Annotated in this window: 61 protein-coding genes and 1 pseudogene (2 of these 62 running past the window's edge); 30 read left to right on the top strand and 32 right to left on the bottom strand. The window is 64.4% G+C overall.

What is annotated here, in order from left to right; all coding sequences use genetic code 11:
- From RQH62_RS13490 to RQH62_RS13505, 4 genes are all read right to left on the bottom strand, one after another.
- Positions 1 to 63 carry the 5' portion of an inorganic phosphate transporter gene (locus tag RQH62_RS13490; RefSeq protein WP_311269254.1) on the bottom strand. 1,554 nt of this gene lie to the left of the window's left edge, so the window shows 63 of its 1,617 coding nt (coding positions 1-63); its start codon is at positions 61 to 63; the stop codon falls past the left edge of the window.
- A gap of 155 nt (positions 64 to 218) precedes the next feature.
- On the bottom strand, positions 219 to 1,589 hold the full coding sequence (locus tag RQH62_RS13495; RefSeq protein ID WP_311269255.1) for a class II 3-deoxy-7-phosphoheptulonate synthase: 1,371 nt from the start codon (positions 1,587 to 1,589) through the stop codon (positions 219 to 221).
- Between the two features lie 142 nt (positions 1,590 to 1,731).
- Positions 1,732 to 2,079 carry a Rap1a/Tai family immunity protein gene (locus tag RQH62_RS13500; RefSeq protein ID WP_311269256.1) on the bottom strand — a complete coding sequence of 116 codons (348 nt, stop codon included), beginning with the start codon at positions 2,077 to 2,079 and terminating at the stop codon, positions 1,732 to 1,734.
- Positions 2,079 to 3,314, bottom strand: coding sequence for a YceI family protein (locus RQH62_RS13505; protein WP_311269257.1), 1,236 nt, complete (start codon positions 3,312 to 3,314; stop codon positions 2,079 to 2,081). The genes RQH62_RS13500 and RQH62_RS13505 overlap by 1 nt, the downstream gene beginning before the upstream one ends.
- Positions 3,315 to 3,572: 258 nt before the next feature.
- On the opposite strand from RQH62_RS13505, the gene RQH62_RS13510 reads away from it, so the two are divergent.
- Complete coding sequence (locus RQH62_RS13510) at positions 3,573 to 4,010, top strand: thioesterase family protein (protein WP_311269258.1); 438 nt, start codon at positions 3,573 to 3,575, stop codon at positions 4,008 to 4,010.
- Positions 4,011 to 4,088: 78 nt separating this feature from the next.
- Here the strand turns inward: RQH62_RS13510 and RQH62_RS13515 are convergent, their stop codons facing one another.
- Positions 4,089 to 4,478: a DUF983 domain-containing protein gene (locus tag RQH62_RS13515; protein WP_311269259.1), complete on the bottom strand. Its 390-nt coding sequence runs from the start codon at positions 4,476 to 4,478 to the stop codon at positions 4,089 to 4,091.
- 92 nt (positions 4,479 to 4,570) lie between these two features.
- On the opposite strand from RQH62_RS13515, the gene pabB reads away from it, so the two are divergent.
- The 6 genes from pabB (at position 4,571) to RQH62_RS13545 (ending at position 10,096) form a co-directional block, all read left to right on the top strand.
- Entirely contained in the window at positions 4,571 to 5,737 is a 1,167-nt protein-coding gene (gene pabB / locus RQH62_RS13520; RefSeq protein WP_311269260.1) for an aminodeoxychorismate synthase component I, read from the top strand.
- A 47-nt stretch (positions 5,738 to 5,784) separates the two neighbouring features.
- A complete protein-coding gene (locus tag RQH62_RS13525; protein WP_311269261.1) occupies positions 5,785 to 6,408 on the top strand; it encodes an aminotransferase class IV in 624 nt (207 codons plus the stop codon).
- 186 nt (positions 6,409 to 6,594) lie between these two features.
- The gene (locus RQH62_RS13530; protein ID WP_311269262.1) at positions 6,595 to 7,797 is read left to right on the top strand and encodes a pyridoxal phosphate-dependent aminotransferase; all 1,203 of its coding nucleotides are present in this window, start codon (positions 6,595 to 6,597) and stop codon (positions 7,795 to 7,797) included.
- Between the two features lie 301 nt (positions 7,798 to 8,098).
- Positions 8,099 to 8,263, top strand: coding sequence for a hypothetical protein (locus RQH62_RS13535; RefSeq protein ID WP_311269263.1), 165 nt, complete (start codon positions 8,099 to 8,101; stop codon positions 8,261 to 8,263).
- A complete protein-coding gene (gene msrA, locus RQH62_RS13540) occupies positions 8,250 to 8,921 on the top strand; it encodes a peptide-methionine (S)-S-oxide reductase MsrA (protein ID WP_311269264.1) in 672 nt (223 codons plus the stop codon). The genes RQH62_RS13535 and msrA overlap by 14 nt, the downstream gene beginning before the upstream one ends.
- A 59-nt stretch (positions 8,922 to 8,980) precedes the next feature.
- Positions 8,981 to 10,096 carry a zinc-binding dehydrogenase gene (locus RQH62_RS13545; protein WP_311269265.1) on the top strand — a complete coding sequence of 372 codons (1,116 nt, stop codon included), beginning with the start codon at positions 8,981 to 8,983 and terminating at the stop codon, positions 10,094 to 10,096.
- A gap of 75 nt (positions 10,097 to 10,171) precedes the next feature.
- Here the strand turns inward: RQH62_RS13545 and infC are convergent, their stop codons facing one another.
- Together infC and thrS are read right to left on the bottom strand one after the other, a co-directional pair.
- On the bottom strand, positions 10,172 to 10,705 hold the full coding sequence (gene infC, locus RQH62_RS13550; protein ID WP_184267118.1) for a translation initiation factor IF-3: 534 nt from the start codon (positions 10,703 to 10,705) through the stop codon (positions 10,172 to 10,174).
- A gap of 130 nt (positions 10,706 to 10,835) precedes the next feature.
- Positions 10,836 to 12,818 (bottom strand): threonine--tRNA ligase, encoded by a 1,983-nt coding sequence (gene thrS, locus RQH62_RS13555; protein ID WP_311269323.1) that lies wholly within the window; start codon positions 12,816 to 12,818, stop codon positions 10,836 to 10,838.
- A gap of 174 nt (positions 12,819 to 12,992) precedes the next feature.
- Between thrS and RQH62_RS13560 the strand changes: the two genes are divergently transcribed.
- Both RQH62_RS13560 and RQH62_RS13565 read left to right on the top strand, forming a co-directional pair.
- The gene (locus RQH62_RS13560; RefSeq protein ID WP_311269266.1) at positions 12,993 to 13,427 is read left to right on the top strand and encodes a biopolymer transporter ExbD; all 435 of its coding nucleotides are present in this window, start codon (positions 12,993 to 12,995) and stop codon (positions 13,425 to 13,427) included.
- Positions 13,428 to 13,496: 69 nt separating this feature from the next.
- A complete protein-coding gene (locus RQH62_RS13565; protein ID WP_311269267.1) occupies positions 13,497 to 13,673 on the top strand; it encodes a hypothetical protein in 177 nt (58 codons plus the stop codon).
- 1 nt (position 13,674) lies between these two features.
- Here the strand turns inward: RQH62_RS13565 and RQH62_RS13570 are convergent, their stop codons facing one another.
- The 7 genes from RQH62_RS13570 to RQH62_RS13600 are packed head-to-tail and all read right to left on the bottom strand — an operon-like array spanning position 13,675 to position 19,173.
- Positions 13,675 to 14,040 (bottom strand): DsrE family protein, encoded by a 366-nt coding sequence (locus tag RQH62_RS13570; protein WP_311269268.1) that lies wholly within the window; start codon positions 14,038 to 14,040, stop codon positions 13,675 to 13,677.
- Positions 14,028 to 14,795, bottom strand: coding sequence for a HesA/MoeB/ThiF family protein (locus RQH62_RS13575; RefSeq protein ID WP_311269324.1), 768 nt, complete (start codon positions 14,793 to 14,795; stop codon positions 14,028 to 14,030). The genes RQH62_RS13570 and RQH62_RS13575 overlap by 13 nt, the downstream gene beginning before the upstream one ends.
- Complete coding sequence (locus RQH62_RS13580; protein ID WP_311269269.1) at positions 14,792 to 15,199, bottom strand: hypothetical protein; 408 nt, start codon at positions 15,197 to 15,199, stop codon at positions 14,792 to 14,794. Before RQH62_RS13580 ends, RQH62_RS13575 begins: the two co-directional genes overlap by 4 nt.
- A 4-nt stretch (positions 15,200 to 15,203) precedes the next feature.
- Positions 15,204 to 15,659 (bottom strand): dUTP diphosphatase, encoded by a 456-nt coding sequence (gene dut / locus RQH62_RS13585; RefSeq protein ID WP_311269270.1) that lies wholly within the window; start codon positions 15,657 to 15,659, stop codon positions 15,204 to 15,206.
- On the bottom strand, positions 15,634 to 16,893 hold the full coding sequence (locus RQH62_RS13590; RefSeq protein WP_311269325.1) for a bifunctional phosphopantothenoylcysteine decarboxylase/phosphopantothenate synthase: 1,260 nt from the start codon (positions 16,891 to 16,893) through the stop codon (positions 15,634 to 15,636). Before RQH62_RS13590 ends, dut begins: the two co-directional genes overlap by 26 nt.
- Positions 16,893 to 18,434 (bottom strand): 2-polyprenylphenol 6-hydroxylase, encoded by a 1,542-nt coding sequence (gene ubiB, locus RQH62_RS13595; RefSeq protein ID WP_311269271.1) that lies wholly within the window; start codon positions 18,432 to 18,434, stop codon positions 16,893 to 16,895. Before ubiB ends, RQH62_RS13590 begins: the two co-directional genes overlap by 1 nt.
- Before the next feature lie 7 nt (positions 18,435 to 18,441).
- Positions 18,442 to 19,173, bottom strand: a complete 732-nt coding sequence (locus RQH62_RS13600; RefSeq protein WP_311269272.1) for a class I SAM-dependent methyltransferase — start codon at positions 19,171 to 19,173, stop codon at positions 18,442 to 18,444.
- A 134-nt stretch (positions 19,174 to 19,307) separates the two neighbouring features.
- On the opposite strand from RQH62_RS13600, the gene mutM reads away from it, so the two are divergent.
- The 4 genes from mutM (at position 19,308) to RQH62_RS13620 (ending at position 22,978) form a co-directional block, all read left to right on the top strand.
- Entirely contained in the window at positions 19,308 to 20,120 is an 813-nt protein-coding gene (mutM, locus tag RQH62_RS13605; RefSeq protein WP_311269273.1) for a bifunctional DNA-formamidopyrimidine glycosylase/DNA-(apurinic or apyrimidinic site) lyase, read from the top strand.
- Positions 20,121 to 20,236: 116 nt separating this feature from the next.
- Complete coding sequence (rpsT, locus tag RQH62_RS13610) at positions 20,237 to 20,500, top strand: 30S ribosomal protein S20 (protein ID WP_311269274.1); 264 nt, start codon at positions 20,237 to 20,239, stop codon at positions 20,498 to 20,500.
- Positions 20,501 to 20,920: 420 nt separating this feature from the next.
- On the top strand, positions 20,921 to 22,333 hold the full coding sequence (dnaA, locus tag RQH62_RS13615; protein ID WP_311269275.1) for a chromosomal replication initiator protein DnaA: 1,413 nt from the start codon (positions 20,921 to 20,923) through the stop codon (positions 22,331 to 22,333).
- Positions 22,334 to 22,357: 24 nt separating this feature from the next.
- A complete protein-coding gene (locus RQH62_RS13620) occupies positions 22,358 to 22,978 on the top strand; it encodes a peptidylprolyl isomerase (RefSeq protein WP_311269276.1) in 621 nt (206 codons plus the stop codon).
- Here RQH62_RS13620 and RQH62_RS13625 read toward each other — a convergent pair.
- Positions 22,956 to 24,197: a dicarboxylate/amino acid:cation symporter gene (locus RQH62_RS13625; protein WP_311269277.1), complete on the bottom strand. Its 1,242-nt coding sequence runs from the start codon at positions 24,195 to 24,197 to the stop codon at positions 22,956 to 22,958. The two genes, RQH62_RS13620 and RQH62_RS13625, sit on opposite strands and share 23 nt — an antisense overlap.
- 174 nt (positions 24,198 to 24,371) lie before the next feature.
- Here RQH62_RS13625 and RQH62_RS24940 point away from each other — a divergent pair, with 174 nt between their 5' ends.
- The 3 genes from RQH62_RS24940 to RQH62_RS13635 are packed head-to-tail and all read left to right on the top strand — an operon-like array spanning position 24,372 to position 25,349.
- On the top strand, positions 24,372 to 24,527 hold the full coding sequence (locus RQH62_RS24940; RefSeq protein WP_405053549.1) for a hypothetical protein: 156 nt from the start codon (positions 24,372 to 24,374) through the stop codon (positions 24,525 to 24,527).
- Complete coding sequence (locus RQH62_RS24945; RefSeq protein WP_405053551.1) at positions 24,527 to 25,033, top strand: hypothetical protein; 507 nt, start codon at positions 24,527 to 24,529, stop codon at positions 25,031 to 25,033. The genes RQH62_RS24940 and RQH62_RS24945 overlap by 1 nt, the downstream gene beginning before the upstream one ends.
- Positions 25,026 to 25,349 (top strand): family 1 glycosylhydrolase, encoded by a 324-nt coding sequence (locus tag RQH62_RS13635; protein WP_311269326.1) that lies wholly within the window; start codon positions 25,026 to 25,028, stop codon positions 25,347 to 25,349. The genes RQH62_RS24945 and RQH62_RS13635 overlap by 8 nt, the downstream gene beginning before the upstream one ends.
- On the opposite strand, the gene RQH62_RS13640 is transcribed toward RQH62_RS13635, so the two are convergent.
- From RQH62_RS13640 to secB, 4 genes are all read right to left on the bottom strand, one after another.
- Positions 25,250 to 25,906 (bottom strand): DUF4136 domain-containing protein, encoded by a 657-nt coding sequence (locus RQH62_RS13640; protein ID WP_311269278.1) that lies wholly within the window; start codon positions 25,904 to 25,906, stop codon positions 25,250 to 25,252. The genes RQH62_RS13635 and RQH62_RS13640 overlap by 100 nt on opposite strands.
- Positions 25,907 to 26,124: 218 nt before the next feature.
- Positions 26,125 to 27,129, bottom strand: coding sequence for a tryptophan--tRNA ligase (gene trpS / locus RQH62_RS13645; protein WP_150424913.1), 1,005 nt, complete (start codon positions 27,127 to 27,129; stop codon positions 26,125 to 26,127).
- 20 nt (positions 27,130 to 27,149) lie between these two features.
- Positions 27,150 to 28,724, bottom strand: coding sequence for a murein biosynthesis integral membrane protein MurJ (gene murJ, locus RQH62_RS13650; RefSeq protein WP_311269279.1), 1,575 nt, complete (start codon positions 28,722 to 28,724; stop codon positions 27,150 to 27,152).
- Positions 28,725 to 28,841: 117 nt separating this feature from the next.
- Positions 28,842 to 29,342 carry a protein-export chaperone SecB gene (secB, locus tag RQH62_RS13655; protein WP_311269280.1) on the bottom strand — a complete coding sequence of 167 codons (501 nt, stop codon included), beginning with the start codon at positions 29,340 to 29,342 and terminating at the stop codon, positions 28,842 to 28,844.
- A gap of 192 nt (positions 29,343 to 29,534) precedes the next feature.
- Between secB and RQH62_RS13660 the strand changes: the two genes are divergently transcribed.
- The 4 genes from RQH62_RS13660 (at position 29,535) to RQH62_RS13675 (ending at position 33,795) form a co-directional block, all read left to right on the top strand.
- A complete protein-coding gene (locus tag RQH62_RS13660; protein WP_311269281.1) occupies positions 29,535 to 30,191 on the top strand; it encodes a Tim44/TimA family putative adaptor protein in 657 nt (218 codons plus the stop codon).
- Positions 30,188 to 31,450: a murein transglycosylase A gene (locus tag RQH62_RS13665; protein ID WP_311269282.1), complete on the top strand. Its 1,263-nt coding sequence runs from the start codon at positions 30,188 to 30,190 to the stop codon at positions 31,448 to 31,450. The genes RQH62_RS13660 and RQH62_RS13665 overlap by 4 nt, the downstream gene beginning before the upstream one ends.
- A gap of 3 nt (positions 31,451 to 31,453) precedes the next feature.
- Complete coding sequence (locus RQH62_RS13670; RefSeq protein ID WP_311269283.1) at positions 31,454 to 32,017, top strand: Smr/MutS family protein; 564 nt, start codon at positions 31,454 to 31,456, stop codon at positions 32,015 to 32,017.
- A gap of 95 nt (positions 32,018 to 32,112) precedes the next feature.
- Complete coding sequence (locus tag RQH62_RS13675; RefSeq protein WP_311269284.1) at positions 32,113 to 33,795, top strand: bifunctional diguanylate cyclase/phosphodiesterase; 1,683 nt, start codon at positions 32,113 to 32,115, stop codon at positions 33,793 to 33,795.
- Positions 33,796 to 33,935: 140 nt separating this feature from the next.
- Here the strand turns inward: RQH62_RS13675 and dapE are convergent, their stop codons facing one another.
- On the bottom strand, positions 33,936 to 35,075 hold the full coding sequence (gene dapE / locus RQH62_RS13680) for a succinyl-diaminopimelate desuccinylase (RefSeq protein WP_311269285.1): 1,140 nt from the start codon (positions 35,073 to 35,075) through the stop codon (positions 33,936 to 33,938).
- An 82-nt stretch (positions 35,076 to 35,157) separates the two neighbouring features.
- Between dapE and RQH62_RS13685 the strand changes: the two genes are divergently transcribed.
- From RQH62_RS13685 to RQH62_RS13695, 3 genes are all read left to right on the top strand, one after another.
- Positions 35,158 to 35,595 (top strand): cupin domain-containing protein, encoded by a 438-nt coding sequence (locus tag RQH62_RS13685; protein ID WP_311269287.1) that lies wholly within the window; start codon positions 35,158 to 35,160, stop codon positions 35,593 to 35,595.
- Positions 35,596 to 35,597: 2 nt separating this feature from the next.
- Entirely contained in the window at positions 35,598 to 36,650 is a 1,053-nt protein-coding gene (locus RQH62_RS13690) for an LD-carboxypeptidase (protein ID WP_311269327.1), read from the top strand.
- Between the two features lie 215 nt (positions 36,651 to 36,865).
- Entirely contained in the window at positions 36,866 to 37,051 is a 186-nt protein-coding gene (locus RQH62_RS13695) for a hypothetical protein (protein ID WP_311269288.1), read from the top strand.
- 128 nt (positions 37,052 to 37,179) lie between these two features.
- On the opposite strand, the gene RQH62_RS13700 is transcribed toward RQH62_RS13695, so the two are convergent.
- Entirely contained in the window at positions 37,180 to 38,445 is a 1,266-nt protein-coding gene (locus RQH62_RS13700) for a dipeptidase (protein ID WP_311269289.1), read from the bottom strand.
- Positions 38,446 to 38,545: 100 nt separating this feature from the next.
- Between RQH62_RS13700 and aat the strand changes: the two genes are divergently transcribed.
- Complete coding sequence (gene aat / locus RQH62_RS13705; protein WP_311269290.1) at positions 38,546 to 39,286, top strand: leucyl/phenylalanyl-tRNA--protein transferase; 741 nt, start codon at positions 38,546 to 38,548, stop codon at positions 39,284 to 39,286.
- A gap of 35 nt (positions 39,287 to 39,321) precedes the next feature.
- Here aat and RQH62_RS13710 read toward each other — a convergent pair.
- The 4 genes and pseudogenes from RQH62_RS13710 to RQH62_RS13725 all read right to left on the bottom strand — a co-directional run.
- Positions 39,322 to 39,741, bottom strand: a pseudogene (locus RQH62_RS13710) (DUF2155 domain-containing protein); the annotation flags it as partial.
- Positions 39,738 to 40,136: an NADH:ubiquinone oxidoreductase subunit NDUFA12 gene (locus RQH62_RS13715; RefSeq protein ID WP_311269291.1), complete on the bottom strand. Its 399-nt coding sequence runs from the start codon at positions 40,134 to 40,136 to the stop codon at positions 39,738 to 39,740. The pseudogene RQH62_RS13710 and the gene RQH62_RS13715, both read right to left, overlap by 4 nt.
- 99 nt (positions 40,137 to 40,235) lie before the next feature.
- Complete coding sequence (locus RQH62_RS13720) at positions 40,236 to 40,490, bottom strand: hypothetical protein (protein WP_311269292.1); 255 nt, start codon at positions 40,488 to 40,490, stop codon at positions 40,236 to 40,238.
- 3 nt (positions 40,491 to 40,493) lie between these two features.
- Positions 40,494 to 41,039, bottom strand: a complete 546-nt coding sequence (locus RQH62_RS13725) for a DUF192 domain-containing protein (RefSeq protein ID WP_311269293.1) — start codon at positions 41,037 to 41,039, stop codon at positions 40,494 to 40,496.
- A 285-nt stretch (positions 41,040 to 41,324) separates the two neighbouring features.
- Here RQH62_RS13725 and RQH62_RS13730 point away from each other — a divergent pair, with 285 nt between their 5' ends.
- Entirely contained in the window at positions 41,325 to 41,624 is a 300-nt protein-coding gene (locus RQH62_RS13730; RefSeq protein ID WP_311269294.1) for a LysR family transcriptional regulator, read from the top strand.
- A 203-nt stretch (positions 41,625 to 41,827) separates the two neighbouring features.
- On the opposite strand, the gene RQH62_RS13735 is transcribed toward RQH62_RS13730, so the two are convergent.
- A complete protein-coding gene (locus RQH62_RS13735; protein WP_311269295.1) occupies positions 41,828 to 42,349 on the bottom strand; it encodes a RecX family transcriptional regulator in 522 nt (173 codons plus the stop codon).
- Between the two features lie 187 nt (positions 42,350 to 42,536).
- On the opposite strand from RQH62_RS13735, the gene RQH62_RS13740 reads away from it, so the two are divergent.
- Together RQH62_RS13740 and RQH62_RS13745 are read left to right on the top strand one after the other, a co-directional pair.
- Positions 42,537 to 44,258, top strand: a complete 1,722-nt coding sequence (locus RQH62_RS13740) for a fatty acyl-AMP ligase (RefSeq protein WP_311269328.1) — start codon at positions 42,537 to 42,539, stop codon at positions 44,256 to 44,258.
- 113 nt (positions 44,259 to 44,371) lie between these two features.
- On the top strand, positions 44,372 to 46,669 hold the full coding sequence (locus tag RQH62_RS13745) for an EAL domain-containing protein (protein WP_311269329.1): 2,298 nt from the start codon (positions 44,372 to 44,374) through the stop codon (positions 46,667 to 46,669).
- A 2-nt stretch (positions 46,670 to 46,671) separates the two neighbouring features.
- Here RQH62_RS13745 and RQH62_RS13750 read toward each other — a convergent pair whose 3' ends face one another.
- From RQH62_RS13750 to aroQ, 5 genes are all read right to left on the bottom strand, one after another.
- Entirely contained in the window at positions 46,672 to 47,421 is a 750-nt protein-coding gene (locus RQH62_RS13750; protein ID WP_311269296.1) for a ParA family protein, read from the bottom strand.
- Positions 47,422 to 47,505: 84 nt separating this feature from the next.
- Entirely contained in the window at positions 47,506 to 47,850 is a 345-nt protein-coding gene (locus tag RQH62_RS13755; protein WP_311269297.1) for an arsenate reductase family protein, read from the bottom strand.
- Positions 47,847 to 49,199, bottom strand: a complete 1,353-nt coding sequence (gene accC / locus RQH62_RS13760; protein ID WP_311269298.1) for an acetyl-CoA carboxylase biotin carboxylase subunit — start codon at positions 49,197 to 49,199, stop codon at positions 47,847 to 47,849. Before accC ends, RQH62_RS13755 begins: the two co-directional genes overlap by 4 nt.
- Before the next feature lie 15 nt (positions 49,200 to 49,214).
- The gene (accB, locus tag RQH62_RS13765; RefSeq protein ID WP_311269299.1) at positions 49,215 to 49,700 is read right to left on the bottom strand and encodes an acetyl-CoA carboxylase biotin carboxyl carrier protein; all 486 of its coding nucleotides are present in this window, start codon (positions 49,698 to 49,700) and stop codon (positions 49,215 to 49,217) included.
- Positions 49,701 to 49,793: 93 nt separating this feature from the next.
- A complete protein-coding gene (gene aroQ, locus RQH62_RS13770; protein WP_311269300.1) occupies positions 49,794 to 50,234 on the bottom strand; it encodes a type II 3-dehydroquinate dehydratase in 441 nt (146 codons plus the stop codon).
- Positions 50,235 to 50,344: 110 nt separating this feature from the next.
- Here aroQ and thiS point away from each other — a divergent pair, with 110 nt between their 5' ends.
- A complete protein-coding gene (gene thiS / locus RQH62_RS13775; RefSeq protein WP_311269301.1) occupies positions 50,345 to 51,346 on the top strand; it encodes a sulfur carrier protein ThiS in 1,002 nt (333 codons plus the stop codon).
- 335 nt (positions 51,347 to 51,681) lie between these two features.
- On the opposite strand, the gene RQH62_RS13780 is transcribed toward thiS, so the two are convergent.
- On the bottom strand, positions 51,682 to 52,572 hold the full coding sequence (locus RQH62_RS13780) for a LysR family transcriptional regulator (RefSeq protein WP_311269302.1): 891 nt from the start codon (positions 52,570 to 52,572) through the stop codon (positions 51,682 to 51,684).
- An 88-nt stretch (positions 52,573 to 52,660) separates the two neighbouring features.
- On the opposite strand from RQH62_RS13780, the gene RQH62_RS13785 reads away from it, so the two are divergent.
- Together RQH62_RS13785 and RQH62_RS13790 are read left to right on the top strand one after the other, a co-directional pair.
- A complete protein-coding gene (locus RQH62_RS13785; protein ID WP_311269303.1) occupies positions 52,661 to 53,371 on the top strand; it encodes a CoA transferase subunit A in 711 nt (236 codons plus the stop codon).
- On the top strand, positions 53,371 to 53,984 hold the 5' portion of the coding sequence (locus RQH62_RS13790; protein ID WP_311269304.1) for an HAD family acid phosphatase. Its footprint extends 262 nt past the window's final position; only the first 614 of its 876 coding nucleotides appear in the window; the start codon lies at positions 53,371 to 53,373; the stop codon falls past the right edge of the window. Before RQH62_RS13785 ends, RQH62_RS13790 begins: the two co-directional genes overlap by 1 nt.

Here is a 53,984-nt window from a genome sequence, read left to right on the forward strand (position 1 = left end):
GTCAAGATCGGGCCGGCCGGGGCTACCCTCCATGGCGCCATTAATGGCTATCGTCGCGTTCATCCGAATCGTCTCCCGCTCGGGCAAGAATGTGGCTGAATTCTTGCTAGGCCGGGACCGTGACAGCTTGGTTGCAACGCTGTTCACCGGATGCGCCAGTTGAGCGCCATATCTACCGGGGCGCCATGATCGTCATGGCGCCCCGATTGATAGAGGGGTCACGCGGCGGCGCGACGTTCCTTCAGTTCTTCGTTGAGCATTTCGGCCAGCAGGAAAGCCAGCTCCAGGCTCTGCGCCGCGTTCAGACGCGGGTCGCAATGGGTGTGGTAACGGTCGGCGAGACCTTCGTCGGTGATGGCGATGGCGCCGCCGGTGCACTCCGTCACATTCTGCCCGGTCATCTCGGCATGAATGCCGCCGCCGAAGCTGCCCTCGGCGCGGTGCACGGCAAAGAAGCCGCGCACTTCGGCCAGGATACGGTCGAACGGCCGCGTCTTGTAGCCATTGGCTGCCTTGATGACATTGCCGTGCATCGGGTCGCACGACCAGATGACCGGATGACCTTCGCGCAGAACGGCGCGTACCAGCTTGGGCAGGCCGGCCTCGATCTTGTCATGGCCGTAGCGGGTAATGAGCGTGATGCGCCCGGCTTCCCGCGCCGGGTTCAGCGTGTCGAGCAGGCGCAGCAGCGCGTCCGGCTCGAGGCTGGGGCCGCATTTCAGGCCGATCGGATTGCCGATGCCGCGCAGATATTCGACATGGGCCGACCCTTCGAAACGGGTGCGGTCGCCGATCCACAGCATGTGGGCCGACGTGTCGTACCAGTCGCCGGTCAGGCTGTCCTGACGGGTCAGCGCCTGTTCGAACGGCAGCAGCAATGCTTCATGGCTGGTGTAGAAGCTTGTGCCGCCAAGCTGCGGCACAGATTCCGCGTCCAGACCGCAGGCGCGCATGAAGTCGAGCGCCTGGCCGATCTGGTCGGCCATCGCTTCGAACTTCGTGGCCCAAGGCGAGCGGCCCATGAAATCGAGCATCCAGCCATGGACGCGATCCAGCGACGCATAGCCGCCGGTCGAGAAGGCGCGCACCAGATTCAGCGTTGCCGCCGACTGGTTATAGGCCTGCACCATGCGCTGCGGGTTCGGTTCGCGGGCTTCGGGCGTGAAGGCGATGTCGTTGACATTGTCGCCGCGATAGCTGGGCAGTTCCACGCCGCCGATCGTCTCGGTATCGGCCGAGCGCGGCTTGGCGAACTGGCCCGCCATGCGGCCGACCTTCACCACCGGCAGCTTCGACGCGAAGGTCAGCACCACCGCCATCTGAAGCAGCACGCGGAACGTGTCGCGGATATTGTTCGGATGGAATTCGGCAAAGCTTTCCGCGCAATCGCCGCCCTGCAACAGGAAAGCGTCGCCGGTGACGACCTTAGCCAGGTCTGCCTTCAGATTCCGTGCCTCGCCCGCAAAGACGAGGGGCGGAAACTGGCCAAGCTGGGCCTCTACCGACGCCAGAGCGTCTGCATCCCGATAAAAGGGCATCTGGATGCCCTTATGCTCCCGCCAGCTTTCCGGCGTCCACTTCGCCGCCACGTCGAGTCTCCTTCGCACTAGATAAAATAGGGGCCGCCCCTACGCTTTAGCGGGAGGCAAGGCAAGAATGTACCAGTTAGGCCATGGATGCGCGCAATGAATTGTCGCGATCAGGCTGCCGAAAGAACTTGGTCGGCTCACTCTATTTCGTGCAGGGCCAGCGCTCGTTCAAGGCCACGCTGACGAGGACCGAGGCGGGCGCCTTGCGCTGGTCGGGCCAGCGTTCGAGATAGGCGATGACGGTCTTGCGGGCGTCGTCGGCGCTCATCCGGTCGGGCCAGCAGACCGGGCGCGCGCGACCGATGAACATGTCCTTGCGGATGCCATCCACCACGCCGACGATGTAAGCGGTACAGGCGAGCGCATATTCCGGCGCCTTGTTGCGGCATTTGCCGAGCAGGGTGGTGCCGGTTTCGAACATGAACGCCTGTGCCGTTGCTGGGGTCGGGGATGCGGCCGCGAGGGCGACGGGGAGGAGGAAGAGGCGCATCAGTCCTTCCGTTTCGCCGTGAAAGCGAACGTCACCGCCACCTGCGGGGCGAGGCCATTGCTGCTGTCGCCATTGCCCACGCCAAAAGGCGCACGGGCGATGGTGGCGCTGCCCGCTATCTTGCGGGTGACGTCCTTGCCGGACAGGGTGAAACGGATGCTTTGCGGTTTCGACACGCCCTTGAGCGTCAGCGTGCCGCGCGCGCGGTAGCTGCCGGGGCCAGTGGCCTCCGCGCCCTTGGCGATGAAGGTCGCGGTCGGGTGGGCAGCGACGCCGAAAAACTCGTCGCCCGGCAGCATGCCGTCCTTATAGGCGTCGCCCACGCTGGCCGACGCCATGTCGATCGTCACCTTGATGTCGGCGCTGTCGGGATGATCGGGGTCCATGACGATGGCGGCGGTCCATTTGGCGAAGCTGCCGCTGATCGTGTCGCCATCATTGCCGACCGAAAAGCCGATGCGGCCGCCGGGTTGCACCGTCCAGGCCGGGGGCGGGCCGGCGGGTTCTTTGACGGCGGCCTGCGTTTCGTTGGCGGCGGCATTGTCGGCCGGCGCGGCGACGTTGATGGCTTCCGCCACGTTGCTCTCTTCTTCCACCGCATTGTCCGCTTCTACTGCGACGGGCGCGGGGGTGGCGGCCTGCGGCGCAGGCAGAATTGCGCGGCCGGCGAGGAAGCCGATGGCGATCAGCGCGGGCAGGCCGACCAGCAGGACCGGCGATCGGCCCGGTATCATGCGCCAGATCAGGCCATCGCCCATCATCACATGATGACGCAGCGCACCCGCGACATGCAGCAGAAAGAGCGCGATCCCGATCCAGGCGAGCAGACCATGGCCGTTTTCGGCCAGCGCGTGGCTCGCCGCGGGCAGCGGCAGATGGGGCAGGGGAAGGACGCCGAAGAGCAGGGTCGGCACCTTGACCTTCGCGGTCGATACCAGCGCCCAGCCGGTCAGCGGCGCGCCGAGCATGAAGGCGTAAAGGCCGACATGCACGGCCGAGGCGAGCGCGCCCTGCCAACCGCCCTCCAGCTTGGCCGGGCGTGGCTTCCAATAGCGGACCGCGATGCGTGCGATGGTCAGCGCGAGGATCAGCATGCCAACCGATTTGTGCCATTGATAAAGGAAGAAGCCATGCGACCCCAGATCCTCCAGCGCCCACCCGACGGCGATCTGGAAGGCGAGCAGGGCGGCGATGGCCCAATGAAGGAAGATGGCGACCCGGCTATAGCGTTGCATGCTCGTTTCCCTTGCACATCGCAAAGCCGGTCCGGTCGGCCGCTTCACGCGATGCGTTTTCCTGTTATCATATCGATCGCGAAACTAGGATGGTCGCCGGGTCTAGTCCATCGGGCATGCCGGAAACGCTGCGTTGCCACATGCCCGCCCTATGTGTCCAAAAGGCCGCACCGGCGTCACTTTTTGCGGGTATGATTGCATCACCCGTCATCCGGGTTAAGAGGCTAGGCACGATCATAATAAGGGACAAAGCAGGACATGGCCAAACCCGAATCCTGGCGTCTGAACCCGCAAGCCTATCGCTTCGTGACCAGCATCGACACGCGGTTCCAGGATCTCGATACCATGGGCCATATCAACAATGTGGCGATTTCCAGCATCTTCGAAACCGCGCGCATTCGGTTCCATCACCATATGGGCCGCCATCCACAGGAACAGGGCGTGCGCTGGCTGGTGGCGAATGTGAACCTGAACTTCGTCGAGGAATCGCATTTTCCCTATCCGTTCGAAGTGCATTGCGCGATCGGCCATATCGGCCGCACCAGTTGGACGATCAGTTCGGCCGGCTTCCAGAAGGGCGTGTGCGTGGCGACCTGCGACACCACGGTCGTCACCCATGGCGCCGAAGGCCGCCGGTCGATCGACGATACGCTGCGCGAGGCGATGGAACTGAACTTCCTGCGCCAGCCGGATTAGAGCGAAAGAGCTTTGCCTTGATCCGTTCGCTCGAAACGAACGGCGGTCGCGCGAATTTATGATCGTCTGGCGCGTTGCTTAGCGGAAGCCCGCCATGCGCCGGCTCCACTGCACGGCGATGACCGCGCCCTTGACCGGCTGGATCATCGCCACCGCCAACAGGATCGCAAGGCCAGGCCATATCACTGCCTGCCAGCCCAGCGGTATGGCGAGCGCGAAATTGACCTCTATCATCAAGGGCACCAAGATATGCCCCAGCAGCAATATCACGATATAGGCGGGGAAATCGTCCGCCTGATGCCCGTCCAGCGCCAGCCCGCAGGTCGGGCAGGCCGGCGTGGGCTTAAGGAAGCGCGCGAACATCCGTCCTTCGCCGCAGGCCGGACACCGGCCGCGCAGCCCATGGCCGATGGCGGGGGCGACCGGGCGGTCGCCGGCACTGTCTTCGCGGGGCATGGGATCGCTCATGGCCCGTCAGCTAGGGGCTTTGTCGATCGCCTGCAACCATGGGCCGCCGCCATATCGCCTTCCGCTGATCGTAAAGTCTGTTAGGAAGCGCCATGCGCCTGCCCGGACCCGATGAAGAATTTTGCCTGTTCGACGATGCCCGCGCGCGCGCCGCGCCGGCGCGGCTCTATCGAGACCCGGTTGCGGTCATCGTTGCGCGCAGCATGGCGCAGATCCAGCCAGCGCTGGACCAACTAGCCGAGGCGCGCGAGCAGGGGCTGCATGTGGCAGGCTATATGGCTTATGAAGCTGGGCTGGCGCTGGAGGATCGGCTGGCGCCGCTTGCCCGGCGCCATGACGGCAATGGCGCGCCGCTGCTCTGGTTCGGCCTGTTCGAAGGGGTGCGGCTGATCCCGTCCGCCGACCTGCCCGGCCTGCTGCCCGATCCGTCGGGCGCGACGGTCGGTCCGCTGCGCCCGCTGGTCGATGAGGCTGCCTATGCCGCCGCCTTTGCCCAGGTGCAGGATTATATCCGCGCCGGCGATATCTATCAGGTCAACCTGACCTTCCCCTGCGACGTAAACGTGGCGGGCGATCCGCTGGCGCTCTATGCCGCGATCCGGCCGCGCGCGGCGGCGGGCTATGGCGGGGTGATCCGCACGGGCGGCCAGTCGATCCTGTCCTTTTCGCCCGAACTCTTTTTCACACAGGTGCGCGGCCAGTTGACCGCCCGGCCGATGAAGGGCACCGCGACCCGCGCCGCCGATCCGGCCGGGGATGCCGCGCAGATGGCATGGCTGGAAAGCGATACCAAGCAGCGCGCCGAAAATCTGATGATCGTGGACCTGCTGCGCAACGACCTGTCGCGCGTGTCGCAGGCCGGCAGCGTGACCGTGCCCGACCTGTTCAAGGTCGAAACCTATCCGACCGTGCACCAACTGGTGTCGACCGTGCGCGCCCGCATATTGCCCGGCCTGTCGCCGGTGGACGTGCTGCGCGTGCTCTTCCCTTGCGGGTCCATCACCGGCGCGCCCAAGGTGCGGGCGATGGAAATTATCGACGCGGTCGAACCGCATCCGCGCGGCGTCTATACCGGCACGATGGGCTGGATCGATCCGGAGGGTGACGCCGCCTTCAACGTTGCCATCCGCACCCTTTCGATCGAAGAGGGGGCGGCTATGGGGCGGCTGGGCCTTGGCTCCGGCGTCGTCGCGGATTCGGATTGCGCCTCCGAATGGGCGGAATGTCTGGCCAAAGGGCGGTTCCTTTCGCATCTATGATCTTTGGGGCGCTTGACTTTTGGCGCTGTGGAGCTTGAGAAATTTCAATGGCATTGGCTGACGGACGGTTCGACCTGTTGGAAACCATGGCTTTCGACCCGCTCGAAGGCATCAGGTTGCTGGACCTGCATCTTGAACGGATCAAGGCGAGCGCGAACGCGCTCGGCTTCCAGTTCGATCGCCATGATGTGCGCAATGAGCTGCAGGCCGCGACCTTCCGCCTCCGTGAGCGCAGCCGGGTGCGGCTGATGGCGTCGCGCGGCGGATCGCTGGCGATCGAGGTGCGCGACCATCGCACCTGGCCCGATGCGATCATGCGGGTCGCCGTCGTGCCGCGCCATGCACCGGCGGACGACCAGCGGCTGCTGCACAAGACGACGGATCGCGCGCTCTACAAGGATGCGCTGAAGCGGGGCGGCACCTATGAAGTGCTGCTGATCGATGCGGCCGGCTATGTCACCGAAGGCTGTTTCTCCTCCATCTTCGTGGAGCGCGGCGACAAGCTGGTGACGCCGCCGCTCTCGCGGGGCCTGTTGCCGGGCATATTGCGCCGCAGCCTGATCGAGATGGGCGAAGCGGTGGAGGGCGATCTGCGCGTCCATGATCTGGAGCGCGGCTTCTTCATCGGCAATGCGTCGCGCGGCATGGTCGCGGCGACTTTAGCCCGATAGCCACACTATCCTGCCGTAAAGCCAATAAGCGCTATCTGGCCGGTTGCCGGATCGTCCGTTGCGGATTAAGGCGCTCCGCGTCCGCCTTATTGCGGGCCTCGGGGATTCATTGTTTTTGGCCGCGATTTCCAAGCCAGCAGGCAATACATGCCTGCTTTGAAATCGCTCTGGAGAAAGATTATTACCATGAGCCAGACTTCCGCTGCCCTCGGTCGCATCCAGCCGTCCGCCACGCTCGCCATGAGCGCCCGCGTGAACGCGCTCAAAGCCGAAGGTGTGGACGTTATTGGCCTCTCCGCCGGTGAGCCCGATTTCGATACGCCCGATTTCGTCAAGGAAGCGGGCATTGAAGCCATTCGCAAGAACCTGACCCGCTACACCGACGTGGACGGCACCGCCGACGTCAAGGAAGCGGTCGCCTTCAAATTCAAGCGCGACAATGGCCTGATCTACAAGCGCAGCCAGATCAGCGTCAATTCGGGCGGCAAGCATACCCTGTTCAACGCGCTGGTCGCGACCGTCGATGCGGGCGATGAAGTCATCATCCCGGCGCCTTACTGGGTCAGCTATCCCGATATCGTGAACTTCGCGGGCGGCAAGCCGGTCTTCATCGAAGGCCCGGCGTCGCAGGGCTACAAGATCACTGCTGCCCAGCTGGAAGCCGCAATCACGCCGCGCACCAAGTGGGTGATGCTGAATTCGCCGTCCAACCCGTCGGGCGCGGCCTATTCGGCCGATGAGCTGAGGGCGCTGGCCGATGTGCTGCTGCGCCACCCGCATGTGCTGGTGATGACCGACGACATGTATGAGCATGTCTGGTACGCCTCGACCCCTTTCGCCACCATCGCGCAGGTCTGCCCGGAACTCTATGACCGCACGCTGACGGTCAATGGCTGTTCCAAGGCCTTCTCCATGACCGGCTGGCGCATCGGCTTTGCCGGTGGCCCGGAATGGATCATCAAGGCGATGAGCAAGCTTCAGTCGCAGTCGACCAGCAATCCCTGCTCGATCAGCCAGGCCGCCGCCGTTGCCGCGCTGACCGGCCCGCAGGATTTCCTGGAAGAGCGCAACAGCGTGTTCCGCAAGCGCCGCGACATGGTCGTCGCCATGCTGAACGACGCGCCGGGCCTGGATTGCCCGACGCCCGAAGGCGCCTTCTACGTCTATCCCGACGCCAGCGGCGTGATCGGCAAGACCACGCCCAAGGGCGTGCGGATCGACAGCGACGAAACGCTGATCGGCTATTTCCTGGATGAAGCCAAGGTCGCCGCCGTGCATGGCGCCGCCTTTGGCTTGTCGCCGGCCTTCCGCATCAGCTACGCGACCTCGGACGAGGTGCTGAAGAAGGCCTGTACCCGCATTCAGGAAGCCTGCGCCGCGCTGAAATAAGCGTCTGCCACTTCGCGTCTGCGACACCGGAAAGACCGGCGTGAAAGCGCCGGTCTTTTCCGATATGTCATAAAATGGAAACGGTGTTTTTCGCGCCGCACCGTCTTGCGATTGACGCGGCATGGCTTATATGCCCGTTGCATAGAGAAACTGATTAAAAGGCTGCATCCCTTCGTCGTTCTATTGCTGGCATTGGTCGAAACCCGTTCACGGGTGATGGGCCGTTCAGTCAGGGGCAAGACGCATGGAGCTAGTCGGCAGGCCGAATTGGCCTGAGAGAAATATGAGAAAGGCGTCTGCCATGTTGGCATTCCTGAAGTCCGACCTGTTCCTGCGCTTCCTGGGCGGGTTCGCCATTGGCGCGGTGGGCATGTTCATGCTCCAGCCGGAGGACTCTCCGGTCCTGGGTTCGACCGCGATCGCGGCGACCTCGACCAGCGCTTCCGACACCGGTGCGGCGCTCTGATCGCCTTGTCCTGACTGCTCTGGCGGCGCTGGCCGTCGCCACCCCCGTGCGCGCAGAGCGCGCCATCTTCGCTCCTGTCCCGACCATCGATGCCGCGCCCACGCGCGCGCTGGAAACGGCCGTCTTCGCCGGCGGCTGCTATTGGGGCGTGGAGGGCGTCTTTTCCCACGTCAAAGGTGTCCAACTCGCTGTCGCAGGCTTTGCCGGCGGACCACGCGGTCGTCGCGTCGATTATGCGGCGGTCAGCGGTGGCGACACTGGCTATGCCGAAGCGGTGCGAGTCACCTATGACCCGCAACAGGTCAGTTATGGCACGCTGCTGCGCATCTTCTTCTCGGTCATCGCCGATCCCACGACGCTGAACTATCAGGCGCCCGACCATGGCACCCAATATCGCAGCGCGCTGTTCCCGCTGACCGATGAGCAGACGAAAGCGGCCAGCGCCTATTTGGCGCAACTGGGCAAGAGCGGCCTGTGGCAGGGGACGATCGTGACAAAGGTGGAGCGGTTCACCGGCTTTCAGGACGCCGCCCGCGACCATCAGGACTTCATGCGGAAAAACCCGCGCCATCCCTACATCATGCGCTGGGACGCGCCCAAGCTGGCGGCGCTGAAGGCAATGTTTCCGACATTATATCGCGATAAGCCGTCCGCCTGATCGGCTTGCTATCGCGCCGTCAGTCCCTACCTGCCTTTCATCATCACGGGAGCAGCAGCATGAGCGACACGCACGGCCTCAAGATCCTATCCACCCTGACCGACGACGAGCGGCTGATCGTCGAACTGGCGGAGGAAAGCCTGCCGCCGCCGCAAGGGCATGAGATCGTGATCCGGGTCGAGGCTGCGCCGATCAACCCGTCGGACCTCGGTCTATTGTTCGGGCCGGCCGATGTCGCCAATGCCGATTATGGCGACGGGCGAATCGTCGCGCAGATGCCCGATGGCGCGCGCCGGGCCATGGCGGCGCGAGTCGGGCAGGCGATGCCCGTCGGCAATGAAGGGGCGGGCACGGTCATCGCCGCCGGCGATTCGGCCCAAGCACAGGCGTTGCTGGGCAAGCGCGTGGCCTGTGTGCCGGGCGGCATGTTCGCCCAATATCGTATCGTCGACGCCCGAACGGTCATGCCCTTGCCGGATGAGGCCAGTGCCGAGCAGGGCGCGTCCGCCTTCGTCAATCCGCTGACCGCGCTGGGCTTTGTCGAAACCATGCGCCGCGATGGGCACAGCGCGATCGTCCACACCGCCGCCGCCTCCAATCTGGGCCAGATGCTGGTCCGAATCGCGCGGGAAGATGGCGTGCCGCTGGTCAACATCGTGCGCAACCCGGCGCAGGTCGCGCTGCTCAAGGGGGTTGGCGCCGAGCATGTTATCGACAGCAGCAGCGAGACGTTTGGCGAGGATCTGCGCGTGGCGTTGCGGGCTACGGGGGCGACGCTGGCCTTCGATGCGATCGGCGGCGGAACGCTGGTCGGACAGATATTGCACGCGATGGAGCAGGTGGCGTCGGAGGGGCAGGACTATAGCCGCTACGGGTCCAACAGCGCGAAGAGCGCCTATATCTATGGCGCGCTGGATACCGGGCCGACGATTCTCAACCGCAGCTTCGGCTTCAGCTGGAATGTCGGCGGCTGGCTGCTCTTCCCCTTCCTGCAAAGCGCTGCGCCAGAGGTGGCGGAGAGGATGCGCGCGCGGGTGCGCGACAGTCTGACCACGACCTTCGCCAGCGGCTACAAGGCGCATATCTCGCTCAAGGATGCGCTGACCCGCGACGCCGTGCTGACCTATAATGCGCGGCGCACGGGCGAGAAATATCTGCTGGTGCCGAACGGATAGACTGGCGGACAAACCAAAAAGGGCGGGGTCTGCATCCAGACCCCGCCCTTTTGCGGTTCGTATCGATCGAACGCCTTATTTCGGCGCCAGCACCATCAGCATCTGGCGGCCTTCCATGCGCGGATAGGCTTCGACCTTCGCGATTTCGGCCACATTTTCCGCCACGCGTTGGAGCAAGGCCATGCCGAGCTGCTGGTGGCTGAGTTCGCGTCCACGGAAACGCAGGGTGATCTTCACCTTGTCGCCGTCGCCAATGAAGTCATGGACCTTCTTCATCTTCGTATCATAGTCATGATCGTCGATGTTCGGACGCATCTTGATCTCTTTGAGTTCCTGCGTCTTCTGGGTCTTGCGGGCGATATTCGCCTTCTTCTGGGCCTCGTACTTGAACTTGCCGATGTCCAGGAACTTGCAGACTGGCGGATCGGCGTTCGGGGAGACTTCGACCAGGTCGAGGCCGACCTCATAGGCCTGCTCGATTGCCTCCTGCGTAAACATCACACCGAGATTTTCGCCTTCGTCATCAATCACGCGCACCTTGGGCACGGTAATGAACTCATTATAGCGAGGGCCGGACTTCGGCGGCGGCGCCAGCGGGCGGCGCATCATCGGGGGACGTATAGCAGTATCTCCTATGGTCGTTGCAGAAACGAGGGGCTCTTAGCGGCTTTTATGCAAGGCCGAAAGGGGTGCGTGCCTCCGCAGTAACGGAATCACGCAACCTTGCGGCATTTCTGCCTCACTGCATATCGGGTGCCTTGGCCTCTTTTGCAAGACGCTCGATCACATCATCCAGCGAAAGGAAGCTCTGCCCTTCCTTGCCCAGTTCGCGCAGGGCCACCGTGCCTTCGTCCGCTTCACGGCGGCCGACGACCAGAAGATTCGGTACTTTCCCGAGGCTATGCTCGCGCACCTTGTAGTTGATCTTCTCGTTGCGTACGTCGATTTCGGCACGGATACCGGCAGCGCGCAGTTTCTCTACGGCAGCCTTCGCATAATCGTCCGCGTCCGACACGATGGTCGCGACGACGGCCTGTACCGGGGCGAGCCACAGCGGGAATTTGCCCGCATAATGTTCGATCAATATGCCGATGAAGCGTTCATAGCTGCCGAAAATGGCGCGATGGAGCATGACCGGGCGGTGCCGTTCGCCATCTTCGCCGACATAGCTGGCGTCGAGTCGTTCGGGCAGCACGCGATCCGACTGGATCGTGCCGACCTGCCAGGTGCGGCCGATCGCGTCGGTCAGATGCCATTCCAGCTTGGGCGCGTAGAAGGCGCCTTCGCCCGGCAATTCTTCCCAGCCATATTCGGGCGTATTGAGCCCGGCGGCCGCGACGGCGTTGCGCAGTTCATTCTCCGCCTTGTCCCACATCTCTTCACTGCCGAAGCGCTTTTCGGGGCGCAGCGCCAGCTTGATCGAGTAGGTGAAGCCGAAATCCTTGTAGATGCGGTCGGCCAGCGCGCAGAAGGCGCGGACTTCCTCGACGATCTGGTCTTCGCGGCAGAAGATATGCGCGTCGTCCTGCGTGAACTGGCGCACGCGCATCAGGCCGTGAAGCGCGCCATGCGGCTCGTTGCGGTGGCAGCAGCCATTTTCGTAGAAACGCAGCGGCAGGTCGCGATAGCTTTTGATCCCCTGACGGAAGATCAGGACGTGCGCCGGGCAGTTCATGGGCTTCAAGGCCATCCAGTCGGCATCGTCCGACACCAGCGGGCCTTCATCGTCCACATTCGGCACTTCGTCGGGAATCACAAACATATTTTCGCGATATTTGCCCCAATGGCCGGACGTTTCCCACTGGCGCGCGTCCATCACCTGCGGGGTCTTCACCTCGCGATAGCCCGCATCGTCGATTGCGCGGCGCATATAGGCTTCCAGCTCGCGCCAGATCAGATAGCCCTTGGGGTGCCAGAAGACTGACCCATGCGCTTCCTGTTGCAGGTGGAACAGGTCCATTTCCGCGCCCAGCTTGCGATGGTCGCGCTTGCCCGCCTCTTCCAGCCGCGTCAGATGCTCGGCCAGCTGCTTCTTGTTGAGCCAGCCGGTGCCGTAGATGCGCGACAGCATGGCGTTCTTCTGATCGCCGCGCCAGTAAGCGCCCGACACGCGGGTCAGCTTGAAGGCAGCCGGGTCCAGCCGGCCGGTGGAGGCAAGGTGTGGGCCGCGGCACATGTCGTACCAGCCGTCACCCGAATGATAGACGGTCAGTTCCTCGCCCGGCGGCAGTTCGGCGGCCCATTGCGCCTTGAAGGTTTCGCCAGCGGCTTCCCATTGCGCGATCAGCGTGTCGCGGGCGATGACTTCGCGGCGCAACGGCTTGTTGGCGGCGATGATCTTGCGCATCTCCGCCTCGATCGCGGGCAGGTCTTCCTCGGTGAAGGGCCGATCCCTAGGCGCGAAATCATAATAAAAGCCGTCGTCCGTCGCCGGGCCGAAGGTGATCTGCGTGCCGGGGAACAGGCTCTGCACCGCTTCGGCCAGCACATGGGCGAAGTCGTGCCGCGCCAGTTCCAGCGCGTCGGCTTCATCCTTGCTCGTCACCAGCGCAAGCTGCGAATCCTGCTCCAGCGGGCGACCGATATCGCGCAGTTCGCCGTCGACGCGCGCGGCGATCGCGGCCTTGGCCAGACCCGGCCCGATCGCCGCTGCAATATCCGCCGGGGTAGTGCCGGGCGCGACTTCGCGCACGGAACCATCGGGCAGGGTGATCTTGAGCATGGCGGACACGGGTGGTCTTTCTGTGAAATGGCATGATTGCGCGGCCCGAAATAGCCGCGCCTTCCCCATAAATGGGCGGTCGGTCCTGTCAATAGAACCCCTCTTGCCAAGATGCCACAGGCGGCGCATCATGAATGTGCTGATATATCATATTTTCAGTATAAGGAGGGACGTATGGCTTTGAGCTTTGCAATGCCCCGATCGGGCGATCAGGGGACGCCCATTTCCGATCTGAACACCACGCCGCTGATCGACGTGATGCTGGTGCTGCTGATCATGTTCATCATCACCATCCCGATCCAGACGCACAGCATCGGCATCGACCTGCCGGGGCCGGCAAAGGAGCAGCCGATCCGGATGGATCCGGTCAAGAACAAGGTGACGATCGATGCGGGCAGCGTGATCCGCTGGAACGGCGCAGCAATCGATCGGCTGACATTGCGCCACTATCTGGCCGCGTCGTTGCGCCTACCGGTCGAACCGGAATTGCAGTTCCAGCCAGAGGCAGACGCCCGCTACCTGACCGTCGATGAAGTGCTGGCCGATATCAAACGATCAGGCGTCACCAATCTGGGCTTCGTCGGCAACGAACGCTACCGGGACTTCTAACAGCCTCTGTGCCTTGTCCCCCGTCTGTACCGCCTGTAGACAGGGCGGCATGGAAAGGGGGCAGGGCGCATGAAATCGGTTCGTTATGGTCTGATCGCCTTCTTCTGCCTGGGCGCAGTCTGGGGCGTGGCGCATATGGCGACCCTTCCGGCATCGGACGGCTCCGGCATCCCCGGCTTCGACGCTGCGCCGTCCGCCCGGCATCATAGTCAGGGCAATTGGCGCTACCTGCCGGTTCTGCGATAAATTACGCCATCAGCAGGCGCGTTTCATCGTCCATCTTTTGCAGGAAGCCGATCGGTCCACCGACACTGACTCCGTCAGGCAGTTCCGCCGCCGACATGCCGCTCAGCGCCAGCCCGCTCTGGCAGGCGGAGATCGCCACGCCCAAGGCCAGCGAATCGGCTAGCAAGATAGCCAGATCGGGCAGGCCCGCCGCGCGATGATCGGTATCGCGCGGAGCGGCCAGCGGCGCCTTCAGCAACGCCACCGCATCGAGTTGCAGGAAGATCGCCGCCGCGCCACCCAGCGCCGCCTGCGCCGCCGCCAGCACCAGCGCGCCGCGCAGCCGCTCCGCATCGGCGGTGGTAACGACGATGGTCAGTCCACGCATAGTGCGGCGGCGCAGCCGGAACAGGCCGGGTCTTTGGGCACATCCAGCGTGCGGAACCGCATCGACAGCAGGTCGGCGATCAGCAACCGTCCAGCCATGTCCGTACCGAACGGCACCAGCGCGCGGATCGCCTCCAGCGCGGCGAGGCTACCCATCGCGCCCGTCAGTGCGCCGATCACGCCGGTTTCGGCGCAGTTGCGCTCCGGCGCATCTTCCGGCGCGCCGACGAGACAACGATAGCAGGGTTTGTCCGCTTCCCATCCGCGATAGGTGGCGATCTGCCCTTCGAAAGGCCCGACCGCCGCCGACACCAGCGGGATGCGCAACCGCTGGGCCGCGTCCGCCACCGCCAGCCGCGTGTCGAAATTGTCGCAGCCGTCCAGCACCACATCGGCTTCGCGCAGGAGCAGATCGGCGTTGGTCGCGTCGATCCGCGCATTGATGGGGATCAGCTTCACGTCCGGATTGAGCCGGGCGACGGCGGCCATCGCCGCTTCCGCCTTGGGTGCGCCTACATCGGCCGTGCCGAACAATATCTGCCGTTGCAGGTTGGATAGCGCGACCGCATCATGGTCGATCACCCGGATGGTGCCGACCCCGGCCGCGGCCAGAAAAAGAATGGCCGGGCTGCCGATGCCGCCCGCGCCGATCACCGCCACATCGGCGGACAGCAACCGGGCTTGGCCCGCGCCGCCTATTTCTTTCAGGATGATATGCCGGGCATAGCGTTCCAGCTGCTCATCGCTCAGCGTCACGGCGCGTCGGACCATAGGAAGCGCACCTGCGAGCGCATCCAATAGGCTTCCGTCGCGCCGCTCTTGGGGAAGCTGTTGCGCAACGTGCCCAGGATACGGCTGCTCACGAATTTCTCCACGTCGGGGCAGTGCACATTGACCGGTGCGATCTTCAGCGGCTTGCCGTCGCCCGACAGCAGGAACAGCATGTCGATCTCCAGCAGGTGCGACCCGTCATGGTTGACCGCGCCGCTACAGTCTCCACGACGATAGAGGCGGGCGACATCCTCCGACCAGCGCGGCGAAATCTTGCGCCCCAGCCAGCCGTCGATCACGGGAATGCTGCTCAAATCCTGCGGCATCGGCGGCGTGGCGGTCGCCGCCACCGGGGTTGCAGCCAGCATCAGCGAAAGCAGCATCGTCATCGCATCACACTCCTGTCGATCCGAACCCGCCCTCTCCGCGAACGGTATCGTCCAGACTATCGACTTCCGCAAAGCTGGCAAGCTGGACCGGCGCCACCACCAGTTGCGCGATCCGGTCGCCGCGCGCGATCGGAAAGGGCTGGTCGCCGAGGTTGATGAGGATGATCTTCAGTTCGCCGCGATAGTCAGCGTCGATCGTGCCGGGCGTGTTGGGCAGGCTGATACCGTGCTTGAGCGCCAAACCGGAGCGAGGGCGCACCTGCACTTCATAACCTTCCGGAATCGCCATCGCAAAGCCGGTCGCGACGGCATGACGGCCGCCCCGCGCCAGCACCAGTTCCTCCGCCGACACGACATCCATGCCCGCCGCATGGGCGGTGGCGTAGGCCGGCACCGGCAGCCCCTCACCATGGGGCAGGCGCTTCAGCTGGATGTCAATCGGGGTAAGAGGCGAGGGCATGGGCAACCTTTTCGATGAGTTTGTCGGCCACCTCGCTTTTGGGGAGGCTGGGCCAGGATTCGATGCCGGCGGCGCTGACGATCTGCACGGCGTTGGCGTCACCGCCCATCACGTCACCGGACACATCGTTGGCGACGATCCAGTCCGCGCCCTTCTTCGCCAGCTTGGCCTGTGCATGCTCGGCAATCTTCTGCGTCTCGGCGGCAAAGCCGACCAGCAGAGCCGGGCGCTGCGCATGTTGGCCCAGCGTCGCCAGAATGTCGGGGTTCTCGACCAGCGCGAGCGGGGCCGGCTGGCCGGAGCCGTCCTTCTTCAGCTTCTGGTCGGCCGCGTCGGCGGTGCGCCAGTCGGCGACGGCCGCGACCATGATTGCCGCGTCGGCGGGCAGAGCGGCTTCGACGGCGGCCAGCATCTGGCGCGCGGTTTCCACGTCGATGCGATCGACGCCCGGTGGCGTGGGCAGATGCACCGGTCCGGCAACCAGCGTGACGCGCGCGCCGGCTTTCGCAGCGGCGGCGGCGATGGCGAAGCCCTGCTTGCCCGATGAGCGATTGGCGATGTAGCGCACCGGATCGATCGGCTCATGCGTCGGCCCGGCGGTGATGAGGATATGTCTTCCAGATAAACGACCGTTCGGTTCGAGCCTGTCGAGAATCGGTTGCGCAAAAGGCTTCTCGACTTCGCTCGAAGCAAACGGTGTTTTGAGAAGCCGCTCGATCTCCGCCGCAATGGCTTCGGGTTCGGGCAACCGCCCCTTGCCATATTCGCCGCAGGCCATGGCGCCGTCGTCCGGCTCCATCACATGCACGCCATCGGTGCGAAGCTGAGTCAGGTTTCGCTGGGTGGCGACATGGTGCCACATGCGCACGTTCATCGCCGGCACGGCCAGCACCGGCTTGTCGGTGGCGAGCAGCAGAGTGGTCGCCAGATCGTCGGCAACGCCATGCGCCATCTTGGCCAATATGTTCGCGGTCGCGGGCGCCACGACGACCAGATCGGCCTGTCGGCTCAGCTGGATATGCCCGATTTCCTGCTCGTCCTTCAGGTCGAACAACTGCGTGAAGACATGATCCTCGGTCAGCACGCCGAGGCTCAGCGGCGTCACGAATTGCTGCGCGCTTTGCGTCAGCACGGCCCGCACCGCGATCCCCCGCTTGCGCAGCAGCCGCACCAGTTCGAGCGACTTATAGGCGGCAATACCGCCCGAGACGATGAGGAGGACGCGCTGTTGGATCATAGATGCAGATGTAGGAGCGCGGAGCCCAGCACGCCAGCCGCCGCCGCGATGACCGCCACCAGCGCATAGCGCCAGCCGCCGCCCACGCGGATTAATTTGACTTCGTTCAAGGGCGGTGGGGGCGGGGCGCCGCCCTTTTCGGGGAAGGCATCCTCGATCCGTTTGACCAGCCCCGGCAGACGCTGGAGCGTGCGCCAGTTCTCGATCAGCGAGTCTGCGACCTTCGCCTCCGGCCCCAGCTCGTCGCGCAGCCAGTTCTTCACATAGGGGCCGCTCGTCTCCCACAGGTTGATGTCGGGGTCGAGCGCGGTCGCCACGCCCTCCACCATCACCATCGTCTTCTGAAGAAGGAGAAGATGCGGCTGGGTCTGCATGTCGAAATCGCGGGTGATGGCGAACAGGCCGTCCAGCATTCCGCCGACCGAGAGTTCGCGCACCGGCTTGCCGCGCATCGGCTCGCCCACCGCCCGCAAAGCCGTCGCGAATTCATCGACATTATGATGGCCGGGCACATATTGCGCCTCGAAGTGAATCTCCGCCACGCGCTTATAGTTGCCCGTGATCAGGCCGTAGAGAATCTCCGCCAGCCACATGCGCGCGCGCCGGTCGATCCGGCCCATGATGCCGAAGTCGATCGCGACGATGTCGCCATTGGGCGTCACGAACAGGTTCCCCTGATGCATGTCGGCGTGGAAGAATCCCTCCGCAATCGCCTGCCGCAGGAAGGCGTTGACGAGGCGAGCGGCGATATCCTTCACATCATGGCCCGCTGCGATCAGGGCATCGCGATCGGAAATCTTGATCCCGTCGATCCACTCCATCGTCATGACCTTGCCGGTCGTCCGATCCCAGTCGATGGCGGGGATGCTGTATCCCGGCATCGCCTCCATCGCCTCGGCCAGTTCGGAGGCGGAGGCGGCTTCGCGGCGCAGGTCCAGCTCGCGCGCGGTCCAGCGCTTCATGTTCGCGATGACGAGGCGCGGGCGCAGCCGGGCGAGTTCGCCGCCCAGCATTTCGACATGGGCGGCGGCCCATTCATAGGTCTGGATGTCGCGGTTGAACTTGTCGATCACACCGGGGCGGATCACCTTGACCGCGACGTCGCGGCCATCGGTCGTCACGGCGCGATGCACCTGCGCGATGGAGGCGGCGCCGACCGGTATTTCGTCGAAGCGGCTGTAGATGGCGTCGAGCGGACGGCCGAAGCTGGTTTCGATCTGCGCCCGGATCGTGTCGAACGGGACGGGGGGCAGGGCGTCCTGCAAGCGCAGCAGATCGTTCGCCGCATGATCGCCGACCAGATCGGGCCGGGTCGCCAGCGTCTGGCCCAGCTTGATCGCGGCCGGGCCGATCGACTGGAAAGCGTCGGCATAGCGCGGCTGCTTGGGCACGCGCGCGCCGAAGCGGGCGATGCGGACGAGGCGGCGGACCGGGCCGGGCGTGAGCGGATCGCGCTCGATGCCGGTCAGCGCGCCATGCCGCGCCAGCGTGCGGCCCCATTTCACGAGGCGCCAGAGATGCGTGATATGTGCGGTCATTCTGGCGTCAAATCTTCCAGCCCGAATGAATCGCGACCAGCCCGCCCAGGATCGGCTCGACCTTCGTATGCACGAAGCCGGCCTCGCGGATCATGCTCTCGAATTTGGGCATGGGCGGGAAGCGGCGGATCGATTCGATCAGATAGCGATAGCTGTCGGCATCATTGGCGAACAGCTTGCCCAGATGCGGCACCAGCTTGTGCGAATAGACATCATAGATGTCCGAAAAGCCCGGCCATGTCGTGGTGGAAAATTCCAGGCAGAAGAAGCGCCCGCCAAATTTCAGCACCCGGTTCGCTTCCCGCAGCGCCTTGTCGATATGGGTGACGTTGCGGATGCCGAAGGCGATCGTATAGGCATCGAACGCGCGGTCGCCAAAGGTCAGCGTCTCGGCATTCTGTTCCGACCAGATCAGCCCCTCATAGCCCTTCTTCTGCGCCCGCTCGACACCCACGGCCAGCATTTCGGGATTGATGTCCGACACCGTCACCTGAGCGCCATGCTTGTGCATGCGGAACGCGATGTCGCCGGTGCCGCCGGCCATATCGAGAATCTGCTCGCCGGCGCGCGGCTTTACCCGCCGCACGAACTGGTCTTTCCACAGGCGATGCGCGCCGCCGGACATGGCGTCGTTCATCAGGTCATATTTGGCCGCGACATTGGAGAAGACTTCGCGGACCATGCCCGCTTTTTCGGCGGCATCGACGTCGCGATAGCCGAAGGATGCTGTTTCGCTCATGCGCCTCGCTCTAGCCGCAGTTCCGGCGCCATGCCAGCGCGAACGCGCCGATATGACGCTTTGGCGACGAGCCCAGTCGCAGCTGCTGTTACAGGCCCTGTCGCAGGACGGCTTTAGTCCCTACATGATGGCCTATGCCTGAGCTTCCCGAAGTCGAAACCACCGTCGCTGGCCTGCGCTCCGTGCTGGAAGGCAGCGTGCTGACCCGCGTGGAGCCGCGCCGCGCCGACCTGCGCTGGCCTATCCCTGTCGATCTGCGCCAGCGGATGACCGGCGCCACGGTGACGGGCCTGTCGCGCCGCGCCAAATATGGCCTCATTGAAACCGATCGCGGCGACATGATGATCTTTCACCTCGGCATGTCGGGCCGCTGGCGAATCGACCCGGCGGAGATCGGCACGCACGACCATCTGTTGCTGGAAACCGGGAAGGGCCACCTCCTGTCGCTGAACGACCCGCGCCGATTCGGATCGATCGATCTGGTGCGGTCGGATGCGTGGACGGCCTATAGCCCCTTCACCCGCATGGGGCCGGAGCCGCTGGGGCCGGATTTCGATACCGCCTATCTGGCCGGCGTGCTCAGCGGCAAGGGGACGTCGATCAAGGCGGCGTTGCTCGACCAGCGGATCGTCGCGGGGCTGGGCAATATCTATGTGTGTGAAGCGCTCAACATGGCCGGGATCGCCCCGACTCGGGCGGCGGGCAAGATCAGCCGACCGCGACTCGCCCTGCTGGTGGAGGCGATTCGCGACGTCCTGTCCGCCGCCATCGTCGCGGGCGGTTCCACCCTGCGCGATTATGCGCGGCCGGATGGCGAATTGGGCTATTTCTCCAAACAATGGCGCGTCTATGGGCGGGAAGGCGAAACCTGCCTGTGCGGCGGCACGGTCCAGCGGCGCGTGGACGGCGGCCGATCGACCTTCTTCTGCCCCAAATGTCAGAAATAGCCTTGCCCGAATCCGTTGACGCCCGCCCCGATACTCTGTAAGGGGCGCACCTTCACGAGGCATGTCGGCAGTTCGGCGGGCCTCTTCCCGAGATTTGATGAGAACCGAGGAATAGAATGGCCAATACGCCGCAAGCCAAGAAGCGCATCCGTCGCAACGAGCGTCGCGCCGCAATCAATGGCGCCCGCATCAGCCGGATCCGCACCCTGGTGAAGAAGGTGGAAGCCGCCATCACCGCCGGTGACAAGGATGTCGCTGCAACCGCCCTTCAGGCCGTTCAGCCCGAGCTGGCCCGCGGCGTTGCCCGCGGCGTGCTGCACAAGAATACCGCGTCGCGCAAGTTCGGTCGCCTGACCAAGGCCGTCAGCGCGCTCGCCTAAAAGCCATCGGCTTTTCTGACGAATTAAAGGCCCGCCCCGGCAATCGGGGCGGGCCTTTCGTCGTTTCTTCACAATAACGTCACTTTAACGATCGACCAATTTCCCGCGATTCGACGCGCTGCGGCATAAATTGCTGCTAATAAAGTGTTGAAAAACTGTCATAATTTGATTGTCGGCGGATTCCCGCGGCTTTGCTGAGTCAACGGCTTTATTTCACTTTTTTGAACCAAGCTGCCCTTGATCCCATGAAGCAGGCCCGTCTATTTTTGAAATCCGGCTGCTGTCGAATCACCTTGAAGCAGCCGTCATGTGAGATCGATTGTCGTGGAGAATCCGGAAACGGGGGCGTTTCCGGATCGGGCTCCGTGCGTCTTTTTTCCTGCCCGAAAACGGGGGGCATAGTTGGGGTCGTCTAAGTCTATGAAGGAAGTTGTGCGCGTGGTTGGTTGGCAGGACGGACAGGTGGACAAGGCCGATGCAGGTCTGGAATCCGCCTGGACCGCGATCCGCACCGGCCTGCGCCGGGATGTCGGCGCGCGCATGTTCGACCAGTGGCTCAAGCCCGTGCGTCTGGGCGACTATTGCGCCGAATCGCAGACGCTCGATCTGCTGGTCGCCAGCGACTTCAGCGCCAATTTCGTGTCCGGCCAGTTTGGCGACCGCCTGCGCATGGCCTGGCGCAGTGCCAGCGTCGGCGTGCGCGAAGTGCGCCTGCGCCGGGCGACCGACGTGGCCGGCCCGCGCCTGCTGGAAGTCGTGCATGTCGAATCGGCGGCCGCCGCGCCAGCCGAAGCTGCGATCGTCCCCGTCGCCTCCAACTTCCTGCCGCGCCATGGTTTCGAGGAATTCGTGACCGGCGACACCAATCGCCTGGCCTTTTCGGCGGCGCAGGCGATGGCGGGCGAAGCCACGCCGCGTTTCAGCCCTCTGTTCATCCATGGCGGCACCGGGCAGGGCAAGACGCACCTGCTCCATTCGATCGCCCGCGCTTTCTCCGCGCACAGTCCGTCGCAAGCGGTGCTCTACATGTCGGCCGAACGCTTCATGGTCGAGTTCGTGAACGCGATGCGCGCCAATGAGACGATGGCATTCAAGGGCCGGCTGCGCGCCGCCCGCCTGCTGCTGATCGACGATATCCAGTTCATCGCCGGCAAGGGATCGACGCAGGAGGAATTCCTCCACACCATCAACGATCTGATCGACACCGGCGCACGCATCGTCGTGACCGCCGACCGGGCGCCGCAACTGCTCGAATCGATCGACCCGCGCATCCTGTCGCGCCTGGCCGGTGGCCTGGTCGCCGACATCCAGCCGGCAGGCCTCGACCTGCGCCTCGCCATCCTGGAAGCCAAGCGCGCCGTTGCGGGCGATCCGCCGGTGCCCGATGCGGTCATCGACTTCCTCGCCCGCTCGATCCGCTCGAACGTCCGCGAACTGGAAGGCGCCTTCAACAAGCTGGTCGCCTATGGCCAGCTGACTGGCCGCTCGATCGACCTCGACTTCGCGCAGCAGATGCTGGCCGATGCGGTGCGCGCCAATGCTCGTCGCATCACCGTGGATGAAATCCAGAAGGCCTGCGCCGCGCATTTCAAGATCGACCCGTCGGAAATGCGCTCCAAGCGCCGCGCCCGCGCCGTCGCCCGCCCGCGTCAGGTGGCGATGTACCTCGCCAAGAAGATGACGCCGCGCTCGTTGCCCGAAATCGGCCGTATCTTCGGTGGCCGCGATCACAGCACAGTCATCCACGCCGTCCGCACGATCGAGGCGCTGCGCGAAAGCAATCCGGACATGGACGCCGACGTCCGCGCCTTGCAGCGCCTGCTGGAAGGCTGAGAAGGAACCCGATAGGCTGGCGACATGATTCGCCAGCTTGTCCTGTTCGCCGCCGCCCTGCTGACTCTCTCGCCGGTTGCGGCCCAGACGGAGCCAGCCCCACCACTCGCGCCTGCGTCGCGAGATGTGCCGGTCGCGCTCGACACCAGCGCTGGTCCGATCATCGTCGCCGTCCATGTGGACAAGGCGCCCGTCACTGCCGCCAATTTCCTGAAATATGTCGACCAGAAACGGTTCGACGGCACGGCCTTCTATCGCGGCGTGGGCGCGGCCGATTATGGCTTCGTGCAGGGCGGGGCGCAAAATGATCCGAAACGGATATTGCCGCCGATCAAGCATGAGCCGACGACGCAAACCGGCCTCACCCATGATGATGGTGCGCTGTCCATGGCCCGCTATGCGCCGGGGAGCGCGACCGGCGATTTCTTCATCGTTCTAGGCAAGATGCCGGGCATGGACGCCCAGCCGCAACAGGCCAGTGGCGACAATCAGGGTTTTGCCGTCTTTGCCCATGTGGTGGAGGGGCTGGACGTGGTGAAGGCGATTATCGCCGCGCCCAAATCGCCCACCGCCGGGGAAGGCGTGATGAAGGGCCAGATGCTAGAAGCGCCGATTCGGATCGTCACGGCGCGGCGGGTGCCCTGATCGCCGCCTGATCCACGATTCGCCCCGCCGCCATGTCGGCGGTGACATTGCCGACCGTGCGGAAGATGTCGGGCACCGTCTCCACCGCCAATAGCAGCGGCAGAGCCTCCACCGGCACGCCCATGGCGAGGCAGATGGGGCCGGTGGTGGTGAAGAAGGTGATCTGGCTGGGCAGGCCGACCGCCGCCAGGCTGACGATCGCGGCCACCAGCACGCCCATCACCAGTTGTGCCGGGCCGAGCGCCACCCCGTTCATCGCCGCCACATAGAGGGCGACGCCAAGATTGGCCGGCGGACTGGTGATGCGGAACAAGGATATGGCGAGCGGCAGGACGATGCTGCGCGTGGTTTCCCGCACGGCGAGCGGACCATCGCTCGCCTGAATCATCGCGGGCAGCGATGCGATCGAACTTTGCGTCGAAAAGGCGATGGCCTGCGCGGGAATAGCGGCGCGGACGAAGCGGCCCAGCCCGATCCGCCCGGCGATCATGACCAGCGGATAGACGAGCAGGGTCACCACGACGCAGATCAGCACGATAAAGCCGATATAGTGGAGCAGCGCGCCTGCCGTCGCGAGGCCCGATCTTGCGCCCGCGACCAGCGCCAGCGCGAATACACCGATGGGGGCCAGCCACAACACCCAGCCGACCACGATCAGCAGCGCATCGGCCAGAGCTTCGAAGAAACCGGTCAGCAGCGCGCGCCGCGCCTCCGCAATGCGGGTCACGGCAAAGCCGAAGATCAGCGCGAACAGCACCACGGCCACCACCTGCCCCTCACTGGCGGACTTGAGCGGATTGACCGGGATGAAACCCAGCAGCCATTCGGCCGACGGGCGCACGTCCGGGACTTCGGCCACGCCCTCTACGCCGGCCAGCGCGCCAATGGCGCCGGCCGGCACTGGCCAGAGATGCAGCATCAACGGTCCCACCAGAGCCGCGACCGCCGCCGATCCGACCAGCAGGATCGCGAACAGGCCGATCGCGCGCCCGGCCATGCCGTTGGTCCGTGCGCTGGTCGCCGCCTGGGTGATGCCCGTCACCAGCAGCGCGAAGATCAGCGGGATGAGCGGCATCTGCAATCCGCCGAGCCAGGCCTTGCCGATCGGCTGCGCGAGCGCCACAATCTCCACGCCCCACATGCCGCCAACCTCCGCCAGTGCGATCCCGCAGGCCAGGCCCAGCACAAGCGCGATCAGGATACGGGCGGTCAGGGACATGGGCGTGGTTCCTCGGGCGGCTGTCGCCAATGGCAACGGGCTGAAGGACGCTATCCGCTATGCCTGCGCTGCACAGCGAAAAAATAAGCGGTTTCCTCCTGTTCGATAAAATTAGGGATCATAGTTCTCAATAAGAAGGCGGTTGCAGACACTGCTCCATGATGGGAGAGGGGCATGCTGAACCGCCGAACCTTGCTGGCCGCCGCTGCGCCGGCGTTTGCCAGAATGGCTGCGGCCTTCAACCCGGCCTTTCCACAAGGCTTCCTCTGGGCCGCCGCCACCGCCGCGCATCAGGTCGAAGGCAATAATATCAACAGCGACTCTGGGTGATGGAGCATAGCAAGCCCAGCGTCTATGTGGAGCCATCGGGCGATGCGGCGAACAACTTCATGCTCTGGCCGACCGATCTCGACATCGTGCAGGCCATGGGCCTCAACGCCTATCGCTTCAGTCTGGAATGGGCGGGACGGCGAATTTTCGGTCGCCATGCTGGACCATTGCAAGGCGATGATTGCTGGCTGCCGGGCGCGCGGACTGCATCCGGTCGTCACTTTCAACCATTTTTCCACTCCGGCCTGCCCGGCATCGTCCTGCCGCCCGGCATCGGCAACAAGTTGATGGACGCCGGCCGCGTGATGCAGGAAGCGGCGGCAAAGGCGCATGGCGCGCGTGTCGAAGTTCCAGGCGGGCAATGCGCTTTGGGTCGAGGATGTGCCGACCACCACCGCCAACATGCTGGCCGCGCGCCGGTGGTCGTCACCGAACATGGCGTCAACGCCGATGCGCGCCCGGCTGATCCCGGCCGCCCTCGCCGAACTCAAGAAAGTCATGGATGATGGCGTGCCGGTGCAGGGCTATCTCCACTGGTCGCCGATCGCGAATTTCGAATGGGTGTTCGGCTATGGCCCGAAATTCGGCCTGCACAATCTGGACCGCACGGCCATATTGGGCGCCATCGCCCGGCCAACACAGTCTAAGTCGATAGAGCCAGCAAAAAGGCCCGGCGCTTCATCGGAAGCGCCGGGCCTTTTTCACTCTGTCGGAGCCTGCGCTCACCCCTTCTTTTCGGGCGGCAGCGTCACCTTCACATCCTCGCCGCTCTGGCCGGGGAAGTTGGTGAACATCACGTCGATCAGGTTCGGCACCAGATAGGTCAGCTTGTTGGACAGCGACTGGGCGCTGGCCTTGCCCTCGAACAGGCGGCGATTATCGGCTGCGCGATCGATCTTCAGGCTGAGATCGCTGGTATAGACGGTGTAGCTCGACACGTCGTTGAAACCGCCGCCGCCAAACAGCCAGGGATCATAGAAGCCATAGCCCCATGGGCGACCCCAACGACCGCCAAAGCCGCCCCCCCACGGCCCCCAGGCCGATCCGTAGCCGCCGCCAAAGCCGGTCGAGCGCACCTTCTCGCGACCATTGTCGACATCATAGGCGACGCGCACGATCAGGTCGGCGCGGGCCGGGTCGCTGGCGGCGACATAGCCGGTCTGGGCCAGACGCTGCCCGACCAGATCGGCATAATGGGCGAACTCCAGCCCGCCGGCCAGACGCGGGTCGTCGGCGACGACGGTGTAGCTTTGCCCGGCGGGGGCGGGGAGTTGCTGGAAGCGGGCAACATTGGCCTTGAAGCCAGTAGTGCAACCCGACAGCGCGACCAGCGCCAGAGCGGGCGCTGCAATCAAGCCGAACTTCTTGAAACGAGCCATGTTTTTACGTCCTATTTCAGGCGAACCCGCCTGCGACCATCTTTGCGCCCTGTCATAGCAAAACGCAACCGAACATCGTTTGAACGCGCGAACCCATCGAACGGGCGCAAAACCATGTTCTCACATCTACGACGCTGCGGAGATGGCTATTCCGTACCCCAAAGAAAAGGGGCCGCCCTTTCGGACAGCCCCTGTGGCTTTGGCGCATCAGTTGGAAATCAGCGCATCAAACCCATCGCGTCGTAGGCCGCGCGCAACGTCGGTTCGGCCGCTGCCGCCGCCTTGGCCGCACCCTTGTCCAGGATCGCGTCGAGCGCCGCATCCTCGGTGCGCAGCTCCAGGAAGCGCTCGCGAATCGGGCGCAGCGTTTCGACCAGCACCTCGCCCAGCGCCGGCTTGAACGCGCCGAAACCCTTGCCTGCAAATTCCGCGCAGACCGCATCGGTCGTCCGCCCGGTCAGCGTCGCCAGGATTCCGACCAGATTGCTCGCTTCCGGGCGACCCGTCAGTCCCTCGGCCGTTTCGGGCAGCAATTCCTGATCGCTCTTCGCCTTCTTCACCTTCGCCATGATCGCATCGTCATCATCGGTCAGGTTGATGCGGCTCATGTCGGACGGATCGGACTTCGACATTTTCGCCGTGCCGTCGCGCAGCGACATGATGCGCGCCGATTCCTTGGGGATGATCGGGGCGGGCAGGGTGAACAGGTCGACGCCGAAATCGGTGTTGAACTTGGTCGCGATGTCGCGGCACAATTCCAGATGCTGCTTCTGATCCTCGCCCACCGGGACATGGGTGGCGTTGTAGATCAGGATGTCGGCGGCTTGCAGCACCGGATAGACGAACAGGCCGACCGAGGCGCCCTCGCGATCCTTGCCCGCCTTGTCCTTGAACTGCGTCATACGGTTGAGCCAGCCGATGCGCGCCGTGCCGTTCAGCAACCAGCACAGCTCGGCATGGGCGGGCACGCGCGCCTGATTGAACAGCACGCTGCGGTCCGGGTCGATTCCGGCGGCGACGAGGGCGGCGGCCATGTCCCGGACATTGCGGATACGCTGCTCGCGGCCTTCATGCACGGTGATGCTGTGCATGTCGGCCAGAAAGAAGAAGCACTGGCTATCCGCGTCCATCTCATCCTGCATCCGCACCCAGTTGCGGATCGCGCCAAGGTAGTTGCCAAGGTGCAGATTGCCGGTGGGCTGGATGCCGGAAAGGACGCGCATTAGTAGATCCGTTCTCTTCTTCAGGTTGCACTTTTGCGGCGCATCAGCGCCTTGATGTTGGACAGCCGATAGGCCCCCGTGACGACCGACGCCAGCCCGTAAAGCGCCACACCCGCGCCCACCAGCACCGCCAGCGCCACATAGCGCTGCACCATCGCGCCGGTCAGCCAGGGATCGAGCAGATCCTCGCCCGCCCACAGCGCCACGCCCATGATGAGCGCGGCGATCGCCAGCCGGGGCAGGCGGCGCCGCAGCCCCGCATCGGCGGCGAAATGACCGCGCTTCACCAGCGTGGTGTAGAGCATCGCGACATTGACGGTGGAAGAGAGGGCGGTAGCCAGCGGCGGGCCGATATGCCCGAGTGTCGGGATCATCGCGAGATTGCCGACGATGTTGATGAGGATCGACAGCATGGCGTAGCGCACCGGCGTCTTCGTGTCGCCGCGCGCATAATAGCCCGGCGTCAATACCTTCACGAGGACATAGGACGGCAGGCCGATCGAGAAAGCCGACAGCGCCCAGCCGCATCGCATCGCATCTTCAGGCGTGAAGCGGCCATATTGGAACAGCCCCCGCACGATCGGTTCGGCGACGACGAGAAAGGCGACGGTAGCCGGCAGCGTCAGGAACAGGGCGAGTTCGATGCCCCGATTCTGCGTCTCCATCGCCTCGGCCTCCTGCCCCTTGGACAGCATGCGCGAAATGGTGGGGAGCAATATGGTGCCAAGGCCGATGCCGATCAGGCCCAGCGGCAGCTGGTTCAGGCGATCGGCATAATAGATATAGGTGATGGAGCCCGACGCCAGCAGCCAACCGGACAAAGCGGTGGAGATCAGCAAATTAATCTGCGACGCGCCGGCGCCGGCGGCGGCGGGCAAGATCTTGCGCAGCAATTCGCGCACGTCGCCGTCCAGTCGCGGGCGTTTCAGCTTCATCGACACGCCCGACCGCTTGCACGCCCAGATCAGCCAGAGCAGTTGCAGCGCGCCGCCGATCGTCACCGACATAGCCTGTACCCGCGCCGTCTCATATTCGTCGGCGCCGTGGAAGAACCACAGCCCCGCGATCATCGCGACGTTCAGCAGGATGGGGGCGGCGGCATTGACCCAGAATTTGTCGAGCGAATTGAGGATGCCGCCCAGCAGCGAAGCAAGGCTGATCAGCGCCAGATAGGGAATGGTGATGCGCGACAGGGTGACAGCGAAAGCGAATTGATCCGCCGTCGGATTCTGCCGTGAAAAACCGCCCGACAGCGCCCAGGTGATCGGCCAGGCGGCGGCGATCAGGACGCCTGTGAACAGGATCAGCACCGGCAGCAGCACGGCCAGCGCGCGCTCGGCAAAATCATAGCCCGCTGGCAATCCGCCTTCGCCCGCTGCCTTCCTGTTGAACAGCGGAATGAAGGCCGCGGAAAAAGCGCCTTCGGCAAAGAGCGCGCGAAACATGTTGGGCAGGCGGAAGGCGACGCCGTTGAAGGCGTCCGACGCAAAGCCCGCGCCGACATAGCGGGCGGCGAGCGAATCGCGCACCAGCGCCAGCACCCGGCTGGCAAGGGTAAGGCCCCCGACGGAGCCAAGGGCGCGAACGAGTTTCATGCACAACTCTCCTGACCCGTTCGCCCTGAGCTTGTCGAAGGGCCATTCTTCTTCGGAAGAAGAAACAGGGATTCGACAGGCTCAGCCCGAACGGGAATGGAAGTCATTTGCAGGAAATCAGGCGTGGCCCGCCGGCTCGCCTGCGGTCACTTCCATCTGCTCGGCCTGCTGAAGATATAGCGAACCGAAGTCGATCGGGTCGAGCAGCAGCGGCGGGAAGCCGCCGTCGCGGATCGCATCGGCCAGCACGCGGCGGGCGAAGGGGAAGATGAGGCGCGGCGCTTCGGCCAGCATGAAGGGCTGAACCTGATCTTCGGGCACGTTGCGCATGCCGAACAGCGCGGCATAGAGCAGTTCCACGGCAAAGGCGGTACCCTGCGGCGCGACCGCCTTCACTTCGATTTTCAGCGCGATTTCCAGCACTTCGTCGGCAACGCGCTCGGCACCGATGTTGAACTGCACGTCGATCTGCGGCTGGTCCTGCCACTGGTACACCGCCGGCGCGTTCGGATTTTCGAACGACAGATCCTTCACATATTGGCTGATCAGCGCGATCTGCGGCGCGGTGTCGGCGCCATTGCCCAGCTTCGTGGTGATGTGGTCCGTTTCGTCGGCCATGCTCTTCCCTTGACTTTCCTCTGGTCCGGCGGCGGGAAGCCCCCGAATATCTCGACCCGCGCGCTTAGCAGGGGCTTTGGGGCAGGGCAATGGCGACGCGGGATGGTTCGGCATAAGCCCCTATTTGAAGTTGCGTGCAAACATGCCTATGTTGGCCGGAACATTATCCCACGCAAAAGGGTATAGCCTTCCGTGTATGTGATCGTCATCCTCGCCATGGTCGCCGGCTTTCTGGCGTTGCGGCTCTATTCCGTGCTGGGCAAGCGCACCGGCCACGAGCAGGAGCCTGCGCCGCGCCCCGCCGATGAACGCGCCAAGGTGACGGTGCTGCAACCCGGCCCGGCGTCCCAGAACAGTGGCGATTCGGTTCGCCTCGCCGATGGCCTGATCGGTTCCGGCGCGGAAAATGGCGTGCGCGCGCTGATCGCCAGCGATCGCAATTTCGACGTCCCGCAATTTGTTGAAGGCGCCAAGAGTGCTTACAAGATGGTGCTGGAAGCCTTCTGGCGCGGCGATCGTGACGAACTGGCCTGGCTGTGCGACGATGACGTTCGCGCCTCCTTCGAAGAAGCGATCGCCGCCCGCGAAGCCGATGGCCATGTCCTCGACAACCGCCTCGTCCGTATCGAAAAGGCGCAGATCGTCGAAGCGTCGGTCAATGGCCGCATCGCCGAAGTCGCCCTGCGCTTCGAAGCGGATATCGCCGCCGTTACCCGCGACAAGGACGGCAACGTCATTGCCGGCTCGCTCACCGACGCGGTCGGCACCAAGGATATCTGGACCTTCACCCGCGATATCGGTAGCGCCGACCCCAACTGGAAGCTCAGCGAAACCGACGAAGCGGCATGATCGCGCGTCAGTCGGGGGCAGCGCTGCTTGCGGCGCTGATGCTGTCTGCCTGCGCGGGCGGCGTTATTCCTCCATCTGCGGGCGGTCCCGCACCGAACCGCCCGGTGCCGTCCGGCGGCGCGAGCGGAGAGGCGACCCGTCCCGTGCCTTCCACGCCGCGCCCGACCCTCCCGGTCGACCTGCCGGCCGATCCCGCGCTCGACAAGACGACGGCCGCCGGTGTGGGCGTCACGCGCGGCCCGGATATCGCCAGCCTCATTCCTTCGGGTGAGCGGTCGCGCCTTGCGCTTCAGGCCTTCCGTATCAGCTGCCCCACGCTGATGCGCCGCGCCGATGCCAGCGGCCTTACGCGCGGTTCGGACTGGAACAGCGCCTGCGCCGCCGCCTCCAGCTGGCCCGAAGCCACAGCCAGCGAATTTTTCTCCCGTTATTTCGAAGCGGTGCAGGTGGGCGACGGTACCGCCTTCGTCACCGGCTATTATGAACCGGAAATCAGCGGGTCGCGGACCCGCATGTCCGGCTATGACGTGCCGATCTACCGCCGTCCGACCGATCTGATCGACGTCGATCTTGGCCAGTTCAGCGACAGCCTGAAAGGCCGCACCATTCGCGGCAAGGTGAACGGCACCAAGTTCGTGCCCTATGACGACCGTAGCCAGATCGTGTCGGGCACGCTTGCCGGGCGTGGTCTTGAACTCGCCTATGCCGCCGATCCAGTCGAATTCTTCTTCCTTCAGGTGCAGGGCAGTGGCCGGCTGAACCTGCCCGACGGGGGCGTCATGCGCATCGGCTATGATGGGCAGAATGGGCGCGACTATACCGGCATCGGCAAGCTGATGAAGGATCGCGGGCTGATCCAGGCCGGATCGATGCAGGATATCATGCAATATCTGCGCGCCCATCCGGCCGAAGGCGCGGCGATCATGAACGAGAATAAGAGCTTCGTCTTCTTCCGCGAACTGACCGGCGCGGGCCCGCTGGGCGCGCTTGGCGTCCCAGTCACGCCCGAAGCGACCGTCGCCGCCGATCCCAAATTCATCCCGCTGGGCGCACCGGTACTGCTCTCGCTCGACCGGGCCGAACCCAATGGCATCTGGATCGCGCAGGATACCGGCGGCGCGATCAAGGGCGCCAACCGCTTCGACAGTTTCTGGGGCGCGGGCGCACGGGCGCGCGGCATTGCCGGTGGCATGTCGGGCCGCGGCAGCGCGCTCATCCTGTTGCCGATCGGATCGGCCGCCCGCCTCGCCAAGCCCTGATCCATGGCCCGGCGGCGGCTGTCCCAGGATGAAGAGGCGCTCTGGACCGCGCTGGCCCGCACGGTAAGGCCGCTCCGCCCCACTGCGCGCGCGGTCAGCGCGCCGGTCATGCCCAGCATGGAAGAGCTGATCGACCTGCCGGTCGTGAAAGGCTCCGGCAAAACAAGGTTAACGGCGCAGCCATCCCGGACGATTGTCGCACCGCCCGCGCGCATCCCTGCCGCCGTGTTGGACAGCGGTTGGGAACGGCGCATCCGTAGCGGCACGATCAGCCCGGACATGAGCATCGACCTGCATGGCCACACCCTGTCCATGGCCCATGCGCGCCTTAACCAGGCGATCGCCCAGGCCCTGACCCGCGACGCCCGCGTGCTGCTGGTCGTCACCGGCAAACCGCCCAAAAATGCGGGCGCAGGCGGGGCGTCGCGGCGCGGCGCGATCCGGGGCGAGATCGGTCATTGGCTCGAAACCAGCCCCTATGCCGATCGCATCGCCAGCGTCCGCGTCGCCCACCCGCGCCATGGCGGCGACGGCGCGATCTATTTGATATTGCGCCGCAAAAAATGACCCATTTTTGTAAGACTCAATGATCATTTCTTAACCACTGTCCTTCATATCCCGATGATCGGAGGTTCTGCGGAACGATATCGGGCGGGAGGCACATGCAGGGCGTGACGTTGAAAAGCCGCGCTGCTGCCTTCGCCTGCGCCGCGGGGGCGCTGGTGTTCATCCTGTCCCTTGTGCTCGGCTATACGCCGGGGCAGGAGGATGACCTGCTTCAGGTCGGCCGCGCCCTCATCATCGCGATCCTCTGCGGCACAATGAGCTGGGCTTCGGCCCGCCGCACCATTGCCACCACCGCCACCGCCATCGACGCTGCCACGGAGCGGCTCCTGTCCGCCGCCCATGGCGACCTGCAATCGCGCGTCCCGGCCGAAATCGGCCAGGAACTGCCGGATCTGTCCGTCGCGATGGAAAGCCTGTTCAGTCAGGTGCGCACCAATCTCGATCATGTCCAGACGCTGGCACTGTTCGACCAGATTACCGGCCTTGCCAACCGCACCAGCTTTTGCCGGCAGGTCGAACGGCTGCTCGCCGAGCGCGACGATAATGGCACCGCCACCCTCTTCTTCATCGACCTGGACGGGTTCAAGGGCGTCAACGACACGCTGGGCCATGCGGCGGGCGACCAGCTGCTCGCCCGCGTCGCCGGCCGCCTGCGCGAAGTGGTGATGGCGCAGGTCAGTACCGGGGGCGGCGACGCCGTCATCGGCCGTCTGGCCGGCGACGAATTCACCATGTTCTTCCCTCATCTGTCCGGCCCGGCGGCGGCGCAGCGTATCGCCCGTGCCATCCAGTTTGCGCTGGGCGAACGGTTCGACCTGGGCAGCCAGCATGTGGAACTGGGCGCATCCATCGGCATCGCCTGCTATCCCGATCATGGCGCCACGCTGGCCGACCTGCTGCGCGCGGCGGACATCGCCATGTATCATGCCAAGCATCAGGGCCGTGGCCGCGCAGAAATCTACACCGACGCGCTGGCGCTGGAGGCAGAGGACCGCGCCGAGCTGGAACGCGACTTGCTGCGCGGGCTGGAGCGGGACGAGTTTCTGCTGGAATTTCAGCCGCAGATCGATGTGGCGACCGGCCGCGCCGTCACCGCCGAAGCGCTGGTTCGCTGGGCGCATCCCGAACGGGAACTGGTCATGCCCGGCGCCTTCGTGCCGATCGCGGAGGAAAGCGGGTCCATCGTCGCGCTGGGCGACTGGGTGATGGGCCGCGTGTGCCAGACGGCGGCGCGCTGGATGCAGGCCGGCATCCACCAGCGCATCGCCATCAACATCTCCACCCGCGAACTGGCGCAGGCCGATTTCTTCCTGCGCCTGCGCCATGCCATCGCTACCCATGGCGCGCCGCCGTCCATGCTGGAACTGGAAATCACCGAATCACTGGCGATGGAGATGGACCCGCGCGTGCTGGAACAGCTCCGCGCGTTGCGGCGTGATGGCGTGCGCATCGCCATCGACGACTTCGGTACCGGCTATTCCAATCTCGCGCGGCTGAAGGAACTGCCCGTCGATCGGGTCAAGATCGACCGAAGCCTGGTCCGCGACATCGCGACTTCGGCCGAAGCCCGCACCATCTGCTCCGCCGTCGTCGGCCTGATTCAGGGCCTTGGCATGGAAGTGGTGGTCGAGGGGATCGAAAGCGAAGCGCAGATGGATGTGTTGCGTGTCATCGGCTGCACCCTGTTCCAAGGCTATCATCTGGCGCGCCCGACCGGTGAGCAGGATTATCTCCGCCAGTTCGCCCCGCAACGGCCTGTGGTCCGGGATGTAGGGTAAGTCGTTTCCCCCTCCCGTTTACGGGAGGAGGCTAGGGGGTGGGCTGAACGTCGCGACAGCCCACCCCGCTGCGACTAATGCGCTACGCGCCTAAGTCTCGCCGCCCCTCCCGCAAGCGGGAGGGGTATTCTGCACGCCATTCACCCCAGCGCCCGTTCCACCACCAGCGTATAAATCTTCGTCAGGTCGCGCAGATCCTGCACCGCTACCGCCTCGTCCAGCTTGTGCATGGTCGCGTTGTTCAGCCCGAACTCCACGACCGGGCATATCCGCGAGAGGAAGCGCGCGTCCGACGTGCCGCCGGTGGTCGACAATTCCGTCTCCACGCCGGTCACGTCGCGGATCGCGCCGCGCATCAGATCGCTGAACGCACCCGGCTCCGTCAGGAAGGATTCGCCGCTGATCCGCGCCTCCACCGTGCCGCCTTCGGTCGCGGCAATCGCCTTGATCCGCTCGATCAGCGACGCGCCTGTATGCTGGTCGTTGAAGCGGATCGAAATGCGCGCGGTCGCCGCGCCGGGGATGACATTATGCGCGACATTGCCGACTTCCAGATCGGTAATCTCGATATTGCTGGGCTGGAACCAGTCGGTCCCTTCGTCCAGTACTTCCGCCTCGATCAGCGTCAGGATGCGGACCAGCTTCGGGATCGGATTGTCGGCCAGATGCGGATAGGCGACATGGCCCTGGGCGCCCGCCACCCTGATCCACATATTGACCGACCCGCGCCGGCCGATCTTCACCACATCGCCCAGCCGCGCGGACGAAGTCGGCTCGCCCACCAGACACAGGTCCGGGCGCAGGTCGCGCGCCTTCATCCGGTCCATCAGCGCCAGCGTGCCATAGACCGCCGGCCCTTCCTCGTCGCCGGTGATGATCAGGCTGATCGTGCCGGGCAGATCGTCCGGCAGCGCGTCCAGCGCCGCGACGAAGGCCGCGATCGACCCCTTCATGTCCACCGCGCCCCGGCCATAAAGCAGGTCGCCGCGAATCTCCGGCGCGAACGGGTCGCTGGTCCATCCCGCGCCCGGCGGCACCACGTCCAGATGCCCGGCAAAGGCGAAATGCGGCCCCGCGCCGGTCGTGCGCCACGCCAGCAGATTTTCGACCGGCCCGTCGGGCGCTTCGCCCACCACGAACCGGTCCACGGTAAAGCCGCGCGGCACCAGCATCGCCTCGAACGCGGCGAACACTTCGCCGGTGGCAGGAGTTACGGACGGGCAGGCCAGCAGGCGCTGGGCCAGTGCCACCACATCGTCATTGGTGCTGGTCATGGTCATCGCCCCGCGTTAGCGAATGCCATGCGGGTTGGCCAGCTTTTGGGCGTCAGCCACCGGTGAATGGGCCACAGGAGAATGGGTCATGCCACGGATCGACCTCGACCGCATCGAACAGCGCAACGCTACCGGCTATCCCGCCGAACATGCCGCCCTTGTCGCGGGGCGCTGGGTGCGGCGATTGGGGCCGGCCCATGGCCTCAGCGATTTCGGCGTCAGCCATGTCGTGCTGAAACCGGGTGCGGCCTCCTCGCACTGGCATGAGGATGAGGACGAATTTCTGGTCCTGCTGGCCGGCGAAGCGATACTGGTGGAAGAAGGGCTGCGCACGCCGATGGCGGCGGGCGACATGGCCGCCTTCCCCAAGGGCGATCCGAACGGCCATCATCTGGTGAATGAAAGCGCGGCGGATTGCATCTTCGTCGCTTTTGGCCGTGTGCCGACCGGCGACTGCCATTATCCCGATATCGACATGCAATGGACGGGCGGCGCTTACCGCCACAAGGACGGGAGCGACTTTTGACGATGCGGATCGACCGACGGAACATGATGGCCGGCGTGCTGGCGGGTATCGGGGCGGGCATGGGCGCGATGCTGGCGGGCGCACCGGCGTTGGCCGCGCCGACGCCATGGGTGAAACCGCCCCGTCTGCGCGCGGGTGACACGGTCGGCCTGATCGAACCGGCGGGCTTCACCGACGACAATTTCGACCTTGACCTGGTCAAGGATACGATCACTGCCATGGGGCTGAAGCCCAAGGCCGCGCCGCATCTGGCGGGCCGCTACGGCTATCTCGCCGGCACCGACAAGGATCGCGCGGCCGACGTCAATGCGATGTTCGCCAACCCGGATGTGCGCGCGGTGTTCGCGGTACGCGGCGGCTGGGGCTGCGCGCGCATCCTGCCGCTGCTGGACTTCGCCACCATCCGCAAGAACCCCAAGCTGCTGGTCGGCTTTTCGGATATCACCGCGCTGCATCTGGCCTTCGCCGCCAAGGCCGGCTTCACCACCATCCATGGTCCCAATGCGGCGAGCAGCTGGGGCCAATATAGCTGGGACGCCTTCCGCGCCATCGCCTTCGATGGCGCCACGCCCACTTTCGCCAATCCGGTCGGGCATGAAGACCGGCTGGTGCAGCGCGCCGGCCGCATCCGCACCTTCCGCCCCGGCGTGGCGCGGGGGCGATTGCTCGGCGGCAACCTGACCGTATTGGCCGCGCTGATGGGCACGAAATGGCTCCCCGACTTCGACGGCGCGCTGCTCTTTATCGAGGATGTGAGCGAACAGCCCTATCGCATCGACCGGATGCTGACCCAGCTGTCGCTGGCGGGCGTGCTTGGCCGGGTGAAGGGCGTGATCTTCGGCCAATGCACCGATTGCGGACCGGGCGGCCCCAGCTATGGCGGCTTCACCCTGTCGCAAGTGCTGCAACAGCATCTGGAGCCGCTCGGCATCCCCGCCTTCCAGGGCGCCCAATTCGGCCACGTCGCCAACCAATATAGCCTGCCGCTTGGAATTGAGGCGGAAATGGACGCCACGGCCGGCACGGTGCGCTTGCTGGAAAGCGCGGTCCGTTAGGGTGAATTGGGGTGAGGAGCGGATGCCCCTAATCCCACACCGTCATCCCTTTGGGTCGCGGGAATGACGAAAATGGGTGGATTGGAAACAGTCTGGTTTGGAGGAGATGATCGACCATAGCGGACGCTGCATAAAGAAAAATTGTTCGGCAACAATCGCGCAGTGGCGGACTGGCTGTCCTTCGCCTATCCCATCCTGAGTATAGGGAGACCAGTATGAAAGAGTTGCCCACTGCACAAAAGGCGTTGCTGATCGGAGCATGGGCGGTTCTCGCGATTGCCTTGACTATACAATTTCATACCAGCGGATTCACCGGCAATTGGGCGACGGTGTTGTTCGCCCACTGCATCTTCACACTCGCGCTTAGTTGGGGAAACTTCCAGCCTCGCCAAGGAGCGTAGAGAAGGCAGCTAACCATTAGATTGGCTATTCGGCATTCGACCAACCATCTTAATGACCGGCCGCTTTCAGGGATGCGGATGGCAGGGATCAAGTGACTGACTTTGGTCGAACCCTGCCTCACAGCCGACTATTTCACCCCATCCAGCCCCGCCACGGTCCCACTCCCGGCCGGCTCGCCGGCCATCCCCGCCGCGACCTTCTCCGCCGCCGCCATCACGCGCAGCACATTCTCGCCCGCCAGCTTGGCGACATCCGCGTCGCTCCAGCCCCGGCGCATCAGTTCGGCCAGCAAAGCCGGATAGGTCTGCACCCCGCTCAGCCCCTGCGGCAATGACCCCACGCCATCGAAATCGCTGCCGATGCCGACATGATCGACGCCGGCCACTTGGGCGATATGGTCGATATGGTCGGCGACCTGCGACAAGGTCACAACGGGTTCGGGATTGGCCTTCTCCCAATCCGCCAGCGCCTTCTTCGCGCCTTCGGGATCGCCGATATAGAGGCCGTTGAACGGCGGCGCATTATAGCGGGCAATCTCGCCGCTGCGCGCCGCGCTCCAGATACGGCGCGCTTCCGACACATATTGTGGCGCATAATTGACCATCACCACGCCGCCATTGGCCGCGACCTGTTTCAGCACCGCGTCGGACACGTTGCGCGGCGTGTCGCAGATCGCCCGCGCGCTGGAGTGGGAGAAGATGACCGGCGCCTTGGTTATGCGCAGCGCGTCCAGCATCGTCCCCTCGCTCACATGGCTCAGGTCCACCAGCATGCCCAGGCGATTAAGCTCATGCACCACCGCCTCGCCGAACGGGGTCAGCCCGTCATGCTGCGGATTGTCGGTGGCGCTGTCGGCCCAGGCGATGGTGCGCGCGTGCGTCAGCGTCAGATAGGATGCGCCCAGCTGGCGATAGCTGCGCAACACGGCCAGGCTGCCGTCGATCTGACCGCCGCCCTCCACGCCCAGCAGCGACGCGACCCGTCCGGCCTTGTGCGCGGCGCGCAATTCGGCGGCCGTGTTCACGAACGCGAAGTCCTTGGGGTAACGGCGCGCGAAACTGTGCGCCAGGTCGATCTGCTCCAGCGTATCCTTCACCTGTTGCAGTTCGGGCAGGTCGGCCGACACCCACACAGACCAGAATTGCCCGCCCACGCCGCCGGCGCGTAATCGCTCGATATCGGTGTGGAAGGTCGCCGGGTCCAGCCGGTCCAGCGGCACCGTCCAGCGCTTGTCCTTGATCTTGTCGGCCAGCGCTTCGGGCCAGTCATTATGCCCGTCGATCAGCGGCGTGGCCTTCAGCACCTTCGCCACTCGCGCGGCATAAGGATCGGGCGCGGCATGGGCGGTGGTGGCGAGGAGGAGGGGCAGCAGGGCCAAAGGAAGAATCTTCATGGGCGCGGAAGCTAGGGCCGGGACGATATGTGTCAATCCGGCAATGACTTGAACGGCAGGGCTTTTCCCGGCCGCTGCGTCTGCTACCCTGCTGCCCAGAATGATGATCGACCCGCTCGTCCTGTTGCAGGCCTATTCCATCGGCGTCTTCCCCATGGCGGACGATCGCGACGCGCAGGACGTCTATTGGGTCGAACCCAAGCAGCGGGCGATCCTGCCGCTGGACGGCTTTCACCTGTCGCACTCGCTGTCCAAAACCATCCGCCGCGACCGCTTCGCCGTTACCGCCAACCGCGCCTTTCCGCAGATATTGGCGCTCTGCGCAGAATCGGCGGCCGATCGTCCTTCCACCTGGATCAACCACCAGATCGAAAGCGCCTATCGCCACCTGCATGAGGTCGGCTTCGCCCATTCGATCGAGGTGTGGGAAGGCGACGAACTGGTCGGCGGGCTGTATGGCGTGGCGATCGGCCGGGCCTTTTTCGGCGAATCCATGGTGTCGCGCCGCACCGATGCGTCAAAGGTGGCGTTGGCCTGGCTGGTGGCGCGGTTGCGGGCGGGTGGCCTCACCCTGCTCGACTGCCAGTTCATGACCGATCATCTGCGCAGCATGGGCGCGATCGAAATCAGCCAGCGCGACTATCTTCAGTTGTTGGCGGGGGCGACCGGTGGCGTGGCGCTGGGCGCCGCAGCGGGTGCGTCGGTACTGGCCTCCGGCTCGGGCGTCGCAGCGGAACTCGCCTTCGCGCCGCTGGCCGGCTTGCCTTCTGCGCCCAGCTTGACCGTGTCGGGGCCGGTTTCGGGCCATTCCATCGTGCAGCTTCTGACCCATACGTCATAGATCGGGTGCTGCACGACATTGCGGTCGGGCCGTTCGCGGAAAATCCAGCCGGAAAAATTGCGCCGCCACTTGCCGTCGGCGCTGCTGCGCACGTCCAGTTGCACGAAGGCGCCGGTTTCCTGCACATTTTCCCAAGGCGCGCTGGTTTCGCACGCCTGCAAGCGGACGATCGCGTCGCCTACGCGCAGCGCTTCGCCGGGCTTCATGGTCAGGTCGCGGGTCAGGCCGTTGCGTTTGTTGAGCAGGCCGATCACGGCGCTGCGCTCGGCCATCGGGGTGCCGGACGCCGCGCCATTGGCGACTGCGCGGATCGGCGCGCTCTCCACCTTGACCGGACCGCTCTGGTTGGCGGCCGGCACATCGGTCTTGCCGCAGGCGCCAAGCGCCAAGGCACAGGAGAGCAGGGGCAGGGAGCAGAGGATCGGCGGGACGCTTCCCGCCGGACGCCGGGTCATGCCGCGTCGGGGCTCCACGCCTCATAATCGCCGGTCGCCTTCTGGCGCTGGCCGCCCTTTTCGAGAGCGCCGGACGGGCGATAGGCGTTGCTGGTGCCGGTCAGGTTGACGCTCGATTCCTTTTCCCAGATGCGCGGCGGCGGCAGGAAGCTTTCGGGCACACCCTCGATCGAATGATGCAGCCAGCCATGCCATTCGGCCGGCACGCGGCTGGCGTCGTTGGCGCCATTATACATGACCCAGCGGCGCGTCAGGCCATTGGGGTCGGTGCCGCCTTCATAATAGATATTGCCCTGATGATCCTCGCCCACTTTCGTGCCCTTGCGAGCCGTAAAGAGCCAGGTGCCGAAGGTGGCGCCATTCCACCAGGTGAAGACGTTAGCCAGGATTCCCATGCGCCAGCGCTTAGCCGCTGCGACGGGCGCGGGCAAGGCGTTTTGGCCATGGCCGATCTTGCAATGTCGTGTTTCAGACGCGGTGATACGTGAGAGGTCTTATTGCAAGACCTTACGGCCAGCTAGTGCGGCTAAATGCAGGAAGACAGCACCGCAAAAGAACGCCGAAACCGCTATCAAAGAATCATCGCCGGGATGCATGTCCAGTTTGTGTAAAATCGCCTGTGTCCATCTGAATCCCGCAATGTTCAGTAGTTGGATCATCAGGATGGGAAAAATGAAAAAGGCCATAACAAGTGTGAACAGGGCGACCCGTTTCAATGCCTGATCGGCGCTATGGCGATTTGGCAACATGGTTTAGGAATGAGGTACGGCCGGACAGAAATTCAGGTCGGTCGCGCGCTTTTCGCCCGGCACGGCGCAGCCACCCCAATTGACCCGGTCACCTTCGGCGATGCCCAGTTCCGCCGCGCGCCCGCCGCGCAGTTCCAGCACCGCCGCCACCGGCACGCCCGCCGAAACCGGTTCGCGCGCATAGGGTTGCGCCTCGCTCTTCAGGAAAGCGATCGTCCCGTCGGTATGGATGAAGACCATGTCGAGCGGGATCAGCGTGTCTTTCATCCAGAAGCTGGCGGTGCGCGGCGGGTCCATAGGGAACAGCATGCCGCTGTTGGCGTCCAGCGCCTTGCGGAACATCAGCCCCTTTTCCTGCGCCTGCGGCGTGGCGGCGATCTCGACATCGAAACGATGCGTGCCTTTGGCCGTGCGGATGACGACGGGCAGGCGCCCACTTGCCATCGGCGCCTGCGCGCCATTGTCGGCAGCGGGCTTCGGACTGGAACAGGCGGTCAGCAGGCCGATGGCGAGGAGGGCAGAAGCCAAAAGTGGGGACAGGCGGATCATAGCACCGATGCCTAAAGCGATTCGGCGCGCAAGGGGAGGGGGATAATGGCGCGGATGCGGCCCGATCCGGGAAAGGCTGGTAGCGACCAGAAGTGGACATGTTCCCCCTCCCGTTGACGGGAGGGGATTAGGGGGTGGGCTGGACGTCGCAACAGCCCACCCCGCTGCGACTAACGCGCTTCGCGCGCAAGTCTCGCTGCCCCTCCCGCGAGCGGGAGGGGAATGGCAACTAACCGCCCCAAATTCCCCTTCCAAAATAGGATTTCGTCTGTTCTATCCTTATCGATGGAACAGCCTTTCGCTCCCAATCCGCCCGCGGCCGCCGCGTCTCCCGCCCCCGCCAGACGCGCCCACTGGACGCCGGACCGGCAGCGCCGCTTCCTCACCCATCTGCTCGCCACCGGCAATGTCACGCAGGCGGCACGCGCCGTGGGCATGTCGCCGGCCAGCGCGCATCGGCTGCGCCGGCGCCTTTTGGGCACAGTGTTCGACCGGACATGGAGCCATGCGCTGGCGCTGCACGCACAAAGCCTGGCCGATCCCTTTACCGACCCAACCCGCCAGCATGGCGTGACCCATGCGTGACCTGACAGGCGCGTCCCTGTCGCGGCGGGCGCGCGCACCCATGACCCAAGTGGCGCGCACCCATGCTCCCTATGGCGCGCCGCCGTCGCGTCCTGCGTGCATCGGTAGCGCATGGCTGTCGCATTTGCCCGCAAATACGGGATATGAACGGTGTGAACTTTGCCGCCCCGCTTCACCAGTGACCCGATGATGACCCTGGCGGACTATTCCTCAGCCAATGCCTCGCCCGGCGCTGCATCCACCCAGCGCCGCGCCATGGCATAATCATGGCCCGCCCGCAGGAAGGCGGCGATCGCCTTGTCCCGTTGCTTGGGGTCAAGCGGCGCGGTCGCATAAGGGCCGACCCGCTTCCGTCGGGCGAAGCGTTCGGCCGCATTCCACGCCTCCGACGCGGTTTGCGCGTCCGCCTGTTCCCGGTCGCTTTCCGCTATGCCGGCCGCGCGCAGCGCCTCGTCAATCCGCCGCGCGCCATAGCCCCGCCGGCCGAGCGCGCCGCTTTTCATCACGGCAAAGCCGGCGTCATCAATATAGCCCAGGTCCACGAAGCGATTGGCCAGTCCCTCCGGGTCGGCCGGCTCTTCGCCGCCCCAGCCGCGCTCCTTGATCTTGCGCTTCAGATAGGCCAGCAACTTCCCCCGGCTGGTCGCAAAACGCGCGACATGGCGCAGCGCCATGTCGCGCAGCGCCTGTTCATCCAGCGGTGGGGGGAGGCGTTTGCCGGTCATGATGACACTTAATGACCGATGCGCCATGTTTATGCCACAGTCGGGCCGGAATTTCACCGTGCCTTGTCGGCTAATAAGCGAGATTGGAATGGAATAGGCGGTGCAAGTAGCGGCCAAAGCTGCTAGCGGCCCCGCTTTCATGATTTTTAAGACATTGGGTGAAACCAATATGACGGGTTCGCAAGAGATGATGGCACCAACGCCGACCACTGATGATCTGCCGCGCCGCTTCTCGGACTTCGAGACGCTGGGCGAAGCGCTGGACTATGCGGCGCTGGGCAAACGCGGCCTGAATTTCCATGACGCCCGTGGCAATCTGGCGCGACCCTATCCGTTCTATGAATTGCGTGCTGACGCCATCGCCTGCGCCCATCGTCTGATCGCCCATGGCGTCAAGCCGCAGGATCGCATCGCGCTGGTCGCCGAAACCGGCGCCGATTTCGCGACGCTCTTCTTCGGTATCGTTTACGCTGGCGCCTGGCCGGTGCCGCTGCCGCTGCCCACCAGCTTCGGCGGCAAGGAAAGCTATATCGATCAGCTGAACGTTCAGCTGTCCAGCTGTGATCCGATGCTGTTCCTCTTCCCCAAGGAACTGGAAGATATGGCCGGCGAGTCCGGTCGGCAAAAATCGGTCGAAAGCATCGCGTTCGAAGATTTTCTGGCGCGCGAAGCCATTCCCGTCGACCTGCCGCAGGCGCAGCCGCAGGAGATCGCCTATCTGCAATATAGCAGCGGCTCGACCCGCTTCCCGCATGGTGTCGCGGTGACGCATCATGCGCTGCTCAGCAACCTGTCGGCGCATAGCCATGGCATGGAAGTGCAGGACAGCGATCGCTGCATCAGCTGGCTGCCCTGGTATCATGACATGGGCCTTGTCGGCTGCTTCCTGTCGCCGGTCGCCAATCAGGTGTCGACCGATTACATGAAGACGGAGGATTTTGCCCGCCGTCCGCTCGCCTGGCTCGACCTGATCAGCCGCAACACCGGCACCTCGATCAGCTATTCGCCGACCTTCGGCTACGACATTTGCGCGCGTCGCATGTCCAGCCAGACCAAGGCGCAGGATCGTTTCGACCTGTCCCGCTGGCGTCTGGCCGGCAATGGCGCCGACATGATCCGCCCCGACGTGATGCAGAGCTTCGTCGACGCCTTCGCCGATGCGGGCTTCAGCCCCAAGGCCTTCCTGCCCAGCTATGGTCTTGCCGAAGCGACGCTCGCCGTCACCATCATGCCGCCGGGTGAGGGCATTATCGTCGAACTGGTCGAGGAAACCGATCTGTCGGGCGGCGATGCGCCTGAAGGTCGTCCGCAGCGTTTCCGTTCGATCGTCAATTGCGGCAAGCCCGCCAAGGACATGGTCGTGGAAATCCGCGACGAGGATGGCGGCCTGATGAACGAGCGTCAGATCGGCAAGGTGTGGACCACCGGCCCGTCGCTGATGGTCGGCTATTTCCGGGATCAGGCAGCGACCGATGCCTGCATGGCTGATGGCTGGCTGGACACGGGCGACATGGGCTATCTGTCTGACGGCTATCTCTACATTGTCGGCCGCGCCAAGGACATGATCATCATCAACGGCAAGAATCACTGGCCGCAGGATATCGAATGGGCGGTGGAACAGCTGCCCGGCTTCAAGCAGGGCGACATCGCCGCCTTCGCCATCACCACACCCGGTGGTGAGGAAGCGCCCGCCGTGCTGGTCCATTGCCGCACCTCCGACAATGAAGAGCGTTCGCGCCTGCGCGACCAGATTCGCGAGCGGGTGCGCGCCATCACCGGCATGAACTGCGTCGTCGAACTGGTACCGCCGCGCACTCTGCCGCGTACCTCGTCGGGCAAATTGAGCCGGTCGAAGGCGCGTAACCTCTATCTGACCGGCGAAATCCGGCCTTACGACATCGCAGCGTAAAGGCGCGGTAAGGTTACCGATTGCTAACCCATGGCTGGTAACGCGGTCCTGTGGGTAGCAAGATCGATCAGAGCGAAGAGCCGGATCGACAGGAACGCGCATCGCTTCGGGCGATGATGGGACTGTCGTCGGTGACGGACGCGACCGGCGCGCGCGTGCTGGAGGCGCAGCTGCGCTCCGCCGACGGCGTGGCCATCCTGCGTCATGGCATCAATATCTGCGGCCTGCTTTTCCTGTGGCAGGTCTTTTCGCATTGCTGCCCGCTTATGCTGCTCGCCGGCTGGAGCGCGGCACTGATCGCCGCCACGGCCATCGCCATCGGCCTGGGCAGCCATCGTCGCCGGGTCCGTAATGCCGGTGTCGGCCCGTCCGACCTGCGCCGTCATGCCTTGGGCGCACTGTTGCAGGGCCTCGTCTGGGCCAGTTGCATGGCCCTGATCGCCCGGTCCGGGCAGACGGAAGAGCTGGTGGCGCTCTGGACGCTGGTCAGCTGCATCATGGTCTGCGGCGCGATCAGCTATGCCGCGACTCCGCTTTCCGCCAGCGCCTATCTGCTGCCCTGCATCCTTGGCCTCTTCTTGATGTTCGATGACCATGGCCAACTGCCGCTGCGCGCGCTCGCGACCAGCTATGCCTTGTCCCTGCTCGCCGGCTGCTTCATCTACGCCCGGACTTTTGGGCGTCAGCACAGCACTACCGCCCAGCTCGCCGAAAAGAGCGAAGTCGTGAGCCTGCTGCTGCGCGAATATGAAGTGGGCGGGTCCGACTGGCTGTGGCAGACCGACACGCTGCGGCGGATCAGCGACGTATCCAGCCGCTTTGCCGAGACACTGGGCATGGAGCCTGTCCAGCTGGAAGGCGTGTCGCTGGTACAAATATTGGCCGGCAGCGGCTGGGATAATGGCCGCTTTGCCGCCGGGCTGCACAGCCTGGCTGACCATCTCAAGCGGCGCGAGAGTTTCAGCAATCTCGTCCTCCCGGTCGAGATCAAGGGGCAATGGCGCTGGTGGGAATTGTCCGCGTCGCCCCGTCATGACGAAAATGGCGTGTTTCAGGGCTTCCGCGGCGTCGGTTCCGACGTGACCGCCCAGCGCGAATCGGCGGACAAGATCGCGCAACTTGCGCGCTTCGACCCGCTGACCGGCCTGCCCAATCGCAGCCATCTGCGCGAGGTGCTGGATCAGGCGATGGATACAGCGCGCGGGCGCTCGCCCGGATGCGGCTTCATGATGATCGACCTCGACCGGTTCAAGGCGATCAACGATACGCTCGGACACCAAACCGGCGACAAGTTGCTGAGCCAGGTAGCGCGCCGTTTGCGGCAGGTTTGCGACGCCGGTGAATTTTGCGGGCGAATCGGCGGAGACGAATTTGCCGTGGTCTTGCCCCATGTCGCGGACGGCGCGGTCATCCCGCGACTGGCCTCGGCGATCATCGATGCCCTGTCGGCGCCCTATCAGGTCGATCAGCATGTACTTCATGTCGGTGCTTCGGTGGGGTCCGCCTTGTCGCCGATGGACGGGCGCGAATCCGAAGCGCTGATCCGTAGCGCCGATCTGGCGTTGTATCGGGCCAAGGATGATGGCGGCGGCGTGCATCGCGCCTATGAGCCGCAGCTTCACGCCCAGGCGGAAGAGCGACGGCAACTGGAACTGGCGCTGCGTGAGGCACTGGAGAAGGATCAGTTGCATGTCCTTTATCAGCCGGTGGTCGATGCCGATCAGGGCATAGTGCTCGGCTTTGAGGCGCTGGTGCGCTGGACTCATCCGCAACTGGGGGCGATCTCGCCGGTCAAGTTCATTCCAGTAGCGGAGGAGGCGCGGCTGATCGCGCCGATCGGCGAATGGGTGTTGCGTACGGCTTGCATGGAAGCGGCCAACTGGCCGGAGGATGTCCGTATCGCGGTCAATGTCTCTGCCGAGCAACTGGCCCATCCCAGTTTTGTCACGGCCGTCATTTCCGCCTTGTCGCAGAGCGGGCTGGAGGCGCGGCGGCTGGAGCTGGAAGTCACTGAAAGTGTCTTCATGGGCGAGGATACGGGCGCGTTGAAAGTGCTGGATCAGTTGCTCGGCCTCGGCATTCAGCTGTCTCTCGATGATTTCGGTACGGGTTACAGCTCGCTTGGCTATCTGAGCCGTACCCGTTTCAATACGATCAAGATCGACCGCAGCTTCGTCGTCGGCGCGTCGAAGAACACGGCGGAAAGCCTGGCGATCATCCGCGCGGTCGTAACGCTGGCGGACAGCCTGGGTATGACGACCACCGCTGAAGGGGTGGAGACGGAGGCTGAACTAGAGATGGTCCGCCGTCTGGGCTGCAAGAAGGTGCAGGGCTATTATTTCGGTCGGCCGATGCTGCCCCAAGATGCGGCCCGACTATTTCTGGCACCGCAGCGCGCCGCCATCGGCTGATCCTATTTCGTCAACAATTGCCGCTCCACCTGCGTCCATAGTGCCGCAAAAGCCTGCGCCGGCGGTGATGTCGGGGCGAAGGCGCCGAGCGGTTTTCGGCGTACCGTCATTTGCTCGATCGTGCTGGCCATCGGGATGGCGTGCCAGCCGGACTGGCTTTCCAGCGCGGCGCGGTGCAGGCTGCGGCGGCGGTCGACCATCGAATAGACCGGCAGGATCGGGGCATGGTTGCCGCCGCGCTGCACCAGATAGCGAGCGACTTCGCCCATGGCACGTTGCGACAGCGGGGAGGGGATGACCGGGATCACGATCAGGTCTGCGGCGCGTAGCACCTGTTCGCTGGTTTCGGTCAGGCCCGGCGGGCAGTCGAGGATGATGCGGTCATAATCGCGGCCCAGGCTTTCGATCAGCTTGGCCAGCCGTTTCTTCTTGTCCATTTCGCGGAACAGATGGTCGAGGCTGCGCAGCGAGGTGTCGGCGGCGATCAGGTCGAGGCCCGGCACGGTGGATGGCTGGATCAGCTTGCGGACATCCACATCCTTGCTGAAGATCGCCTGCGCTGCATCGCGGCTTTCCGTGTCGGTCGACAGGAGCCAGCTGGACGCCGCCTGGGGGTCCAGATCCCAGAGCAGCGTGCGCCGCTTCGATATGCAGGCCGAAGCCCAGGCCAGATTGATCGCGAAGGTCGTCTTACCCACGCCGCCCTTGAGGCTGTAGACGGCGATGGTCGCCAATGCTGGTTCCTTTGCCATGGGGGACGAAGCTACGGCTTCCTCCCGTCAAAGCAAGGGTTCAAATCAGCCGCTTGTTACGTACATGTGACAAACGGCTGATAATCACAGAATTTCAAGAACCTTGTCCTGTGGACGGCAGAAGCGGACGCCCTTTTTCGTCTCGACAAAGGGGCGGTTCACATAGGCTGAGTTAGCCGCCATTGCGTCCAGGATGGCATCGCCGGACATATCCGGCAGGCCGCGTTCTTCGGCATCGGTGCCCATCTTGCGGATCGCTTCAGCCGGGGTCAGCCCGGCGTCGGCGAACAGTTGGACCAGCTTGTCGCGGGTGAAGGGGGTCTTGAGATATTCGACCACCTCCACCTCGACGCCCGGCGTTTCCTCAAGGATCGCCAGCGTCTTGCGCGACGTGCCGCATTTGGGATTATGCCAGATGGTGGCCTTCACTGGCCATCCTCACGCGCCAGCCACTCCTCAAGCCACTTGATCGTGTAGTTGCCGTCCAGAAATTCCGGATCGCGCAGCAGGGCCTGATGCAGCGGGATGGTGGTCTTCATCCCCTCGATCACATATTCCTCCAGCGCGCGGCGCAGGCGCATGATCGCGCCTTCACGGGTGCGGCCATAGACGATCAGCTTGCCGATCATGGAATCGTAATAAGGCGGCACCTTGTAGCCCTGATACAGGCCGCTATCGACGCGGACGTGCATGCCGCCCGGTACATGATAGCTGGTGACGGTGCCCGGCGAGGGCGCGAAGGTCTTGGGATCTTCCGCATTGATGCGGCATTCGATCGCATGGCCGGTGAAGCGGATATCGTCCTGCGTGACCGACAGCGGCTTGCCTTCGGCGACGCGGATCTGTTCGCGCACCAGATCGAGGCCGGTGATCATCTCCGTCACCGGATGTTCCACCTGAAGCCGGGTGTTCATCTCAATGAAGTAGAATTCGCCATTTTCCCACAGGAACTCGATCGTACCCGCACCGCGATAGCCCATGTCGGCCATAGCGCTGGCGCAGATGCCGCCGATCCGTTCGCGCTCGGCCTGAGACAGGACGGGCGAGGGGGCTTCTTCCAGCACCTTCTGGTGACGGCGCTGGAGCGAGCAGTCGCGTTCGCCCAGATGGATGGCATTGCCATTGCCGTCGCCGAACACCTGAATTTCGATGTGGCGCGGATTACCGAGATATTTTTCGATATAGACGGTGGCGTCACCGAAGGCAGCCTTCGCTTCCGAGCCTGCCTGTTGCATCAGCGTTTCGAGGTCGTCGGGCGAGGTGCAGACCTTCATGCCGCGACCGCCGCCGCCCGATGCCGCCTTGATGATCACGGGATAGCCGGCGGCTTCGGCAATCGCCTTGGCTTCTTCCACATCGCTGACCGCGCCGTCCGAACCGGGGACGAGCGGCAAGCCCAGCGCACCGGCAGTGCGCTTGGCTTCGATCTTGTCGCCCATGGTGCGGATATGTTCGGGCTTGGGACCGACGAAGGCCAGCCCGTGCGCTTCGACGATCTCGGCGAACTTGGCGTTTTCCGACAGGAAGCCGTAACCGGGATGGATCGCGTCCGCGCCACTGATTTCCGCTGCCGAAATGATGGCGGCGATGTTCAGATAGCTGTCCTTGGCCGCGGGCGGCCCGATGCAGATGGCTTCGTCGGCCAGACGCACATGCATGGCATCGGCGTCGGCGGTGGAGTGCACCGCAACGGTCTTGATGCCCATTTCATGGCAGGCACGATGGATACGAAGCGCGATCTCGCCACGATTGGCGATCAGCAGTTTCTCGATGGCCATAAGCTTGTTCGGGCCTTATTCGATCACGATCAGCGGCTGGTCATATTCGACCGGCTGACCATTATCGACCAGCACGGCCTTGACCGTACCGGCGACGGGCGCGGCGATCGCGTTCATGACCTTCATGGCTTCGACGATCAGGATGGTTTCGCCGGCGGCGACCTGCGCACCCACGCGGGCAAAAGGGGCGGAGCCGGGCTCGGCGGACAGATAGGCGGTGCCCACGATCGGCGACTTGACCACCGTGCCCGACGGCAATGCGGCTTCGCCAGCGGGCGCCGCGACGGGGGCTGCGGCGGGCGCGGCTGCAACGGGTGCGGCGGCCGGCGCAGCTGCATAGACGGGCGCCGCGGTGGATGCGGCCTTGCGGGCGACGCGGATCTTGCGATCGCCGTCTTCAACCTCGATTTCGGTGAGGTTGGTGTCGTCCAGCAGCGCAGCGAGATCGCGCACCAGTTGTACGTCCACCTGCATTGCGCCCTTTTCTTGTTTGTCGGTCATGTGAAGTCCCTGGCCGGTGAATATCGTTTCTGGTGCCCGCGCCTATGCGCATTTACGGCAAAGCGCAACTTTCGTGCGCCAAAATGCGCGTTCCTACAGCTCCAGCGCCGCTTCCAGCGCCAGGATGTAGGACATGGGGCCAAAGCCCGCGATGGTGCCCTTGGCCGCCATGCCGACATAGCTTTTGTGGCGGAAAGGCTCACGCTTGTGCGGATTGGAAAGGTGGATTTCGATCACCGGGACAGTGATGCTCTTGATCGCGTCGTGCAACGCGATCGATGTGTGGGTGTAGGCGCCGGGGTTGATAATGACGGCATGGGCGCCCTCCGCATGGGCTTCCTGCAACCAGTCGACCAGATAGCCTTCGTGGTTCGACTGGCGGAAGACGATCTCCACATGGGCGCGGCCGGCGACATCCTCCATCCGCTCGGCAATGTCGTCCAGTGTGTCATAGCCGTAAATCTCCGGCTCGCGCGTGCCCAGCATGTTGAGGTTGGGGCCGTTGAGAACGTAGATTTTGCGCGTGTCGGCCATGGCGAACCCTTCTGATGTTGCTTGGCGGGCAAGGCCGCCCCTATATGCGCACAATCTTTAGCCCTTCCCGTCTCGCCTAGTCGAGACTCCTTCTTGTCCGGGACAGCGCAGTGAGCATAGACGGCACCATCTCCATCCACATCAATGGCGAGCATCGCCGTATTCGCGACGGTCTGACGCTGGCCGAACTGGCGAGCGAACTGGGCTTCGTACCGGAGAAGGTGGCGGTCGAGCGCAATCTGGAGGTCGTGCCGCGTTCGACGCTGGCGCAGGTCAAGGTCGAGGATGGCGACGAACTGGAGATCGTGCATTTTGTGGGCGGTGGCGATGTGTCGGCGGTCGATGACGATAGCTGGAGCGTGGCGGGCAAGACGTTCCGGTCGCGCCTGATCGTCGGCACCGGCAAATATAAGAGTTTCGAGCAGAATGCAGCGGCGGTGGCCGCGTCGGGCGCGGAGATCGTGACCGTTGCGGTGCGCCGGGTCAATGTGAGCGACCCCAAGGCGCCGATGCTGACCGACTTTATCGATCCGAAGAAGATCACCTACCTGCCCAATACGGCGGGTTGCTTCACCGGCGAGGATGCGATCCGCACGTTGTGTCTGGCGCGGGAAGCGGGCGGCTGGGATCTGGTGAAGCTGGAAGTGCTGGGCGAGGCGCGGACGCTTTATCCCGATATGGTTGAAACGCTGCGCGCGACCGAGGTGCTGGCCAAAGAAGGCTTCAAGCCGATGGTCTATTGCGTGGACGATCCGATTGCCGCCAAGCGGCTGGAGGATGCGGGCGCGGTGGCGATCATGCCGCTGGGCGCGCCGATCGGGTCGGGCCTGGGCATCCAGAACAAGGTAACGATCCGCCTGATCGTGGAGGGCACCAAGCTGCCGGTGCTGGTCGATGCGGGCGTGGGTACCGCGTCGGAAGCGACCGTGGCGATGGAACTGGGCTGCGCCGGGGTGCTGATGAACACCGCGATCGCCGAGGCGAAAGATCCGATTCTGATGGCCGCCGCGATGAAGGCGGGCGTCGAAGCAGGGCGCATGGCCTATCGCGCCGGGCGGATGGGTAAGCGGCTTTATGCTGATCCGTCGAGTCCGCTCGCCGGGCTGATCTGATCCGGCGCGGTTGTCGAACAGGAACGCGACAGATCGGGACGCAACAGATCGGGACGCGACATGGCAAAGTTCACACCGTCGTCGGCTGATTTGGGCCGGAAGCGCTCGCGAGGCCCTCGCGAAGCGCCTGCGATGCGTCATGCTCGCGACAATTGGGCCGCACCTGTGCGCCAGTGGCGCGACAGTGAAGCGACAGTCGGGCGACAGGCGCGCGCCACCGAGGCGGTGGGTGCGCTGTTGGGAGCTTGGGAAGGGTGGCCTGTCTGTTCCATCGCCAAGGATAGATCAGAGCGGCGTCGAGTAGGAAAGATGTTCGTGATCCGGCGGTGCTCATGTCAGGCGCGTGCCTCTCCGCGCAATTCCAGCCGGCTGGCGCGGTCGAAGATGGCGAGGATCAGCGGATCGGCTTCGGCGGCGCGGACGGCGACGTGGAAATCGACGGGGGGCATGGGCGGCGCGTCGGGGAGAGGGACCAGTCGGCCTTCGGCCACCTGATCCCGAGCCATCGGTTCGGGAAAGATGCCGATGCCGCCGCCTTCCAGCACGATGTCGATCATCGTGCGGACATTGTTGCAGAGGTTGAGCGGGCAGTCGGCAAGGGTCGAGGCGGCGATCGCGTCCTTCATGATGCGGTAGAGCGGCGAGAGGTTGGAGAGCGACCAGATCGGCGTCTGGGTCGTTGCCATGGTTGCGACGGTGGAAGGGTGCGCCAGCCAGAGCAGGTCGATGCTGCCGATCGGCGCGGTCCGCAGCATCGGATGGGCGACCCGCCCGGCGGCGAAGGCGATGTCGGCATGGCCGGATGCCAGTTGCTGGATCAGGTCCACGGTGAGCGCGATATCGACCTCCAGCGACACTTGCGGCAGGTCGCGACCCAGTTGCGCGATGAAGCCTGGCAGGCAACTGGCCGCGGCAATCTCGCCCGCGCCGATGCGCACGATGCCGGTCGCGCCGGATATGTCGCTGCATCCCATGAGGACGCCCTGAAAGCGTGCCCAGAGCGGTTCGCTTTCGCGGACCAGTTCGCGGCCGGCGGGCGTCAGCGCCATGGTGCGGCCCTCCCGCCGGAACAGGGCGGTGCCGAGATGGCTTTCCAGTTCGCGCACACGAGCGGAAATAGCGGGCTGGGTCGTGTTGAGCCGTGCTGCCGCCGCCGCGAAGGTGCCGAGCCGGGCAATCCAGAGCAGCGTTTCGAGATGATAGAAGGCGATGCGATTGATAGCCATTGCTTATGCTTAGCCGAAAAAACAAATCATTGGTATTGATTGGTCGGCCTGCATAGGGTGCTGCGAAATTTCAGAAGGACGGATGCGGATGGTCAAGAAGCTCTACTCCGACGCGGCATCGGCGCTGGAAAGCCTGTTGTTCGACGGCATGCAGATTTGCGCGGGCGGCTTTGGCCTGTGCGGAATCCCTGAGCGGCTGATCGATGCGATCCGCGATTCGGGGGTCAAGGATCTGACCATTGCCAGCAACAATGCCGGGATCGACGGCGAGGGGCTGGGCAAGCTGCTGCGCACGCGCCAGGTGAAAAAGATGATCTCCTCCTATGTCGGCGAGAATAAGGAGTTCGAGCGGCAGTTTCTGGCGGGCGAGTTGGAGGTGGAATTCTGTCCGCAGGGGACGCTGGCCGAACGGTGCCGCGCTGGCGGGGCGGGGATTCCCGGCTTTTACACCAAGACCGGCGTGGGCACGCAGGTGGCCGAGGGCAAGGAAGTGAAGAGTTTCGACGGGCAGGATTATATCCTGGAACGCGGGATTTTTGCCGACATTGCGATCGTCAAGGGATGGAAGGCCGACGAGAGCGGCAACCTGATCTTCCGCAAGACTGCGCGCAATTTCAACGCGCCGATGGCCACCGCTGCCAAGATCTGCATCGCGGAAGTCGAGGAAGTGGTGCCGACCGGCAGCCTTGATCCCGACGCGATCCATCTGCCCGGCATTTATGTGAAGCGGATGATCGTGGGCGCACCCTATGACAAGAAGATCGAGTTCCGGACCGTGCGGACGCGGGAAGCGGCCTGATGTCCATGAGGATGCGCGTGGCGGCGGCGCTGTCGCTGGCGCCGCTCGCGGCTTGCGCGCCAACCTATAATTCGGTTGTTCCTGCTCCGCCGCCAGCCAATCCGCCCGCCGGGATGCAATATCTTTACGGGTCGGGCGAAGGGGCTGCGATTTCGGTGCAGGCCTGGCACGCGTTGCTCGGCTATGTGGCGGCAAAGGTGAAGGCGCGGCCGGCCGACAGCGTGGTGCTGGCGGAAGGGGCGACGCTGGATGCGCCCAAATTCGCGCCTTGCGGGGATAAACCGTTCGCGGCCGTGTTCGACGTGGACGAGACGGTGATGCTGAACACCGGCTATGAATATCATGGCGCGAAGGTCGGGCAGGGTTTCGATGCGACCAGTTGGGACAAGTGGGAGAAGACCGGCGAAGGCACGGTCGGGCCGGTGCCGGGCGCGGACCATGTGCTGGCGGCGCTGCGCAATCTGGGCGTGACGGTGATCTTCAACACCAACCGGTCGGCCGCCAATGCCGATGCGACCGCGCGGGCCATCAGGGCCGCGGGGCTGGGCGAGGCGGTGCATGGCCAGACGCTGTATCTGAGCGGCGACGATGCCATGGGATCGCGCAAGGATGG

It is taken from the genome of Sphingobium sp. WCS2017Hpa-17 (assembly GCF_031843765.1).
Lineage (GTDB): Bacteria > Pseudomonadota > Alphaproteobacteria > Sphingomonadales > Sphingomonadaceae > Sphingobium.

Bases quoted from the DNA above. Each gene is read 5' to 3' on its own strand.
- ubiB (WP_311269271.1), bottom strand. From the start codon at position 18,434: ATGACCGCACATATCACGCATCTCTGGCGCCTCGTGAAATGGGGCCGC.
- rpsT (WP_311269274.1), top strand. From the start codon at position 20,237: ATGGCCAATACGCCGCAAGCCAAGAAGCGCATCCGTCGCAACGAGCGT.
- RQH62_RS13715 (WP_311269291.1), bottom strand. From the start codon at position 40,136: ATGGGAATCCTGGCTAACGTCTTCACCTGGTGGAATGGCGCCACCTTC.
- RQH62_RS13750 (WP_311269296.1), bottom strand. From the start codon at position 47,421: ATGGCAAAGGAACCAGCATTGGCGACCATCGCCGTCTACAGCCTCAAG.
- RQH62_RS13515 (WP_311269259.1), bottom strand. From the start codon at position 4,478: ATGAGCGATCCCATGCCCCGCGAAGACAGTGCCGGCGACCGCCCGGTC.
- RQH62_RS13545 (WP_311269265.1), top strand. From the start codon at position 8,981: ATGAGCGACACGCACGGCCTCAAGATCCTATCCACCCTGACCGACGAC.
- RQH62_RS13745 (WP_311269329.1), top strand. From the start codon at position 44,372: ATGATGGGACTGTCGTCGGTGACGGACGCGACCGGCGCGCGCGTGCTG.
- RQH62_RS13560 (WP_311269266.1), top strand. From the start codon at position 12,993: ATGGCTTTGAGCTTTGCAATGCCCCGATCGGGCGATCAGGGGACGCCC.
- RQH62_RS13580 (WP_311269269.1), bottom strand. From the start codon at position 15,199: ATGACGATGCTGCTTTCGCTGATGCTGGCTGCAACCCCGGTGGCGGCG.
- RQH62_RS13665 (WP_311269282.1), top strand. From the start codon at position 30,188: ATGATCGCGCGTCAGTCGGGGGCAGCGCTGCTTGCGGCGCTGATGCTG.
- RQH62_RS13510 (WP_311269258.1), top strand. From the start codon at position 3,573: ATGGCCAAACCCGAATCCTGGCGTCTGAACCCGCAAGCCTATCGCTTC.
- pabB (WP_311269260.1), top strand. From the start codon at position 4,571: ATGCGCCTGCCCGGACCCGATGAAGAATTTTGCCTGTTCGACGATGCC.
- RQH62_RS13525 (WP_311269261.1), top strand. From the start codon at position 5,785: ATGGCATTGGCTGACGGACGGTTCGACCTGTTGGAAACCATGGCTTTC.
- RQH62_RS13700 (WP_311269289.1), bottom strand. From the start codon at position 38,445: ATGAAGATTCTTCCTTTGGCCCTGCTGCCCCTCCTCCTCGCCACCACC.
- RQH62_RS13780 (WP_311269302.1), bottom strand. From the start codon at position 52,572: ATGGCTATCAATCGCATCGCCTTCTATCATCTCGAAACGCTGCTCTGG.
- RQH62_RS13720 (WP_311269292.1), bottom strand. From the start codon at position 40,490: ATGTTGCCAAATCGCCATAGCGCCGATCAGGCATTGAAACGGGTCGCC.
- RQH62_RS13500 (WP_311269256.1), bottom strand. From the start codon at position 2,079: ATGCGCCTCTTCCTCCTCCCCGTCGCCCTCGCGGCCGCATCCCCGACC.
- aat (WP_311269290.1), top strand. From the start codon at position 38,546: ATGATGATCGACCCGCTCGTCCTGTTGCAGGCCTATTCCATCGGCGTC.
- RQH62_RS13530 (WP_311269262.1), top strand. From the start codon at position 6,595: ATGAGCCAGACTTCCGCTGCCCTCGGTCGCATCCAGCCGTCCGCCACG.
- RQH62_RS24945 (WP_405053551.1), top strand. From the start codon at position 24,527: ATGGAGCATAGCAAGCCCAGCGTCTATGTGGAGCCATCGGGCGATGCG.
- thrS (WP_311269323.1), bottom strand. From the start codon at position 12,818: ATGCTCAAGATCACCCTGCCCGATGGTTCCGTGCGCGAAGTCGCGCCC.
- accC (WP_311269298.1), bottom strand. From the start codon at position 49,199: ATGGCCATCGAGAAACTGCTGATCGCCAATCGTGGCGAGATCGCGCTT.
- mutM (WP_311269273.1), top strand. From the start codon at position 19,308: ATGCCTGAGCTTCCCGAAGTCGAAACCACCGTCGCTGGCCTGCGCTCC.
- RQH62_RS13735 (WP_311269295.1), bottom strand. From the start codon at position 42,349: ATGACCGGCAAACGCCTCCCCCCACCGCTGGATGAACAGGCGCTGCGC.
- RQH62_RS24940 (WP_405053549.1), top strand. From the start codon at position 24,372: ATGCTGAACCGCCGAACCTTGCTGGCCGCCGCTGCGCCGGCGTTTGCC.
- trpS (WP_150424913.1), bottom strand. From the start codon at position 27,129: ATGCGCGTCCTTTCCGGCATCCAGCCCACCGGCAATCTGCACCTTGGC.
- infC (WP_184267118.1), bottom strand. From the start codon at position 10,705: ATGATGCGCCGCCCGCTGGCGCCGCCGCCGAAGTCCGGCCCTCGCTAT.
- murJ (WP_311269279.1), bottom strand. From the start codon at position 28,724: ATGAAACTCGTTCGCGCCCTTGGCTCCGTCGGGGGCCTTACCCTTGCC.
- RQH62_RS13505 (WP_311269257.1), bottom strand. From the start codon at position 3,314: ATGCAACGCTATAGCCGGGTCGCCATCTTCCTTCATTGGGCCATCGCC.
- secB (WP_311269280.1), bottom strand. From the start codon at position 29,342: ATGGCCGACGAAACGGACCACATCACCACGAAGCTGGGCAATGGCGCC.
- accB (WP_311269299.1), bottom strand. From the start codon at position 49,700: ATGACCGACAAACAAGAAAAGGGCGCAATGCAGGTGGACGTACAACTG.
- RQH62_RS13785 (WP_311269303.1), top strand. From the start codon at position 52,661: ATGGTCAAGAAGCTCTACTCCGACGCGGCATCGGCGCTGGAAAGCCTG.
- RQH62_RS13685 (WP_311269287.1), top strand. From the start codon at position 35,158: ATGCCACGGATCGACCTCGACCGCATCGAACAGCGCAACGCTACCGGC.
- RQH62_RS13690 (WP_311269327.1), top strand. From the start codon at position 35,598: ATGCGGATCGACCGACGGAACATGATGGCCGGCGTGCTGGCGGGTATC.
- RQH62_RS13620 (WP_311269276.1), top strand. From the start codon at position 22,358: ATGATTCGCCAGCTTGTCCTGTTCGCCGCCGCCCTGCTGACTCTCTCG.
- RQH62_RS13740 (WP_311269328.1), top strand. From the start codon at position 42,537: ATGATGGCACCAACGCCGACCACTGATGATCTGCCGCGCCGCTTCTCG.
- RQH62_RS13640 (WP_311269278.1), bottom strand. From the start codon at position 25,906: ATGGCTCGTTTCAAGAAGTTCGGCTTGATTGCAGCGCCCGCTCTGGCG.
- dut (WP_311269270.1), bottom strand. From the start codon at position 15,659: ATGCCCTCGCCTCTTACCCCGATTGACATCCAGCTGAAGCGCCTGCCC.
- RQH62_RS13730 (WP_311269294.1), top strand. From the start codon at position 41,325: ATGGAACAGCCTTTCGCTCCCAATCCGCCCGCGGCCGCCGCGTCTCCC.
- RQH62_RS13725 (WP_311269293.1), bottom strand. From the start codon at position 41,039: ATGATCCGCCTGTCCCCACTTTTGGCTTCTGCCCTCCTCGCCATCGGC.
- dapE (WP_311269285.1), bottom strand. From the start codon at position 35,075: ATGACCATGACCAGCACCAATGACGATGTGGTGGCACTGGCCCAGCGC.
- RQH62_RS13625 (WP_311269277.1), bottom strand. From the start codon at position 24,197: ATGTCCCTGACCGCCCGTATCCTGATCGCGCTTGTGCTGGGCCTGGCC.
- RQH62_RS13635 (WP_311269326.1), top strand. From the start codon at position 25,026: ATGGATGATGGCGTGCCGGTGCAGGGCTATCTCCACTGGTCGCCGATC.
- RQH62_RS13670 (WP_311269283.1), top strand. From the start codon at position 31,454: ATGGCCCGGCGGCGGCTGTCCCAGGATGAAGAGGCGCTCTGGACCGCG.
- RQH62_RS13570 (WP_311269268.1), bottom strand. From the start codon at position 14,040: ATGCGTGGACTGACCATCGTCGTTACCACCGCCGATGCGGAGCGGCTG.
- RQH62_RS13695 (WP_311269288.1), top strand. From the start codon at position 36,866: ATGAAAGAGTTGCCCACTGCACAAAAGGCGTTGCTGATCGGAGCATGG.
- RQH62_RS13600 (WP_311269272.1), bottom strand. From the start codon at position 19,173: ATGAGCGAAACAGCATCCTTCGGCTATCGCGACGTCGATGCCGCCGAA.
- RQH62_RS13675 (WP_311269284.1), top strand. From the start codon at position 32,113: ATGCAGGGCGTGACGTTGAAAAGCCGCGCTGCTGCCTTCGCCTGCGCC.
- RQH62_RS13565 (WP_311269267.1), top strand. From the start codon at position 13,497: ATGAAATCGGTTCGTTATGGTCTGATCGCCTTCTTCTGCCTGGGCGCA.
- aroQ (WP_311269300.1), bottom strand. From the start codon at position 50,234: ATGGCCGACACGCGCAAAATCTACGTTCTCAACGGCCCCAACCTCAAC.
- RQH62_RS13535 (WP_311269263.1), top strand. From the start codon at position 8,099: ATGTTGGCATTCCTGAAGTCCGACCTGTTCCTGCGCTTCCTGGGCGGG.
- dnaA (WP_311269275.1), top strand. From the start codon at position 20,921: ATGAAGGAAGTTGTGCGCGTGGTTGGTTGGCAGGACGGACAGGTGGAC.